Origin of the sequence: Paenarthrobacter sp. AB444 (genome assembly GCF_028736865.1) — a bacterium.
Lineage (GTDB): Bacteria > Actinomycetota > Actinomycetes > Actinomycetales > Micrococcaceae > Arthrobacter > Arthrobacter nicotinovorans_B.
Genome location: NZ_JAQZBY010000010.1, coordinates 1 through 57147, shown reverse-complemented (window position 1 = coordinate 57147; position 57147 = coordinate 1). Strand labels below are relative to the sequence as shown.

The window sequence follows — 57147 nt, the reverse complement described above, 5'->3', positions numbered from 1 at the left end:
GTTGATGTTGGCGAAGTCGTTCTCTTCCTGCATGCGCTGCATCAGGACGGAGCCGACCATGCCACGCCAACCGACCAGTCCTACGGACGGATTAGCTGCTGTAGTCATTCTCCAAGTCTAAACTTTTGGAGCAGACTGCCGCTGTTGGTTACGTCACGCACCCAAAGCACGACGCCGGCTCCCGCCACAGCGATTGAGCGGACTCAGTCGCGGGGAGTGTTGCGGCGGGTTGGCAGTTCGATGGTTTTGCCGTTCTGCTTCCGAAGGCGCGAGGCTTTGCGTTCCTTGAAATACAGGAACCAGGCAGTGGGGACGAGCCAGAGGCCGACGACGATGGTAAAGACAATCTGTACCCAATTGATTTCTTCGGTGCCATCGACAAAAAGCTTCACCATCAATACGCCTACCACCGCCATGATCAACGTGATGAGGATGCTGAGAAACAGTAGTCCACCCGCTGAGTTGATGGGTTTGACGGCACTGCCGACGTCCCCTTTGTAGACCCCGTATTCCTCAAATGTCAGGCCTTGGCGTTCGGCCTCGGCCTCGATCTGCCGCGCGTAGTATCCCTGTCGGTGTCTGCGACGGCGCTCTGGTGGGGTCATGAAAGTGGGCTCTCGGCCGCGAGCCTAGAGGCCGGCGTCGGGTCCTTGCAGTGCCTCGTGCTCCTGCAGCAAAGCGGCCTTGCGCTTGCGCAGGGCAAAGAATGCACCAAACGTGAACACCTGCGTGACAACAACCAGGACGATGATGCCCACGATCTTGTTGCCCCCAAGAATCATGGTCAGCCCAACAATGGCCGAGAGCAGTGCGAACAGCGGCAGCAGCATGTAGCCCAGCACGAAGAGGGTTTCGGGTTTTTTCAGCATGTGGGCTTTCCTAGCTTTCGTTCCGGCGCCACGTGGTGAACCGGTAGTTGGTGCCGTTCTTGGAGGTGAGCCAGCCTTCGGCGGGCGCAACGGTGTCGAAGGTCCAGTCATCGCCGAGTTCGGGTGCGTAGGTGTCACCCTCCACATCGGTGTCGATGATGGTGATGACCGCAATGTTGGCTATGCCCATGGACTGGCGGTAGATTTCCCCGCCGCCGACGATCCACACTTTCTGCCCGCCGGGGGCAAACTGGGATTCCAGGAGGGCCTCGTCCAGGGAAGAAACCACGACGGCGCCCTGCGCCTCCGGACTCTCAGCCCACTTTTCATTGCGGGTCACCACGATGTTGGTCCGGCCCGGGAGGGGACGGTACTTTGCGGGGAAGGATTCCCAGGTCCGACGCCCCATGATGACCGGGTGTCCGGTGGTGATCTGGCTGAAGTGCTTCATGTCTTCGGGCAACTGCCACGGCATGGTGCCGTCCTTGCCGATGACACCGGACGTGGTTTGGGCCCAGATCATGCCGATGCCGGTCATCTTGGCAGCGGTTTCCTGGGTGAAGATGACGCCGGGGAGCTGGTCCGGGGCGGAAGAAGAGTCGCTCATACCGCGATCGGCGCCTTGATGGTGGGGTGGTGGCGATAGTTGACCACTTCGAAGTCGTCGAGCGTGTAGTCAAAGATCGAGTCGGGCTTGCGCAGGAGCTTCAACTGCGGGTACTCGTACGGCTCGCGGCTGAGCTGCTCGGTCACCTGCTCCACGTGGTTGTCGTAAACGTGCACATCGCCGCCGGTCCACACGAATTCGCCGGGTTCCAGGCCAAGCTGCTGCGCCACCATGAGCGTCAGGAGCGCGTAGGAGGCAATGTTGAAAGGGACGCCCAGGAAGGTGTCGGCGGAGCGCTGGTACAGCTGGCAGGACAGCTTGCCATCGGCCACGTAGAACTGGAAGAACGCGTGGCACGGCGGCAGGGCCATGTCCTTGAGCTCGGAGACGTTCCACGCGGAGACAATGTGCCGCCGGGAATCGGGGTTTGCGGCGAGGCTCTTCATGACCTCGGAGATCTGGTCGATGTGGCCGCCATCCGGGGTGGGCCAGCTGCGCCACTGGACACCGTAAACGGGACCGAGCTCGCCTTCCGCATCGGCCCATTCGTCCCAGATGGACACGCCCTGGTCCTGCATCCACTTCACGTTCGAGTCCCCGCGCAGGAACCACAGCAGCTCCACCGCGACGGACTTGAAATGGACCCGCTTGGTGGTGATGAGCGGGAAGCTTTCGGCGAGATCGAACCTCAACTGGCGTCCGAACACGCTGCGCGTTCCCGTGCCGGTGCGGTCGGATTTGTGCGTGCCGTTGGCCATGACGTCGCGCAGGAGGTCTTCATACGGGGTGGGGATGCTCACGGTTCAAGCTTACTGGCCAACCTTCCGCGAAGCAGATCTATGAGCGTTTCGTCACCCACACCCGCGCGCCGCGCCGTCCGGATCAAGCGGTCGACGGCGGCAATCACCTCCGCGTCTGCCCCTGCGGTGCCGTTTGGCACGGCAGGCGGCCCGACGACGACAGTCCCGTTCCGGCGTCGTGATTCAATCAGTCCGGACTGCTCAAGTTCTTTGTACGCCCGCGCTACCGTACCCGCCGCGATCCCGAGGTCCGCCGCAAGGCTCCGCACCGTGGGCAGGCGGCTTCCGGGTGCCAGGACCCCGACGGCGATCAGGGAGCTGAGCTGTCTACGGATCTGTTCGTAGGGCGGGACGGGGTCCGCGAGGTCGATGGTGATCCCGGCGGTCACTGGGCGCGTTCCGCAGTCGGAGAGGGCTTGCTGCGGGGGATGGCACGGAAAAGGCTCCGGACCGGCGTCACCGCGACGGCTATGGCCGCAACCGCAAGGACGACTCCTGCCATGTACACAGGACTCGGTCCCAGTTGATTGAACGCCGGGAAGAGCGTTCCCCAGGCCTCGGCGCTGCCAAGCAGCATCACCGCGGATTGGGCCAGGAAGAAGGCTGCCAGCGTCCGGACGATCCTGAACATCGTGATGGCACGCAGCGCGGGATCAAGTCCGCGGTTTTCCCCGGGTTCGGGAAGACCACGACGACGGCGCGTGGCCAGGATCGCGGCGGCACCCACCAGCCCCACGCCGAACGTGAGGGCGAGGTAGGCCGGCCATGTAGGTGGCCCGACCAGGAGTGCCTGGGCAGTGGCGGTCATGACGATGGTCACGGCAAATATGGCAGCCGAAATGATGGCGAAGGTGAGCAGCCCCTTGGATACTGCCTGACGCGGCCAAGCCAGAGGTGCGTCGGGAACCCCGTAATTGCGGGCGATCAGCAGCTCGCCTGCGGCAATGGTGAGCAGGACCAGCGCGGCCGTCACGGAGACGACGATCGCCGGGGCAATGGGGCCCTTGCTTTCTTCGGGGATGAAACCGAACCAGAACACCAAAGTCAGAAGCGGCAAGACGCCTGCGACTCCAAGGACTGCCCCAAGGGACACACTGACTTTCGCCGCGCCGTGCGTGCGGGGATCGGCGCGAAGAGCCGCACCGCTGATGGATCTCCTGGCTGCCTGGAGGGAAGGAAGGATGGGCACCCTCCACCACCACATGACCAGCAGCACGGCCATGTTTACTGCTCCGAGGGCGTTGAACCACGACGATTGCCACAATGCACCAGGCTCGGGGAGGGCAGCGTAGTTGCCGGCGATGCTGGCCAGGCCCGCAGCGATGGTGGCTACCGTACGCAGCAGGCGGTTGGCCGCGATGGCCCGGAGGGTGAGATTGTCCTCGCTGCTGAGGGTTTCAAGTTGGCGGCGTCGTGCAATGAGCACCAGGACCAGCCACGTACCCACTGCGAGTACCAGCAGGGCCCCACCGAGCCAGCCGGCCAGTTCCGAACCCGCGATCCGGCCGTCCTGGCCCTGCCCAACGTAGCCGGTGTTGTAGTCCGGGAGCTGCCGGGGAGTCGTGTCGGGAGCTACTGGAGCGTAGGCGGGAAGTGCTGCAATCGAGCCTATGGCTATGACCGCGTAGACGAATATGCCGGCCGTCCAGAAGGTGAGTTTTCGAGGCAGGAAGTCGCGGATCCTGCGGACTGTTAGTTCAGCGTACCGGCGGGCTGCCTTGGGGCCTGGGTAGCTCCACTGGCCCAAGGCATGAACGGTCAAGGCCGCAAGGACGGGCCAAGCGAGGGCCGTGAATATCTGATCCGGAGCAGTGGGTGCGTTCGACGCCGATGCTGAGGGGTTCGCCTTGAGGATGCCGGTACTCATGGCCCCTTGCAGGGAACTGGCCATCCAGCCGATGATGCCGACCCAGAGCCCGTGCGATTCCACGGACTTGGCATCGGGCCTGGACCAGACCTGGAGCCTGAGGAAAAGGTAGACGAGCACGGCGCCAACCAGAGGTCCAAGGAGCAGGAGCGGCGGCAAGTAGAAAGACAATGTAAAGACCCCCCAAGTCTTCGAATCAATGTGTCAAGTATTTGATACAAAGACCCGGGGGTCAACCATGCGGCCTCAGTCGTCGAAAGGCTTGACCTGTTCCACGGAGACGATCTTCCGCTCGGATCCCCGCGCCACCTGGCACACAACAACCTCGCCGGGCGAAAGGTAAGGGTCCGCCGCCGGCAGGGCAGCGCGCAGGTTTTGCGGCATATGCTGCCCCAGCTGCTTCAAGGCAGTGGGCAGGGCCGGCCGGTGCGTACACACCGCGACGGGGAGCTGCTTGTCGAACAACGCCTCGATGGCGGCGGCAGTCTTTTTGGGGGAGCGCTGGTGGTGGTGTTCGGTCAGGGCCTCCACCAGTTTGACCTTGGCACCGGAAGCTTTCGCATAGGGTGCGATGGTTGCCACGCAGCGTGCCCAGGGACTGGAGACCAACCGCTGCGGCTTCCAGACATTGAGCAGGCGCTGCACGGCAACGGCCTGCCGCTGGCCCGTGGCCGCCAAAGGACGGTCACCCTCCGCCTTCGTCCACGAGGACCTCGGCTTGGCTTTCGCATGACGGATCAAAATCAGGGGCCACGTGTCCAACTCGCCGCGGACGTGGGCCTTCTCCAGATACTCCAAAGGCTTCACATCCGTGGGATTGCTGAGGAAGGATGCGGCCCGGTCCGGGCTGCACCACATCACACTGTCCACTTCCTTGCCGTCGGGACGCAGAGGTTCGCCGTTGACCTTGGCAGCCCAGTACTGGACCACTTTCAGGCCGGCTGATACGTGGTAGTGAATGGCAGGCAGGGGAATGCCCAACGGTGCGCGGAGTCCTATCTCTTCCCACACCTCACGCGCGGCGCACTCAGGAACTGTTTCGCCGGCGTCGAGCTTTCCTTTGGGCCACGACCAATCGTCGTAGCGGGGCCGGTGGATCAACAGAACCTCCAAGGCGCCCTTGTTGACGCGCCAGGGAATGGCGCCGGCAGCCACAACGGCAACCGGCTCGCCGGGGTGGTCTGTCTGATCCTCCACGGGAGTATCGCTGTTCAACTCGGTCCTTACCTACGTGCCGATGCGCGCTGGCGTGAACGCGACTCCAGCAACCACGACTGCATGTCCAGCAGCGGCTTGCCGTTCTCATCCAGGTGGTGCCTGGTCCAGTGTCCCTGGTTGTCCAGGTGCCAGCTGGCCGTTCCGTCGTCTACATAGCGGCGCATCAGGTCCATGACCGTCGTGATGTCCTCCTTGCTGGCGAGCTGCACCAGGGCCTCCACACGGCGATCCAGGTTGCGGTGCATCATGTCGGCCGAACCGATGTACACCACAGGGTCACCGCCATTGCCGAAGGCAAACACCCGTGAGTGTTCAAGGAAGCGGCCCAGGATCGACCTGACCGTGATGTTCTCGCTCAGGCCGGGAACTCCAGGGCGGAGGGAGCAGATGCCACGCACCACAACGTCCACCTTCACCCCTGCCTGCGAAGCACGGTAGAGGGCGTCGATGATGGCCTCGTCAACCATTGAATTGACCTTGATCTGCACCAGGCCGGGGATGCTGGCACGGGCGTTGCGGATCTCGGTTTCAATCCGGTCCACCAGGCCTGCCCGGACCGAGCGGGGCGCCACAAGGAGCCTCTTGAAGGTGGACTTCGGTGCATAGCCGGACAACTGGTTAAAGAGCTTGGAGAGGTCCTCGCCCACCTGTTCGTTGGCAGTCAGCAAGCCAAGGTCTTCGTAGTAACGGGCCGTGCGGGGGTGGTAGTTGCCCGTACCGATGTGGCAGTAGCGTCGCAGGCCATCAACTTCCTGGCGCACCACCAGGGACAGCTTGCAGTGGGTTTTGAGGCCAACGATGCCGTACACCACGTGGACGCCTGCCTGTTCCAGCTTCCGGGCCCATGAGATGTTCGCTTGCTCGTCAAAGCGGGCCTTGATTTCCACGAGGGCCAGGACCTGCTTGCCGGCCTCCGCGGCGTCAATCAAGGCATCCACGATCGGGGAGTCGCCCGAGGTCCGGTAAAGGGTCTGCTTGATGGCCTGGACCTTGGGATCCGCCGCGGCCTGCTCAAGGAAAGCCTGCACGGAGGTCGAGAAGGAGTCGTAGGGGTGGTGGAGCAGGATGTCCCTGCGCCGCATCGCCGCGAAGACGTTGGCAGCCTTGGAGGTCTCGGACTCGTTGAGGTAACGAGACGTGTGCGGAACGTGCTTCGGGTAGTGGAGATCGGCGCGGTCAATGCTGCTGATCGCGGACAAGCCACGAAGGTCCAGCGGCGCGGGCACGGAGTAGACCTCGGACTCTTCGACACCAAGTTCCCGGATGAGCAGGGCCTTGATGTTCGGGTTGATGTCCGTGGTCACTTCCAGGCGCACGGGAGGACCGAAACGACGGCGCAGCAATTCCTTCTCCAGGGCCTGCAGGAGGTTCTCGGCGTCGTCCTCTTCGACTTCGAGGTCCTCGTTGCGGGTGACGCGGAAGGTGTGGTGCTCCAGGACTTCCATGCCCGGGAAGAGCTTGTCCAGGTGGACAGCGATGACTTCTTCCAGCGCGATGAACCTGGCAACACGGCCCGGAATGGCGCCTGCGCGGGGTCCGTCCACGGAGATGAGGCGGGGCAGCTGGTCCGGAACCTTGACGCGGGCGAAGAGTTCCTTGTCGCTGATGGGGTTGCTGACAATCACTGCCAGGTTCAGCGAAAGCCCTGAAATGTAGGGGAACGGGTGGGCCGGGTCCACCGCCAGGGGAGTCAGGATGGGGAAGACCTTCTCCTGGAACATGGCGCTGATCCGGTGGCGGGCGTCGTCATCGAGCTCATCCCAGTGCATGAGGTGGATGTGTTCGTACGCCAAGGCCGGACGTATCTGCTCGGCAAAGACGCGGGCATGGCGTTCCTGCAGCTTGTGGGCCTCTTCACTGATCTGTTCGAGCACCTCGATGGGGCTGAGACCGGCGGGCGAGGGTACCGCAAGCCCGGTTGCGATACGCCGCTTGAGCCCGGCCACGCGAACCATGAAGAACTCGTCCAGGTTGGAAGCGAAGATCGAGAGGAAGTTGACCCGTTCCAGCAGGAACAGATCGGGATCCTCGGCAAGTTCCAGCACGCGGGAGTTGAAGGCAAGCCAGCTGAGCTCGCGGTCAAGGAAGCGGTCCGGGGAGATGTCGCCTTCCGGCTCCAGGCTTGGCGCGAATTCGGGGATGTCGATGCGGTCCTGGGTGGCCCGCGAGGCCGGTACTTCCGACGATCCGAAGCGTGAGGGCAGTGTGGCCCCCTTAGAGGTGGATCCGGCGATGCCGACGGGGTCCGGCTGCATGGGGCTCTCCTAAGCTCAGGACTGGGTTTGTCTCCCACATTACAAGCAATCGCGGTATGCGAATCCATAGAGCCGCCGCCTTTCCCCGCGACGATCCCAGCTGGTTAATTTTTCGTCAACGGACCGTACATCACATCGGTGTCCCAGCGGACGAAGCCTAGTTTCTGGTATAGGGCCACAGCAGCCTGATTGTCGGCGTCGACGTACAGCATCACCGCGTGGAGACCTTTGTCCTGGAGATGCCTGATTCCGGCTACGGTGAGTGCCTTCCCGAGCCCCAAACCCTGCGCAGCCGGGGTCACGCCCACCACGTAGACTTCGCCGATTTCCGGGTGCGTTCCTTGCCGGGGGTGCACTTTCGTCCAGTGGAATCCCAGGAGTTCACCGGCGTCATTGACCGCCAGGAGGAAACCTTCGGGGTCAAACCAGTCTTCGGCCTTGCGTGCCTCAAGGTCTGCGAGGGTCAGGGCTCCCTGCTCCGGGTGGTGGGCAAAGGCGGCGCGGTTGGCCGCCAACCAGGCCTGCTCGTCCTGGCCCGGCACGAAGGCGCGGATCGAAACTCCGTCCGGGAGGCCGACGTCGGGCAATGCGGACGTCGAGGACATCAGCCTCATCTTCCGCAACTCCCGCACCGGACCGTAACCGTACCGGGTGGCCAGCTGGGCGGCGGCCTCGTGGTTGCCGTGAGACCATGCGCTCAGCCCGTCAAGGCCGCGTTGCTGCTGAAGGGCGTCCAGAAGCCGCCCGGCCACGCCCCGGTTGCGGTAGCTGGGGTGGACGGCCAGCTCCAGCACGCCGCTTCCGTCCTGAGCCTCAACGACGACGGCGATTCCCGCCAGGTCTTCGGCCGTCGCCGGATCCGAGTCCTCGTCCGGGGCATACAGCGCGAAGGACAGCACCGAGTGGTCTCCCGCGTCGGCTCCCCGCAGCATGACCATGGTCTGCTCGGACAGGGGCGGGTTGCCGTCCGACTCCTCGGCCGCGGCGGTGAGGCTCTTGAAGTCGTGGAGGAGTTCGCCGTCCACAGCGCCTTTGATGATCAGTACGGGCCAGTTCTCCGGATGCGCTTGACTCATGATGCAAGGCTATACGCCCCGGGCTGTCCCGGTGATTTGAAGTCCCGGCCCAACGGCTGTAGTGTCGTTATCTCATTCGGCTTCGGCCGGGTACAGGGGGGATCCACCAGTGGGGTGGCCTCGATACGTTCGACCCGTATGTCCTCCACCATTGCAGCAAAGTAAAGGCCGGGATCCGTGGGGATCCCGGCCTTTACTGTTGAATCTGTGTCTCAGGCTTCGGAGAGTTCGTCGTCGGGCAACCGCACCAGCGTAAGCCTGTATCCGACGTTGCGGACCGTGCTGATGAGGTTTTCGTGGTCCACGCCCAGCTTGGCGCGAAGTCGACGGATGTGGACATCCACCGTCCGCGTGCCGCCGTAGTAGTCATAACCCCACACTTCGGTCAGCAACTGTTGGCGGGTAAACACGCGGCCAGGGTGCTGTGCAAGGTACTTGAGGAGTTCGAACTCCTTGAACGTCAGGTTCAGGGGCTGGCCGCTGACCCGTGCGGTATAGCTGGCTTCGTCGATAACGACGCCGGCAGCCCGGATCTCCGTCTGGGTCTCCTCCTCGCCGGGGACGGCACGCGCCATGGCAAGCCTGATGCGGGCTTCCACCTCGGCCGGTCCGGCGGAGTCGAGCACGATGTCGTCCACGGCCCAAGCTGAAGAAACGGCAGCCATGCCGCCTTCCGTGAGGATCAGCATCAGGGGAGCGCTCAGCCCTGTGGCCTTGAGCAGTTGGGTCAACGAGCGGGCTCCCACCAGGTCCTTGCGGGCATCCAGGAAAACGATGTCCGTGGGGTCGGTTTCGAGCAAGGCGGTCGGTTCTGCCGGGAGGATGTGCACGCGGTGGTTCAACAACTCCAAGGCAGGCAGAATGTCCACCGATGATCCGGTGCTGTTCGTCAGGAGCAGGATGTGCGACATAGTTCCTCCAATGGGCTGTACGCGCATCATCGGGCGTCGAAGCCGGAGTTCCACCGGCCGGTCCCAGCGCCTTCCGGCCCTTGCCCGTTGTGACGGGATGGAGGCCAGGACAGTGTGCTGTTGAAGTCTGAGTATACCCATCAGTGCCCTGCGACACAGGGATTCGTGACGGGCAGGCAGGGCAATTACGACATATTGGGCAGGTATAGGGCAGGATTGTCGAGAGGCCGTAGAGGGCGCATCGGATTGAGGTCGAGCACACAGTGAAGTCTTGGAGTATCGGGGTATTTGGACTCGTGGCGCTCGCGGCCATCGTGGCCGGCACCTTCATTTCCCGGGAAGTCATGGTGGGGGTGGGCATCGCGGCCTCGGCCGCGGTGGGCATCGGCTGGCCCCACTTCCTGGGAGTCCCGGCCAAGAAGACCCTGGCAGCTGTCATCGCATTCTCCGGTGCGGGCTCCGCAGTAGCGGCCGCCTACCTTCCGGCCCCCGGCTTCCTTGAGGGGACGCCGGCTTTTGTTGCCCTGGGCGTGATGGCCGTGTTCGTCGTCCAACTCGTCCGGGGCACGGGCCAGGCCCAGCGCCTTGAATCGACCCTGGGCTGCAGTGCCGGTGTGCTGCTGAACTGCCTCGGTGCAGGCTGGATAGCCAGCGCCCGGTTCAACGGTGTCAGGGAAATGGTCCTGGTGGCGGGCTTGAGCGCGGCTGTTGCCCTTCTGGTGGGCATCATCCGTTGGCCCGATCGCATCGTGGCTCCGCTTGGTGTGGTCATGGCGGGCCTCATGGGTCCGCTGGCGGGACTCGTTTTCTCCGACATCGCAGTCCTGCCCGCTGCCCTGGTAGGCGTGGTCGTGGGTTCGGTGCTGGTGTGCTTCCGGCGCATGACCACTCTTCGGAGGGGCAGGCTCAATCTGCCCGCCGCGGTGGGCATGGGAGTCGCCCCGGTCTGGGCCGTGGGCGCCTTGGTGTACTTCATAGACAAACTACTCATCTACTAACGGTTAGGATGGCATCATGTCTGTACTCGCATTTGAAATCTTCTTCCTCGTTCTCCTGGGCCTTGCCAGCGTCGCCATGGCGTGGTTTGCAGGATTCGTCGTCTACCGCCTTTTCAAGGGCCAGAAGTAAACCTTCTGACTCTGCAGCCCAACCGAGGTAACTGTTGTGCCTATTGAAATCCCCACAGACCTGACGCCCGAACTCGTCCCCCTTTCCTGGCTCATTGGTGAGTGGGAGGGCCGTGGTCGGCTCGGCAGCGGCGACGAGGATTCCGAACACTTCGTCCAGCACGTTTCCTTCACCCACAACGGCCTGCCGTACTTGCAGTACCGGGCCGAAACCTGGATCAGCGACGACGCCGGCGCAAAGTTGCGCCCGTTGACGGTGGAGACCGGCTTCTGGGCGCTGGAGCGCAAGCTTGAAGAAGGCGACGGCGGCCCCGGGCTGATTCCTGCCGACATCGTTCCGGTGCTCAAGACGGCCGACGAAGTCGAAGAACGCCGCAACAAGGACGGCGGCTTCGACATCTCAGTATCGATCGCCCACCCCGGTGGCATCACCGAGCTCTACTACGGCCAGATCAAGGGTCCCCAGATCCAACTGAGCACTGACATGGTGATGCGCGGGAGCCACTCCAAGGAATACACTGCAGCCACCCGGATCTTCGGTTTGGTGGACGGCAATCTCCTGTGGCGCTGGGATGTCGCAGCCAACGGCAAGACCCTCGAAGCCCACGCATCGGCGTTCCTGCACAAGGTCTCGTAACCCAGGTTTCCTGACCCTCGGGGTTCACCGTACGTTCCATGAAGCAACGGCAAAAGGAGCAGAAAGTGAACGATAAACCGACGGGCTACGAGGGTCTCAAAGCCCTCTTTTTCAACGGCACCCTGAAGCCATCGCCGCAGCTGAGCAACACCGACGGCCTGATCCGGATCAGCCGCGACATCATGGAAAAACAGGGTGTCACCACCCGCCTTATACGGACGGTGGACCATGACATCGCCAGCGGTGTCTACCCGGACATGCGTGAGCATGGGTGGAAGACGGACGAGTGGCCGGACCTCTATCCCGCGGTCCAGGACGCGGACATCGTGGTGGTCGCCGGCCCCATCTGGTTGGGCGACAACTCGTCCCAAACGAAGAAACTCATCGAGCGCCTGTACGCCCACTCCGGCGAGCTGAACAGCAAGGGCCAGTGGGCGTTCTATCCGAAGGTAGGCGGCTGCCTGATCACGGGCAACGAGGACGGCATCAAGCACTGTTCCATGAACGTCTTGTACAGCCTCCAGCACATCGGGTTCACCATCCCGCCGCAGGCAGACGCCGGCTGGATCGGTCCCGTAGGCCCCGGACCCAGCTATTTGGATGAAGGATCGGGCGGACCAGAGAGTGATTTTACTAACAGGAACACCACTTTCATGACCTGGAACCTGCTCCACATGGCCAAGCTCCTGAGGGATGCGGGCGGCATTCCCGCCTACGGCAACCTGCCGGAGGAATGGAAAGCCGGCACCAGGTTCGACTTCGAGAACCCCGAATACCGCTGAACCGGATTACCCCGGTCTGGAATACCTCAAAGCCGCTAGGACTTCTACTGGATATGACTTACAAGAGCCCTCTGTTGTCGCGCCCCGGCGCGGTCGAAGACACCGGCCTGGATGCCGGCGTCGCTGCCCACTACGGCGAGCCGTTGCGCGAGCAGCGCGCCTTGGCGGCAGGCACCGCCGTCGTGGATCTTTCGCACCGTGGCGTGGTCACGGTGTCCGGACCCGACCGTCTCAGCTGGCTCAACACCCTGTCCTCGCAGCAGCTGACAAACCTGCAGCCGAACGTCGCCAGCGAGCTGCTGCTGCTCAGCGTCCAGGGCCGCATCGAATTCGATGCGCGGGTTATTGACGACGGCGGTACAACCTGGCTTATCGTCGAAGCGGCGGAAGCGGAACCCCTCGCGGAATGGCTGAACAAGATGAAGTTCATGCTGCGCGTGGAGATCGCCAATGTCAGCGGGGAATGGGCCGTGGTTGGTTCCACCAAGCCAGTGGATCGCTTTGCCGGCCGCCTCGTATGGGAAGATCCGTGGCCGCGGGTGTCGCCCGGTGGGTACTCGTACAGCTTGGTTCCGGAGGAGTTGCATCCGGGCCTTGAACGTCCCTGGTTCGAATACCTGATCCCGGCAGCGGAACTTGAGGCCGCCGTCGAAGGCCTGCCACTGGCCGGTGCGATGGCAGCCGACGCCCTTCGGATCGCGGCCTGGCGTCCTCGTCTCGGGGCGGAAACCGACGACAAGACCATCCCACATGAACTGGACCTGATCCGGACCTCGGTCCACCTCAACAAGGGCTGCTACAAGGGCCAGGAAACCATAGCGCGCGTGCACAACCTTGGGCACCCGCCCCGTCGCCTGGTGTTCCTGCAACTCGACGGTTCCCAGCACACCTTGCCGGCGGTGGGCAGTGTTGTCTTTGCCGGGGAACGCAAGGTCGGTACTCTGACATCGGTGGCGCAGCACTTCGAGATGGGACCTGTGGCCTTGGCCGTGATCAAGCGCTCCGTTTCGGCGGAGGAGACCTTGACCGTGATGGACGGCGATGAGCCCTACGTCGCAGCCCAGGAAGTGATCGTCGCCCCCGACGCCGGCCAGGTGGTCGGGCGCCAGACCGGATTCCTGAAGGGACCCCACCGATGAGCAACACTGATGGTGCCGATGCCACGAACGCCGGGACCGGCCCGGATGATGAGACCTTGGCCTTGGCCCACGCACTGTTCGACGCCGCACGCGAAGGCGACGCCGGGCTGCTCCGAAGCTATTTGAACGCCGGAGCCCCGGCCACCCTCACCAACGCTGCGGGCGACTCGCTGCTCATGCTCGCGGCCTACCATGGGCACGAGGATGCCGTGCAGCTGATCATTCACCACGGCGCCGATGTCAATGCCGCCAACGACCGGGGACAGACACCGCTTGCCGGTGCCGTTTTCAAGGGATACGTGGGGGTCGCCAGGGCGTTGCTGGACGCGGGAGCGGATCCCGACGCCGGGACGCCCAGTGCCCGGGACGCCGCCACGATGTTCGCCCGGACCGAAATCCTGTCACTGCTCGGCTGATTTGTCCGGCTTGAGCCATCCCGTCACGTAACCCCGGCTGTTGGTACAGCCGGGGTTACTTGCGCCCAGATATTCCACGTGGAATAGTTGTTGTGGAATAACATCACGTGGAAGGGGATGGCTATGGCCAAAAGTGCCGGGTTGACGCCGCTGGGCGTCGCCTCGTTGGCTCTTCTCGCCGAACAGCCGATGCATCCCTACGAGATGTACCAAGTACTGATGGCCCGCCATGAGGACCGGCTGGTCAAAGTGCGTCCCGGCACGCTGTACCACGCCGTGGGCCGGCTCGAGGAGGGCGGACTCGTGGAAGCGACCGGGACCGGTCGGGAGGGTAAGCGTCCCGAGCGGACCACCTACCGGATCACCCCGGCTGGACATGCGGCCTTGGATGCGCGGCTGCAAGCCATGCTGGCCACGCCCATCAACGAGTACCCCGTCTTTCCCCATGCCATAGCCGAAGCCCACCACCTTCCGGCGGGTGTGGTGACCGGCCTCCTGGAAGAGCGGGTGGTTGCCTTGAGTGCCGATCTCGACTTCCTGCTCCGCGCGCAGGATGCCGTCACCGCCAAGGGCCTCGAGCGCAAGTACTGGATCGACATCACCTACCAACAAGCCATGCTTCGAACCGAGATCGCGTGGATCCGCGAACTCCTGGAGGAGTTGGGCACCGGGCAGCTGCCTTGGGACGAACCCCGGCCTGCCCCGACCGAACTTTCACACAAGCCAAAGGAACCCCTTGGAAAACATAGCTAAGCCGTGGCCCGCGCTGTGGTCACTCGTGGTTGGCTTCTTCATGATCCTTATCGACACCACCATCGTGTCGGTCGCGAACCCGCGGATCATGGAGGGCCTGAACACTGACATCAACGCCGTCATCTGGGTAACCAGCGCCTACTTGCTGGCCTACGCAGTGCCCCTTCTCATCACCGGCAGGCTGGGTGACCGCTTCGGCCCCAAGAACCTGTACCTCATCGGCCTGGTCGTCTTCACCCTGGCATCCCTGTGGTGCGGACTCTCCGGCGATGTGACCATGTTGATCGCCGCCAGGGCCGTGCAGGGCTTCGGCGCGGCCATGATGACTCCGCAAACCATGGCAGTCATCACCCGGATCTTCCCGCCGGACCGCCGCGGCGCCGCCATGGGGCTTTGGGGCGCCACGGCAGGCATGGCGGTCCTGGTCGGCCCGATCCTGGGCGGCGTGTTGGTGGACAGCCTCGGCTGGGAGTGGATCTTCTTCGTCAACGTTCCCATCGGACTCGTGGCCTTCATCCTGGTGACCCGGTTCGTTCCAAAGCTGACCACGCACAGCCACTCTTTCGATATTCTGGGCGTAGTCCTTTCTGCCGTGGGCATGTTCCTGCTGGTCTTCGGAATCCAGGAAGGCCAGACCTACAAGTGGGGCACGGTCAACGGGTTCATCTCGGTCTGGGGCCTGATCATCACGGGTCTGGCAGTCCTTGTGGTCTTTGTCCTGTGGCAGTGGATCCTGGAGCGTCGTGGCGGAGAGCCACTGCTTCCCCTGGGCCTGTTCAAAGAGCGGAACTTCTCCCTTGGCAACGCCACCATCATGGCCGTTGGTTTCACCGTGACGGCGTTCCCGTTGCCCACCATCTTCTATTACCAGACAGTCCGGGGCCTGACGCCCACGCAGTCGGCACTGCTCATGATCCCGATGGCAGTCATCTCCGGTGCGCTGGCCCCGTTCGTGGGCAAACTGATCGACCGCGCCAACCCCCGCTGGTTCGCCGCGTTTGGCTTGGTCTGCCTGTCAGGAGCACTGTTCTGGACGGCTTCCTTGCTGGGCCCGGACACGCCCATCTGGATGTTCCTGCTGCCCAGCGCACTTCAGGGTGTTGCCAACGCCTTCATTTGGGGACCGGTGTCCAATGCAACCACCCGCAACCTGGAACCGCGCCAGGCCGGCGCTGGCTCCGGCGTCTTCAACACCACCCGCCAGATCGGTGCAGTACTCGGCTCAGCCGCAATCGCCGCGTTGATCCAGTCGCGCCTGGCAGCCGAGCTCCCGGCAGCACCTGCTGGAGCGCCCGTCGGCGAGGTCTCGATGGGCGGCACCCTGCCGGAGTTCCTGCACGCGGGATTCTCGACGGCGATGAGCCAGTCCATCCTGTTGCCCGCCTTCGCGATCCTGCTGGCCGCCGTCGTCGCCCTGTTCTTCGGTAAGCCGAAGGCAGTATCGGGCTGGGGCGCCAAACCGGCCGCCCAAACCGAGGCAGCCGCCGTCGAAGGAACCACCCCGCAAGAAGCCAACACCCAAGCCCAGCACTAGCCCAGAGGCGGGGGAGTCAGCCCAGGAGTACGCTCGCGTGAAGCCCGCCCGTGGCGAAGCCAAGGCTGCGGGCCATCGCGAGTGCTCCGGTGTTGCTGACGTCGGCCTTCCATTGAAGGGTCAGCCCGGCAGCGAGTGCTTCGTGGGCGGCGATGGAGGCAGCCAGGGTTCCGATTCCGCGCCTGCGCCACGGAGGAGCCACCAGTACTCCCATGTTGGCAAGGATGCCCTCCCACTCCCCATAAGCTCCGCAGGCCACCGGGGTGGGCTGTTCCTCTTCCGGATGCATGATGGTGAAACGGTGTTCGAGGCCTTGAAGGCCCACTTCATTCACGTCATCCGGCGGGCATAGCCCCTCCAAGGTGATGGCCTCGGGGTTGCCGTGTGAGACCGTGAGGTCCTCGGAGGGCTGCTGCAGGGGAAGGTCATCGGCGAAGAACAATGCCGATGATCCGAGTCCGTGCCCGCCGTGCGAGCGGGTGAGGGTCAGCAGCGTGACATGCTGGGCGAGTTCGGTATCAGGGACGTCTTCGGCTGCATCCAATGCCCACTGCGGGCCCACCAAGGCCGAGACGCCAAACAAGCGCAGGAAAACCAGTGCCCGCGCTGAGTCATCAACCCGGGTCATCCTGCTGGTGGGGGCGCCCGGAGCAGTCCCGCCAGAGGTGAGGGCGGCAGCAGCGCCGGCGAAAGCGTCGTCGTCGAAACCTAAATGGCGAGCCCACGCCAGCTGGATGATGGCAGCGGACGTGGGCTCCAGAGTCATGAATTCAGCCTAGCCGAACAATACGGACGCTTCGTCGTAACGGTGCTGCGGCACGGTCTTGAGCTTGCCCAGGGCTTCCTCGAAGCCTACGTGGGAGATGTCCGTGCCCTTGAGGGCCACCATCGTTCCCCAGCGGCCTTCGACCACGGAGTCGATAGCGGCCATGCCGAGTCGGGTCGCGAGAACGCGGTCGTAGGCAGTCGGAACGCCGCCGCGCTGGATGTGTCCGAGGATGGTGGCGCGGGTTTCAATGCCCGTGCGGGCCTCGATCTCGGGTGCCAACTGGTCGGCGATTCCACCCAGGCGGGGCCGGCCGAAGGTATCCAGGCCGCGCTCTGAGTGCGGGGATTCCAGGTGGTCCGGGACGAAACCTTCGGCAACAACCACCAGCGGTGCACGGCCACGGTCGTGGGCCTCCTGGACCCACTCGGCGATCTGTTCGATGCTGGCTTTCTGCTCCGGGATCAAGATGGCGTGGGCGCCGGCGGCCATGCCTGCGTGGAGGGCGATCCAGCCCACGTGGCGTCCCATGACTTCGGCAATCATGCAGCGGTGGTGGGATTCACCGGTGGTGCGCAGGCGGTCGATGGCCTCAGTGGCAATCTGGACCGCGGTGTCGAAGCCGAAGGTGTAGTCAGTGGCGTCGAGGTCGTTGTCCACGGTCTTGGGCACGCCAACGATTTTCAGGCCGGCATCCGTGAGGCGCTTGGCCGCAGCCAGGGTTCCCTCGCCACCGATGGCAATGATGGCGTCAATCCCAAGGCGTTCCATGTGGGCCTTGATGACCTCCGGGCCTCCACCGTTTTCGAACGGGTTGGTCCGGGAGGTTCCCAGGATGGTTCCACCCTGCTTGGCAATACCGCGGACCATGGTGCGGGGGATGTCGATGATGTCGCCCTCGACGACGCCGCGCCAGCCGTCACGGAAGCCTACGAATTCCTGGCCGTGGATGGCAATGCCTTTGAGGACTGCTCCCCGGATCACTGCGTTGAGTCCGGGGCAGTCGCCACCGCTGGTAAGAATGCCAATTTTCATGTTTGCTCACTCATGGCTTGGAGGAATACGTGCAAGAGCGCCACGCTGAGCTCCCCACGATTGTAGACGTGCATGTGGGGTGGGACACAAATGGTTACTTTTTAGCCCAGGTGTGCGGTAGTGGAAACATGGCCGAAACCAGCAAAAAGCGCCCCGCCGTGTGGCGGAGCGCCTTCTGTGCCCGGTAGTTACCGGGACCGTTGGCTGAGGAAGGATTCGAGGGCGATCTTGTTGCTCTGGTCCGGCAGGATGAGCCAAGCGAGGATGTACACCACCACTGCAGGCCCGGGAAGCAGGCAGAAAAGCAGGAATGCCACGCGGACGTAAGCCACATCCACCTTGAGTTTGGCGGCGATGCCCCCGCAAACGCCACCCAGCCAGCGTTGTGGTCCGCGCTTCAGGCCGAGGCCCCTGACGATGCTGAAGAACTTGTCCATGCCTACACACTTCCTTGTCGCGGTTGCTTTGTCACGTGGATCCGGCGCTCACGCAGCGGGGTTCTTGGACCTGGAGGAACCCTTGCGTGTCGAAAGGAGCCCACCTACCACCAGGGCGGCCCCGGCTCCGATCATCAGGCCTATGAGGACATACGTCCCGTTCAGGGTCACCCAGCCAAGGGTGGAAATGATGATCAGCGCTGCCAACGCGACCACGATCAGCCCCCACACCACTGTGCCGATGCGGGCCTGCCGCGGTTCGTCCTCTTCGGTACGTTCTGCCCGGAAGCTTGGCTCCAGCACTGGGGTCAGCGGGATCTCGCTCAGCGCGGGCTTTGGCAGGGCTTCAGTGGGCCGGGTGCCTTTGGGCAATGGCTCGGTGGGGGAGGCCCCGGATTCCTTTGCCGGCTCGTTCATGCTCATGTCAGTTTCCTTCCTTGATGGTCACGTTGCTGAAGGTGCCGTCGATCTGGACCACCAGGTTGGCCCCGGGTTTCCCGGTGTTGTAGAGGGTGCGGTCGTCCTTCAGACGACCTCCACGGTCGCTTCCGCGTTCATTCAGGTTGCCGAAGGTCATATCCGCCCTGACCTCCACAGGGACGTTGTCCGGGATGATGACGGTGACGTTGCTCGCGGTGGCGTCGACGGGCACCAGAACCTCTGTGATCAAGGGTGGTGTGGTGGTGATGTCGCTGAGGTCGACGGTGCCTTGGGCTCCGGTCACGTCTATGCCTTGTCGCGCCTGTTCAACGCTGGTGGGTGCCCAGTTGACGTCGTGGAACGTGAAGCGGTCGCCGTTGCGGGGAACCACGTTGAAGATGCCGCCAATGATCAGGGCAACTATGGCAAGGAACCCGAGGAAACCTGAGGTCCGTCCTCGAAGTCCGGCGACTACGATGCCCAGGCCCAGGACGGCAGCGCCCGTTGCCCACACCACAGCGTTGGCCGAGGTGCCCAGATCAATGACGTGTCCGGCGTCGAGCGCTTTCAGGGTGCCGCCCGCCAGCAGCGCCGCACCTGCGGACACCGCGATCATGGCCGCGCCAGGTCCCTTGCGCTTGGGGGCCGTCGGCTTCGGGGCCCACTCTTGCGGGGGAGTGGAACCGTAGGGAGGACGCGGCCCCGAAGGAGGGGTGGGCCCTGCGCCGTAGCCAGAAGCGCCGTAAGCGTTCGCACCGTACCCGCCCGCGCCGGTAGCCCCGCTGCGCTGGCCCGTCGGCACGGAAGCGCCCGCCGGCACGGAGGCACCCGAAGCGCCCGTCGGCACGGAGGCGCCGTACACGGGAACTCCGGTGTTGGTGCCCGCCGTGGGCGTGGCTGAGTAGGTGGCCGTGTAGTTCTGCGGGCCTCTGGACTGGGATGCTTTCGCGCCCTTGTTCCGCTGAACCAGGACATAGACGAGGTAGCTGACGCCGGCTATCCAGAACAGAGTCCAGAACACTCCGGGAAGCCCGTTCCCACCCCATCCCCAGAATCCGCGGCCCAAGCTCGGGAAGCCGATGATGGTCGTGATCAAGGCACCTGTCATGCCGCCTGACCAACGGCCGGCGGCCGCCTCTTGAACGTGGATGCGTCCATCAGGCTCAGGCAGGAGCGCCCATGCGACGCCGTACAGCAGGACCCCGATGCCGGCGAAAAGTGCAAGCACGATGAAGATGCCGCGGACGATCAGCGGATCGATGCCGAACCGGTGGGCAATTCCACTGGCCACCCCGCCGATCCAGCGGTCAGGTCCACGCCGGATGCCCAGGTTACGGGTCCAGTCGAAGAAGTTCTGCTGGAAACCTTGGGGCGCTTCGCCGGTTGGCGCGTAGCTTCCGGCTGCCGGACCAGTCCCGGCGGATCCACCGGCGGAGGGCTGGTCCGAAGAAGTGCCGGGAGCTCCGGTGGATGCACCGTTCGTTGCGCTGGAGCCGGTTGCGCCGGCGGCGCCAGGCGTTCCGGGTTCCTCTGGGTTCATGCTGTTCGCGTTCATACTTCGATCCTGCCGTGCCGCCCCGTCGACCCTCTACTGGGGGATACCCTGAATGATCCCTGAGAGGCCCCCTGACCCTGCCGGAATCCGGTTCGGGGAACCCTGATCCGTGCTTGGATTGGTACATGACAACCGCCATCGAACGCCCCCCGCTGGTCCGCAGCAGCGACCGCATGATCGCGGGCGTCTGCAGCGGATTGGCCGATCACTTGGGGTGGCCGGTCAAATATGTGCGGCTCGGGATGGTTCTGGCCAGTTTCGCGGGCGGAGCGGGCCTGGCTTTCTACGCGTGGCTGTGGACCATGGTTCCCACCGCGGACGAGGCCGCCAAACGCAATGCCCGACGGCCGGCGTCGCCTATTGCTCCTGCCGTGAGCCTGCCGCCCGTGCCGGCTGCCGGCGTCGGGCCGGTCCGCCAGCAACAGATGTACGACGCCGGAACGTCACCGGCGGTGCCAAGCGCACCGGTGGCCAGCGGCCAGGCAGCCGGCGGTCCAGCTGGCAGCGGCACCGCCGGCACCAACCCGGAGCCAGGGGCATCCGCGACGGATGACCCGGGCGCGTCCGGGGCAGCGTGGGATGGCAGCTCCTTGGCTTCCTGGTTCTCTTTCCGCAAAATCCAGTACGGCAAGGAAATCCTGCTCGGGGCGGCACTGCTCTTGGTGGCGGCAATCCTGATCGCCCGCCAGTTTGGCGTGGATGTCCCGCTGGGTACGCTGATTCCGGCAGCTGCGATCCTGGGGGGTGCCGCGATCGCCTGGATGCAGCTCGATGAAACGCGCAGGGCCGGGCTGGTGGATAAGACCAAGGCCGATCAGGCCGGAGGCTGGGTGCGCTTGGCGGCGGGCCTGGCCCTGGTGGTGGCCGGCGTCCTGGTCATGGTGTCCGGCTCCGGCTCGTGGGAGCAGACATGGCTGGCGCTGTTGGCCTCCGTTGCTGTCCTTGGTGGTGTTGCCTTGGTGCTGCTGCCATGGGGACTCAAGTTTTGGAAGGACCTGGAAACGGAGCGTGCCGGGCGCGTCCGCGAAACCGAGCGTGCCGAGATCGCGGCACACCTGCACGATTCCGTGCTCCAGACGTTGGCGCTTATCCAACGCCGGGCCGGCTCCGAACAGGACGTCATCCGCTTGGCAAGGGCCCAGGAACGGGAACTGCGGGCATGGCTCTTCAGCGATCCCGCCAAGGAATCAGGCCTGCTGGCTGAACGCATCAAGGCCGTGGCCGCGGACGTGGAAGACGCCCATGGCCACGCCGTCGAGGTGGTCAGCGTCGGCGACACGGAGATGACTGAGCGTCTCGAGGCCCTTGTCCAGGCGGCCCGGGAGGCAATGCTCAACGCCGCACGACACGGCGGGGGCGCCGTTTCGGTCTATCTCGAGTGCACCGACAATGGCACGGAGATCTTTATCAAGGACCGGGGCCCTGGCTTCGCGCTCGAGGCCATCCCGGATGACAGGCTGGGCGTGAAGGAATCGATCATTGGACGCATGAAGAGGCACGGCGGCACAGCGGTGATCAACAGCAGCAGCGATGGGACAGAGGTCCGGCTCGCCCTGCCATCAGCAAATCCAGAGATGGGTGAAGGCCGGAACGGCGAGGCCCGGGGCACTGAAGTCCGGAACGGAGAGACGAAACAATGACCATGAATCCCGATGCTGGTACGGGGCGTCGCGTGCGTGTGGTGATCGTGGATGACCACACCATCTTCCGCTCGGGCCTGAAAGCCGATCTTGATGAGCGCATGGATGTGGTCGGGGAGGCGGGGACGGTGGAGCAAGCCATCGCCGTGATCGCCGGGACCCGACCGGAAGTAGTGCTCCTGGACGTCCACCTTCCCGGTGGGCTGGGTGGCGGCGGCCGCGAGGTAATCGCCGGGTCCGCCGCCCTTCTGGGGAGTACCAGCTTCCTGGCCTTGAGTGTTTCCGACGCCGCAGAGGATGTGGTTTCGGTGATCCGGGCCGGTGCCCGCGGCTACGTCACCAAAACCATCTCGGGCAAGGAAATTTCCGATGCCGTCATCCGCGTGGCCGATGGCGATGCCGTCTTCTCGCCCCGGCTCGCGGGGTTCGTCCTGGATGCCTTTGGCACCGCCCCTGCGGACATCGCAGACGACGAACTGGACAAGCTGTCCGCCCGGGAACTCGAGGTCATGCGGCTCATCGCGCGGGGCTACAGCTACAAGGAAGTTGCCAAGGAGCTCTTCATCTCCATCAAGACCGTGGAAACACACGTGTCAGCCGTCCTTCGGAAGCTCCAGCTCTCCAGCCGCCACGAACTGACCAAGTGGGCGGCCGAGCGCCGCCTCCTCTGACCCTCGCTCACATCCCGCGTGGTTGGGCGGCACGCTCGCTCACATCCCGCGTGGTTGGGCGGCACGCTCGCTCACATCCCGCGTGGTTGGGCGGCACGCCCGACGGCGGCACATGGCTGACGGCGTCGCTTCCGGGTGAGGATTGCTCACGGGTTGGAAGAACAAGTCAGCCCCCAGCCAACCTGTCTCGGTTGGCTGGGGGCTGTTTGCCGCCAAAAGTGAAGGCGCTACTTGGCCTTGCCCAGGAATTCCTGGATCCGGCGGACGCCTTCGGCGAGGTCGTCGTCGCCGAGGGCGTAGGAAAGCCGCACATAGCCGGAGGGTCCAAACGCCTCGCCCGGAACGACAGCTACCTCAACCTCATCGAGGATCAGGGCCGCGAGTTCAGCTGAAGTGGTCGGTCGGACGGGACCATTGGAGGTCTCGAATTCCTTGCCCAGCAGTCCGCGGACGTCCGCGTACACGTAGAAGGCGCCGGTCGGCGTCGGGCATTCAACACCGTCAATCGCGTTGAGTCCGGCGACAATCGCCTTGCGGCGGCGGTCGAAGGCAACCTTCATTTCGTCGACGGCGGTCAGCGGGCCGGTGAGGGCAGCGGCGGCAGCAACCTGCATGATGTTGGAGACGTTCGACGTCGCGTGCGACTGCAGGTTGGTGGCGGCCTTGATGACGTCGGCCGGGCCGATCATCCATCCCACGCGCCAGCCCGTCATGGCGTAGGTCTTGGCGACACCGTTGAGGATGACAACCTTGTCCCCAAGCTCCGGGGCTGCCGTGGCGATGGAGGTGAACTCGACGCCGTCGTAGGTCAGGTGCTCGTAGATCTCGTCGGTAACTACCCACAGGCCCTTGGCCGCGGCCCACTTGCCAATCTCGGCAACCTGCTCCGGGCTGTACACAGCGCCCGTCGGGTTGGAGGGGGAGACGAACAGCAGGATCTTGGTCTTGTCCGTTACTGCGGCTTCAAGCTGGTCCACAGTAACCAGGTAACCCTGCTCGGGTCCGGCGAAAACCTCGACGGGAACGCCACCTGCGAGGCGGATGGCCTCAGGGTAGGTGGTCCAGAACGGGGTGGGAATGATGACCTCGTCGCCCGGATCCACCAGCGTGGCGAAGGTGTTGTAGACGGCCTGCTTGCCGCCGTTGGTCACCAGGACCTGGGAAGGATCAACTTTGTAGCCCGAGTCACGCAGGGTCTTGTCGGCGATGGCCTTCTTCAGTTCCGGCAGACCGCCCGCAGGGGAATAGCGGTGGTACTTCGGCTGGCCGGCTGCCTCAATGGCGGCCTGGACGATGTAGTCGGGGGTGGGGAAGTCGGGTTCGCCGGCACCGAAACCAATCACGGGACGACCCGCGGCCTTCAGTGCCTTGGCCTTGGCGTCAACGGCAAGGGTGGCGGACTCGGCAATGGCGGAGATTCGCTGTGAAATGCGGGCGGCAGTTGTTCCGGCAGACATCTATGTACCGTTCTTCGCAGGCAGCTCGTGGGCTGGATGATGGGATTCGACGTAAACTACCTTATGCTGTTCTGCGGAGCTCCCGCGTGCCCACCCGGCTTTGTGACTGATGGTGCTGGTCACAGGCCTAAAAGGGGAGTGGGAGCCCCGGAATCGAGCCGGTTCGACTATCGCGAATTTCTTGCGTAGACTGGTTCACCGGTGTTGAAAAGCATCGCAGGCTGAAGTGCGGCCTGAAACATGGATTCGATCCATAGGGTAGTGGCGCAATTGGTAGCGCAGCGGTCTCCAAAACCGCAGGTTGCAGGTTCGAGTCCTGTCTGCCCTGCGCAAGCTGTTCCGGCGGAAACGCCGGAACACGCGCAGCAACCATGGCTCTGATCAGAGTCGGGTCAACGACTTTGCAAGGTGAGTGAGGACCAGGTGACCGAAACAGCTGCCAGCAGCTCGAAGGGCCGTCCCGCCAAGAAAGCCGAACGCGGCTTCTTCGCCCGTATTGCACTCTTCGTACGCCAGATCATCGGCGAACTGAAGAAGGTCGTTGCACCCACCCGCAAGGAACTGATCAATTACACGCTCGTGGTGCTGGTGTTCGTGGTCATCATGATGGTCATTGTCACCCTGTTGGACCTCGCCTTCGGCACGGGAGTCAGCTGGGTCTTCGGTGGGTCAGGCGCCACGGACCGCTAAGCGGATCTGTCCGCAAACTGTGTGGAATTCCTTGATACTCCGGGAATTTCGCGGGGTTTGCGGAATTGAGCCATTTAAATAGGCATGTTAGGCAATGAGGAAGCAGGAGACCAAGTGTCTGAGCAGGAGCTCGAGGTAAACGAGACTGAGCTGGAAGAATCCGAGGGCACTGCGGCTGAGGCCGCAGAAGAGTCCGAGGTTGATTCCGCTGCGCCCGAATCTGCCGACGTCGACGCCGACGATTCCGAAGAGGACTTCGAGGCGGACGTTGACGAAGAGTCTGATGAAGAGTCCGACGGCGATCAGCTCGCCGCCGCTGCTGCTGCAGCGCCGGCTGATCCTGCCGAGGAATTCAAGGCCAAGCTGCGCCGCCAGGAAGGTGACTGGTACGTCATCCACTCCTACGCCGGTTACGAAAACCGCGTCAAGGCCAACCTTGAGACCCGCATCCAGACCCTGGACATGGAAGATTACATCTTCGAGATCCAGGTGCCGATGGAAGAGGTCGTCGAGATCAAGAACGCGCAGCGCAAGGTCATCAACCGCGTTCGCATTCCCGGTTACGTGCTGGTCCGCATGGACCTGACCGACGCCTCCTGGGGCGCCGTCCGTCACACTCCCGGTGTCACCGGCTTCGTGGGCAACGCCCACAACCCGGTTCCGCTGCGCCTTGACGAGGTCTTCTCCATGCTCGCCCCGGTCTTCGAAGAAGAGCAGGCAGAGCAGGGCAAGCCGGTCAACAAGCAGAACCAGGCTCCCGTGGCCGTCGACTTCGAGGTCGGCGAGTCGGTCATCGTCAAGGAAGGTCCGTTCGAGACCTTGCCGGCAACGATCTCCGAGATCAAGCCCGAGTCCCAGACCCTGGTGGTTCTGGTCTCGATCTTCGAGCGCGAAACCCCCGTGACGCTCGCATTCAACCAGGTCACCAAGATCTAGCTGATTCCAAGATTTCGCTCCCTGCCGCCTGCTTAGCGGTACGGAAGCGGCCGGCCGCCTCGCCATGGCGGCCACCAACCTGGGACGCGCTCCTGTGCCCCAGGAAGCTATTGAGAGAAGGACCCTACATTGGCTCCCAAGAAGAAGGTCACCGGCCTCATCAAGCTGCAGATCCAGGCAGGTGCCGCTAACCCGGCTCCGCCGATCGGTCCTGCGCTTGGCCAGCACGGTGTCAACATCATGGAATTCTGCAAGGCGTACAACGCTGCAACGGAATCCCAGCGCGGAAACGTTATCCCGGTGGAAATCACGGTCTACGAAGACCGTTCCTTCACCTTCATCACCAAGACCCCGCCGGCTGCAGAGCTCATCAAGAAGGCTGCAGGCGTTGCCAAGGGCTCGGCCACGCCGCACACCGTAAAGGTTGCGAAGCTGACCCAGGCACAGGTTGAGGAAATCGCCACCACCAAGATGGAAGACCTCAACGCCAACGATGTCGCGGCTGCTGCCAAGATCATCGCCGGTACCGCCCGCTCCATGGGCATCACCGTAGAGGGCTAATACCGCCCGAGGGCCAATTGGGGCCTTCACCCGCCGGGCAACCGGCACCTGAAACATTGAAATGTCGCAGGATCCTTGCCGGATCCACGACTGTGGCAGGGCCCAGCGCGGTCCGCAGACCACAACTGCACAAGGAGAAACAAGCAGCATGGCAAAGCGCAGCAAAGCATATGAGGCAGCCGTAGCCAAGATCGAGGCAGACAAGGTCTACGCCCCGTTCGAGGCCATCAGCCTGGCAAAGGAAATCAACCCGTCCAAGTTCGACGCAACGGTTGAGGTCGCTTTCCGCCTCGGCGTTGACCCCCGCAAGGCTGACCAGATGGTCCGCGGCACGGTCAACCTCCCCCACGGCACCGGCAAGACTGCCCGTGTCCTGGTTTTCGCAACCGGTGACAAGGCCGAGGCAGCAATCGCAGCCGGCGCCGACTTCGTTGGTTCCGATGACCTGATCGAAAAGATCGCAGGCGGCTGGACCGACTTCGACGCAGCCGTTGCCACCCCTGACCTCATGGGCAAGGTTGGCCGCCTCGGTAAGGTCCTCGGCCCGCGTAACCTCATGCCGAACCCGAAGACCGGCACGGTTACCCCGGATGTCACCAAGGCTGTCAACGACATCAAGGGTGGCAAGATCGACTTCCGCGTCGACAAGCACTCCAACCTTCACTTCATCATCGGCAAGGTGTCCTTCGACGCCACCAAGCTGGCTGAGAACTACGCAGCTGCACTGGAAGAGGTGCTTCGTTTGAAGCCGTCCGCTTCCAAGGGCCGCTACATCCAGAAGGCTACCGTTGCCACCACGTTCGGCCCGGGCATCACCGTTGACCCGAACGTCACCAAGGTTCTCACCGAAGCGTAAGCTTCGCAGAGCACTGCCCTGAAAAGGACCGTCCGGCTTTGCCGGGCGGTCCTTTTTCGTGTGCTGGCCTGTTCGCAGGCAGAGGCGGGCCGTAGGCTGTGGTTCGTGACGTCGTCGAACACTTCCGTGACTGCCGGGCTGAGCGTGGAGCGGATCCGTGTCCCGGCGGGTCCTGACTCAGCGGATGCCGCCGACTTCCTTGCCTTTCATCAGCTGCAGAGGGCCCACGCATTTGAACTGTGGGGCAACCTCGACCGCTGTGCCACGCTCGCCGAGGCCATCCAGTTCTGGCAGGGCAATGACTACGAAGAACGCCAGGTGTTCCTGGCCTGCCTGGACGGTGCCGTAGTTGGCAGCGGCACGCTGACGCTTCCCCTCAGTGAAAATACGACGACGGCGGGTGTGGACGTGCTGGTTGACGCCGGCTTCCGGCGGCGCGGCTTTGGTTCGCGGATACTGGCCGTTGTGGAGGAGCAGGCTGTCAAGCGGGGGAGGGTTTCCTTCGACGCCTATTGTGGCGAGCCGCTAGCTCCTGTGGAGGCCGGTGTTGAGTTGCTGCAGGCGAAATCCGGTTCGGGCGGCGTGCCGTTGGCCGCAGCGTCAACAAGCTTCGCGCTTCGTCACGGGTATTCGCTTGAACAGGTGGAAACGAACAGCACGTTGGCCTTTCCCGTTCCCGAGACGCTGCTCCGGGACCTTGAGGCGGACACGCTGAAGAGTTCGGACGGCTACAGTGTCCTCGGCTGGCGGGAGCGCTGTCCAGACCAGCTTGTGGAGTCCTTCGCCCGCCTCAAGAGCCTCATGAGCACTGAGGTTCCCCTCGCCGGGTTGGGATGGGAAGGCGAGGAATGGGACGTCACCCGGGTCCGCCAGGAGGAATCGACGTGGCGTGCGGGCAGCGTGGACACGTCAGTGTGCGTTGCCCGCCGGGATGACACAGGAGAGTTGGCTGCCTATACGGTCCTGACCCACCGGGAAGAGGCTCCGTCAGTGATCTACCAGGAAGACACCCTGGTGGCGCCGGGGCACCGCGGACACCGTCTGGGGATGCTCGTGAAAGTGGACAATCTGCGCCGCGCGAAAGAACTCTGGCCGGACGCCACGTCGGTGATGACATGGAACGCCGTCGAAAACCAGCATATGCTGGCCATAAATATCGCCCTTGGATTCAAGCCGTCCGGCTTTGAAGGCGAATGGCAGAAACGGCTGGGATGACTGTAGAAGAGGCGGGTACCGTTCAGGTCGCGCAGCTGTGGGTGCCTGACTCCCTGGAAAGCCCCGAGGCTGCCGATTTCCTTGACGCCGTGGAAGTCGGGCGCCGGGTGCGCATGGAAACATGGGGGAGCGATGACCTCGCCTACACCCCCTTGGAAAAGCTGCTGGAATTTTCGGATCCCTATGAACGCCAGATCATCCTGGTAGCCAAGGTCGATGGCGTGATCGTGGGAGTAGTGGACATTGCACTGCCCCTGGCCGACAACATGGATCTGGCCGAATTCACCCTGGACATCCTTCCTGAGTACCAAGGACAGGGAGTCGGAAGGCAGTTGCTGGAGGCCGCCGAACAGTTGGCCCGCGCCGAGGGCAGGACCATGGTCCTGGTGGACACCAACCACCCGGCAACGTCGCTGACGGAGGTGCCCGAGGATCAGATGATTCCTGGCAGCGGCGCAGGCTTCGTCCCCGTCAGCAGCCGTGAGACGGATTTCGCCAAGAAGGCCGGCTACACCCTCCAGCACATTGAACAGTTCAGTTCCTGCATCCTGCCCTTGGATTCCCAGCTCGTGGCCGACCTCCAGCTCGAGGCGGAGGAAGCCAACGCCGGCCGCTACGTCCTCCACCACTGGACCGACCGTTGCCCCGAGCCGTGGCTGGAAGCGGTTGCCGCGTTGGAGAATGCAGCCGGCGAGGTTGTCCGCGACGATGCCGAGGATGACGCTCCCGAGGTTGAAGCAAGCGGAATGGTTTTCGACACAGCAGTTCTGCGGGAAACCGAGGACGCCGCCTTGGCGCAGGGACGACGCACGGTGGTCACCGCCGTCGAGCATGTGGACAGCGGCAAGCTGGTGGGCCTGACCACCATCAGTGTGCTGGCGCACCGCCAGGACGTCGTGTTCCAGGACGACACCCTGGTCCTCCAGGAGCACCGCGGAAACAAGCTGGGCTTGCTTATCAAGGTGGCCAACATGGAAAGGCTCAGCGAGCAATTTCCCGACGCCCGCGTGATCTATACCTGGAACGCACCGGAAAACCGCTACCTACTGACAGTGAACAAGCAGCTGGGATTTACGACGGCGGGCGTCACCGGATTGTGGCAAAAGGAGCTTCCGGGCCGGGACAAGGGACCAACGGTGTCTGAGTAGGCAGCCTCGATTTGGTTTGCTGAAGGCTGTCCCGTAATCTTGAAGTACCAAAGACCGTCGGTTGATGGGAATCCACTCTTTCGAGCACAGCTCAATTCTGCAGCTACGCCCCTGAGAACCAAGTGAATTCCTTGACGAAGGACCCTGAACATAGGGCGGCCGGCGCAGGTGAACGAAGCGAGTCTCCACGGTACATCTGTGTTGAGCCAAGCCCCGTGCATCTGCGCGGGGCGTTTTTAGTTTTTAGCTCTCGTGAGCGGGGACCCGGAAGACCGGCTTTATTCCCCGGAAGGAGGGTTATGACAACGCCTAGCAAGGTTTCCGCCGTTGCGGAGATCACCAACGATTTCAAGGAATCGAACGCGGCTGTCCTGACCGAATACCGCGGGCTCACTGTTGCACAGCTCAAGGAACTGCGTGTTGCGCTCGGCCAGGACACCAAGTTCTCGGTCGTCAAGAACACCCTGAGCGCCATTGCAGCCAAGGAAGCTGGAGTTGAAGCATTCAACGATCAGCTCGCCGGCCCTACTGCAATCGCCTTCATCAAGGGTGACGCTGTTGCTGCTGCCAAGAGCCTGACGGACTTTGCCAAGGCCAACAAGCAGCTGGTTATCAAGACCGGCGTCTTCGAAGGCAAGGCACTGGACGCAGCAGGAGTTGCCGCACTGGCAGCCCTCGAGTCCCGCGAACTGCAGCTCGCACGCGTTGCTGGTGTCCTCAAGGCTCCCGCATCTGCTGCTGCACGCATCATCGACGCTCTGCGCCTCAAGCTTGAAGAAGAGGGCGGCGCACCTGCACCGGCCGCTGAAGAAGCCCCGGCTGAAGAGGCTGCAACCGAGGAAGCTCCGGCTGCTGAAGAAGCACCGGCCGCTGCCGAAGCTGCAACCGAAGAGAACTAAGTTCTCCCCCCAAACAAACTCCGGTGCACGGAGCGGCATGATCCGGACGTGTGCCACCTAATGGAAGGACGCCACCATGGCGAAGCTCAGCAACGAAGAGCTCATTGAAGCTTTCAAGGAACTGACCATCATCGAGCTCTCCGAGTTCGTCAAGCTCTTCGAAGAGACCTTCGAAGTTACGGCTGCTGCTGTTGCAGTTGCTGGCCCCGCTGCCGGCGGTGCCGCTGAAGCTGCTGAAGAGAAGACCGACTTCGACGTCATCCTCGAATCTGCTGGCGACAAGAAGATCGCAGTGATCAAGGAAGTTCGCGCCATCACCTCCCTCGGCCTCAAGGAAGCCAAGGACCTGGTTGACAGCGCACCGAAGGCTGTTCTCGAAGGCGCCAACAAGGAAGCTGCCGAGAAGGCAAAGGCTCAGCTCGAAGAAGCTGGCGCAACGGTTACCCTCAAGTAACTCGTCTTGCTTGTGGAAGCCCCGCCCGTTCCAATCAAAGGAACGGGCGGGGCTTCCTGCGTTTAACAGCAACGCGGGGTCACTTATGGCCCATCCCGGAGGGGATTATGGGCCATAAGTGACCCCGCGTTGCTTTAAGACGGGTCGCTGATGTCCGCCACCACGGCGCCCAGGGCTGCGGTCAGGGCGTCGGCATCGACGAAGGCACTGCGCCCGTGAGCCCCCGCGCCCATGGAGATGCGTCGGCCCACAATGCTGGCGTCGGCATAGACCGGCCACGCCGTCGTGCTGCCCAGCGGAGTGATGGTTCCGCGTTCATATCCTGTGGCATCCAAGGCCACGTCCGCAGGCGGCAGGGACAGCTTGTTCACGCCCACCAGAGCCCGCAGTTTGGGCCAGGAGATCTGGCGGTCACCCGGAATCAGTGCGAACAAGAACGTCCCGTCACGGTGCTTCACCACCAAGGACTTCACAATGTCCGCAGGCGAAATGCCCAGGATGCCGGCCGCCTCTTCCAGGCTGCGCGCAGCCGGACGCTCGACGACGTCGACGTCCAGCCCGCGCGCGGCGGCATCAGCAAGGAAACGTTCGGCCCCGCCGGCCACATTGCCCGCCATCAGTCGCGGTACAGCAGAAGAGCTTCGCCCTGGCCCCCGCCACCGCACAGGGAAACCGCGGCTTTGCCCGTGCCCCGGCGGTTGAGCTCGTGGGCGGCGTGCAGCGCGAGCCGGGCGCCGGAAGCTCCGATGGGATGCCCCAGCGCGATGGCACCACCGTGGACGTTGCACTTCTCCAGCGGATAGTTCAGGTCCTTGAGCGACTGCACGGCAACGGAGCCGAATGCTTCGTTGATCTCGATGAAGTCCAGATCCTCGACAGTCCATCCGGCGCGCTTCAACGCCTGCGAGATCGCGTTGGAAGGCTGGGAGTGCAGCGAGTTGTCCGGTCCGGCGACTTGGCCCGGCTTTCCCACCACCGCCAGATAACTCAACCCATTGTCGCGGGCGAAGCGGCGGCTCGTCAGAACAAGTGCGGAGGCGCCGTCGGACAGGGGAGAAGAGTTGCCCGCGGTGATGGTGCCGTCCGTTGCGAAAGCAGCCTTCAACGGCGCGAGGGTCTCCACCGTGGTGTTCGGGCGGACGCCTTCGTCGGTGCTGAGGACCAGCGGGTCACCCTTGCGCTGCTTGACCTGGACAGGGGCGATTTCGACGTCGAAAATTCCGTCGGCGATCGCCGCAGCGGCACGCTGGTGCGAAGCAGCCGCTACTTCGTCCTGGGCCTTGCGGTCGATGCCGAGGGTGACGTTCTTGGTTTCCGTGGACAAACCCATGGACTGCCCGTCGAAAGCGTCCGTAAGGCCGTCATGGGCGGCAACGTCCAGTGCCTGGATGGATCCGTAGGTCCAGCCTTGGCGGGATCCAGGCAGCAAGTGCGGCGCGCGGGTCATCGATTCCTGCCCGCCGGCCACCACCACGGTGGCATCTCCGCTGCGGATCAAACGGGCAGCGTCGATGACTGCCGTCAGGCCGGAGAGGCAGACCTTGTTGATGGTCACAGCGGGGATGTTCCAGCCCACGCCCGCGGCGATTGCACTCTGGCGCGCCGGGTTCTGTCCGGCGCCGGCCTGGAGGACTTGCCCCATGATGACGGCATCGACTTGTTCGGCTTTCACCCCGCTTGCCGACAACGCGGCGCCAATGGCGTGAGCGCCGAGTTCGACGGCGGTCAAGCCCGCCAATTGTCCGTTGAGGCGGCCCTGCGGAGTGCGGGAAGCGGCAAGAATGACGACATCGTTGTCGTCGGCGGAGTTGCTCATGGTCTCTCTTCCGGTCCGGGAGTGGTGTAGCAAGGCTATCGCGGTGTGTGCGCCAGCCTAACCATTAAACGGCGGGGGAGCTCTGGTCATTCCGTCCGGTGCGGGCTTCCTCGCTTGGGTGCCTGCGGCAACGGTGCTTGCAATCACGGGCAATCTGGGGTAGACAGGAAGGCTGCTTTGCCGTATCGTAGATATTTGCGTCTTCCCTGTTAACCTTCAGCCTTCATATAGCGGTGGGCTTTACCTCTCAGCTGCGCCATTGACGTGCCGTTACTCAACGCGCACAGCCATGGACGGGCTGGGTCCGGGTCATATAGCGGAACCGGATTAAGTATCCTGCAGAGCACTCTGCGGAATGCAAACGGGGGAGATCTGAAAACGCCTGAAGGTCTGTGGAAGGATCCCTCTTGGTCGCCTCGAGCACCTCTAATAACGAAACCGCTAACACGGCAAGCACCGATGGTGCCACCCGTCGCCTCTCATTCGCAAAGATTCACGAACCCCTTGATGTTCCGAATCTTCTCGCCCTGCAGACGGACAGCTTTGACTGGCTCGTCGGAAACGAACGCTGGCAGGCGCGGGTAGCGAAGGCTGTCGAGGAGGGCGACCTCAGCGTCGCCACCACCTCCGGACTTGCCGACATCTTCGAAGAGATCTCCCCTATCGAGGACTTCCAGGGCACCATGTCCCTGAGCTTCTCCGAGCCGGAGTTCGCTGATCCGAAGTACACCATGGCCGAATGCAAAGACCGTGACGCCACCTACTCGGCCCCGCTGTACGTCAAGGCCGAGTTCATGAACAACAACACGGGCGAAATCAAGCAGCAGACCGTGTTCATGGGCGACTTCCCCCTCATGACTGAGAAGGGTACGTTCGTCGTCAACGGCACCGAGCGTGTTGTTGTTTCCCAGCTGGTCCGTTCCCCGGGCGCCTACTTCGAGCGCGCCGCTGACAAGACCAGTGACAAGGACATCTTCACCGCGAAGATCATCCCGTCCCGTGGTGCTTGGTTCGAGCTCGAAATCGACAAGCGCGACCAGGTCGGTGTCCGCCTTGACCGCAAGCGCAAGCAGTCGGTAACGGTTCTCCTGAAGGCCCTCGGCTGGACCGAAGGCCAGATCCTGGAAGAGTTCGGCCAGTACGACTCCATGCGCGCGACGCTGGAGAAGGACGCCACCGAGACCCGCGAAGACGCGCTTCTGGACATCTACCGCAAGCTGCGTCCGGGCGAGCCGCCCACAGTCGAGGCTGCCCAGTCCCTGCTGGACAACCTGTACTTCAACCCCAAGCGCTACGATCTTGCCAAGGTTGGCCGTTACAAGATCAACCGTAAGCTTGGCATCGACCGCTCCCTTGGGGACAAGGAAGCATCGGTCCTGCACGTTGAAGACATCGTTGCCATGATCAAGTTCCTCGTTGCGCTCCACGCCGGCGAGAAGACCATCATGGGCAAGCGCGACGGCGAAGACCACGAGCTCCGCGTCGACATCGATGACATCGACCACTTCGGCAACCGTCGCATCCGCGCCGTGGGCGAACTGATCGAGAACCAGGTCCGCACCGGTCTGTCCCGCATGGAACGCGTCGTCCGCGAACGCATGACCACGCAGGACGTCGAGGCCATTACGCCGCAGACGCTGATCAACATCCGTCCCGTTGTGGCAGCGATCAAGGAGTTCTTCGGAACGTCCCAGCTGTCCCAGTTCATGGACCAGAACAACCCGCTCTCGGGTCTGACCCACAAGCGCCGTCTGTCGGCACTTGGCCCGGGTGGTCTGTCCCGTGACCGCGCCGGCATGGAAGTTCGAGACGTTCACCCGTCCCACTACGGACGTATGTGCCCCATCGAAACCCCTGAAGGTCCGAACATCGGTCTGATCGGTTCGCTGGCTTCCTACGGTCGCATCAACCCGTTCGGCTTCATCGAGACCCCGTACCGCAAGGTGTCCAACGGTGTTGTCTCCGACGACGTCGAATACCTGACGGCAGATGACGAAGCCGAAGTCCTGATCGCACAGGCCAACGCTCCGCTGGATGCTGACAAGAAGTTCTCCGAGGAGACCGTCCTTGTCCGTGCCCGTGGTGGTGGAGGCGAGCCCGTTCTGGTGCCCGCTGCAGATGTCCAGTTCATGGACGTTTCCCCGCGCCAGATGGTGTCTGTTGCAACCGCGCTGATCCCGTTCCTCGAGCATGACGATGCAAACCGTGCACTCATGGGTGCCAACATGCAGCGCCAGGCCGTGCCGCTGGTCCGTTCCGAGGCTCCTTTCGTGGGCACCGGCATGGAGCGCGCAGCAGCCGTCGACGCCGGTGACGTTGTCATCGCGAAGAAGGCAGGTGTGGTCACCGAGGTTTCCGCCGAGCTCGTTGTCATGATCAACGACGACGGTACCGAGACCAACTACCGCATCAACAAGTTCGCCCGTTCCAACCAGGGCAACTGCTACAACCACCGTGTCCTGGTCAACGAAGGCCAGCGCCTGGAGGTTGGCGGCATCATCGCTGACGGTCCGGCAACGGACCAGGGTGAGCTCGCCCTCGGCAAGAACCTGCTCGTGGCATTCATGTCATGGGAAGGCCACAACTTCGAGGACGCCATCATCCTTTCGCAGCGCATTGTTGCCGAGGACGTTCTTTCCTCCATCCACATCGAGGAGCACGAAATCGATGCCCGCGACACCAAGCTTGGTGCCGAGGAAATCACCCGTGACATCCCCAACGTGTCCGAGGAAGTCCTGGCAGGCCTGGACGAGCGCGGCATCATCCACATCGGTGCCGAGGTTGAAGCAGGCGACATCCTGGTAGGCAAGGTCACCCCCAAGGGTGAAACCGAACTGACCCCGGAAGAACGCCTTCTGCGCGCAATCTTCGGTGAGAAGTCACGCGAAGTCCGCGACACCTCCCTGAAGGTGCCCCACGGCGAGTCGGGTACGGTCATCGGCGTGCGCGTCTTCGACCGCGACAACGACGACGAACTGCCCCCGGGCGTGAACCAGCTGGTCCGCGTCTACGTTGCAGCCAAGCGCAAGATCACCGACGGCGACAAGCTCGCCGGCCGTCACGGCAACAAGGGTGTTATCTCCAAGATCCTTCCGGTCGAGGACATGCCCTTCCTTGCAGACGGTACCCCGGTGGACATCGTCCTGAACCCGCTTGGTGTTCCGGGTCGAATGAACGTTGGCCAGGTTCTGGAAACCCACCTCGGTTGGGTTGCCAAGACCGGTTGGAAGATCGAAGGCGAGCCGGAGTGGGTCAAGAACCTCCCGAATTTGCCCCGTGAAACCGGCCAGACCACCGTTGCCACCCCGGTGTTCGATGGCGCCCGTGAAGAAGAAATCACCGGCCTGCTTGACTCCACCAACGTGACCCGCGATGGCGACCGCCTGATCGACTCCTCCGGCAAGACCCGTCTGTTCGACGGCCGCTCCGGCGAGCCGTTCCCGGACCCGATCTCCGTCGGTTACATGTACATCCTGAAGCTCCACCATCTGGTGGACGACAAGATCCACGCCCGCTCCACCGGCCCGTACTCCATGATCACGCAGCAGCCGCTGGGTGGTAAGGCACAGTTCGGTGGCCAGCGCTTCGGTGAAATGGAAGTGTGGGCGCTCGAAGCCTATGGTGCCGCCTACACGCTTCAGGAACTCCTCACGATCAAGTCCGATGACATCCATGGTCGTGTGAAGGTCTACGAAGCCATCGTCAAGGGCGAAAACATCCCTGAGCCTGGCGTTCCCGAGTCCTTCAAGGTCTTGATCAAGGAAATGCAGTCGTTGTGCCTGAACGTGGAAGTTCTTTCCACGGACGGAACCACCATCGAGATGCGTGACTCTGATGACGCAGTCTTCACGGCTGCGGAAGAACTGGGTATCGATCTGTCCCGCGCAGAGCCCAGTTCCGTAGAAGAGGTCTAGCAGCGGTTCCGGCGGGCGGTGCTCAACCACTGTCCGCCGGATCAGCTCCCTCTTCCCGTAACCAAGACTTCAGAATTTAGAGAACAAGAGAGAACAGGGACCATATGTCCAGCGAATCCTCCTTCGGCCTCATGCAGATCGGCCTCGCCACCGCGGAAGACATCCGTGGCTGGTCTTACGGTGAGGTCAAGAAGCCGGAAACCATCAACTACCGCACGCTCAAGCCCGAGAAGGACGGCCTCTTCTGCGAGAAGATCTTCGGCCCGTCCCGCGACTGGGAATGCTACTGCGGCAAGTACAAGCGCGTGCGCTTCAAGGGCATCATTTGCGAGCGTTGTGGCGTTGAAGTCACCCGCGCCAAGGTGCGCCGTGAGCGCATGGGCCACATCGAGCTGGCTGCGCCTGTAACCCACATCTGGTACTTCAAGGGCGTTCCTTCGCGCTTGGGCTACCTTTTGGACCTGGCACCGAAGGACCTTGAGAAGGTCATCTACTTCGCTGCCTACATGATCACCAGCGTTGACACCGAAAGCCGTCACGCTGAACTGCCGAACCTCCAGGTTGAGCACGACCTCGAGAAGAAGCAGATGATCGACAACCGCGACAGCGACATCGCCACGATCGCCCGCGACCTTGAAGACGAGCTTGCCCGTCTTGAAGGCGAAGGTGCCAAGGCTGCCGACAAGAAGAAGGCCCGCGACTCCGCAGACCGCCAGATGGCGAACGTCCGCAAGCGTGCCGACGCCGACATCGAGCGCCTCGAGCAGGTCTGGGACCGCTTCAAGAACCTCAAGGTCGCTGACCTTGAAGGTGACGAAGGCCTTTACCGCGAACTGCGCGACCGCTACGGTCTGTACTTCGAGGGCTCCATGGGTGCCGAGGCCATCAAGAAGCGCCTCGAAACCTTCGACATGCAGGCTGAGGCCGAGGCCCTGCGCGACACCATCCAGAACGGCAAGGGCCAGCGCAAGACGCGTGCCCTGAAGCGCCTGAAGGTTGTCAACGCATTCCTGACCACCAACAACAGCCCGCTGGGCATGGTCCTCGACGCCGTCCCGGTGATCCCGCCGGAACTGCGCCCGATGGTCCAGCTCGATGGTGGCCGCTTCGCGACCTCCGACCTCAACGACCTCTACCGTCGTGTGATCAACCGCAACAACCGCCTCAAGCGCCTGCTTGACCTCGGTGCTCCGGAGATCATCGTCAACAACGAGAAGCGCATGCTTCAGGAAGCTGTTGACAGCCTCTTCGACAACGGTCGTCGTGGCCGCCCCGTCACGGGTCCGGGCAACCGTCCGCTGAAGTCCCTGAGCGACATGCTCAAGGGCAAGCAGGGTCGTTTCCGCCAGAACCTGCTCGGCAAGCGCGTTGACTACTCCGGCCGTTCGGTCATCGTTGTCGGCCCGCAGCTGAAGCTGCACCAGTGTGGTCTGCCCAAGCAGATGGCCCTGGAGCTCTTCAAGCCGTTCGTGATGAAGCGCCTGGTTGACCTCAACCACGCCCAGAACATCAAGTCGGCAAAGCGCATGGTCGAGCGTTACCGTCCGCAGGTCTGGGACGTGCTGGAAGAGATCATCACCGAACACCCGGTGCTGCTCAACCGTGCACCTACCCTGCACCGCCTCGGCATCCAGGCCTTCGAACCGCAGCTTGTGGAAGGCAAGGCAATCCAGCTTCACCCGCTGGTTTGTGGCGCCTTCAACGCTGACTTCGACGGCGACCAGATGGCAGTCCACCTGCCGCTGAGCCCGGAAGCCCAGGCCGAAGCACGCATCCTGATGCTGTCCTCGAACAACATCCTGAAGCCGTCCGATGGCCGTCCGGTGACCTTGCCTTCGCAGGATATGATCATCGGTCTGTACCACCTGACCACCAAGCGCGTCGGTTCCGCCGGCGAAGGCCGCATCTTCTCCTCGGTTTCGGAAGCGATCATGGCGTACGACGCCCGTGAGCTGCACCTGAACTCCCAGGTCAAGATCCGCCTGGACGACTTCGTGCCGTTCGCAGGTTGGGAAGCCCCGGAAGGTTGGGAGCCCGGTCAGCCGGCTCTCGTCGAAACCTCCCTCGGCCAGGTCATCTTCAACCAGACCTTGCCTGAGGACTACCCCTGGGTTGAGGCTGTTGCGGACAAGGGCGAACTGTCCCGGATCGTCAACGACCTCGCAGAGCGCTACCCGAAGGTTGTTACGGCGGCAACGCTGGACAACTTGAAGGACGCCGGCTTCTACTGGGCCACCCGTTCGGGTGTCACGGTTGCTATCTCGGACATCGAGGTTCCGTCCTCCAAGCCGGGCATCCTTGCCGGTTACGAGGGCATGGCCGCCAAGATCCAGGGCCAGTACGACAAGGGCCTGATCGACGACGACGAGCGTCGCCAGGAACTGATCGAGATCTGGAACAAGGCAACCAACGAGATCGCCCAGGCGATGCGCGACAGCCTGTCCCCGATGAACACCATCAACCGCATGGTGTCCTCCGGTGCACGTGGTAACTGGATGCAGGTCCGCCAGATCGCGGGTATCCGTGGTCTTGTGGCCAACCCGAAGGGTGAGATCATCCCGCGTCCGATCAAGTCCTCCTACCGTGAGGGCCTGTCGGTGCTGGAATACTTCATCGCCACGCACGGTGCCCGTAAGGGTCTGGCCGACACCGCCCTGCGTACCGCCAACTCGGGTTACCTGACCCGTCGTCTGGTGGACGTTTCGCAGGACGTCATCGTCCGTGAAGAGGACTGTGGCACCGAGCGCGGTCTGGTCACCCCGATCGCCGTGCCGGATTCCAACGGTGAGCTCGTCCTTGACGAGAACGTCGAGAACAGCGCCTACGCACGTACGCTGGCTGTCGACGTCGTCGATGCCCAGGGCAACGTCCTGGCTCCGGCCGGTACCGACTGCGGCGACGTCGTCATCGACCAGCTGCTGGCTGCAGGCATTACCGAGGTCAAGGTCCGCTCCGTACTCACCTGTGAGTCCAAGGTCGGCACCTGTGCACTGTGCTACGGCCGTTCGCTGGCCACCGGCAAGACCGTGGACATCGGCGAGGCCGTGGGCATCATCGCCGCACAGTCCATCGGTGAGCCCGGTACCCAGCTGACCATGCGTACGTTCCACACCGGTGGTGCTGTTTCTGCCGGTGGTGGCGACGACATCACCCAAGGTCTGCCCCGTATCCAGGAGCTCTTCGAAGCCCGTACTCCGAAGGGTGTCGCACCGATTGCTGAAGCAGCCGGCCGCATCACCATCGAAGAGTCCGAGCGCCAGATGCGCTTGGTGATCACTCCGGACGATGGTTCCGAAGAGATCGCCTACCCGGTACTGCGCCGTTCACGCCTTCTCATCGAAGATGGCGAGCACGTCAGCGTCGGCCAGAAGCTGATCAACGGTCCGGTGGACCCGAAGCAGGTTCTGCGCATCATGGGTCCGCGTGCGGCACAGAAGTTCCTCGTGGACGAAGTGCAGGGCGTGTACCGCAGCCAGGGTATTGGTATCCACGACAAGCACGTCGAGGTTATCGTCCGCCAGATGCTGCGCCGCGTGACCGTCATCGAGTCCGGCGACTCCGACCTGCTCCCCGGTGAGCTGGCAGAGCGCGCCCGCTTTGAGGACGAGAACCGTCGCGTCGTATCCGAGGGCAAGGCACCGGCTTCCGGCCGTCCGGAACTCATGGGTATCACCAAGGCTTCCTTGGCTACCGAGTCCTGGCTGTCGGCCGCTTCCTTCCAGGAGACCACCCGCGTCCTGACGCAGGCGGCCATGGAAGGCAAGAGCGATCCTCTGCTCGGCCTGAAGGAAAACGTCATCATCGGTAAGCTCATCCCGGCCGGTACGGGCCTGCCCCGCTACACGGAAGTCACTGTGGAGCCGACGGAAGAAGCAAAGGCAAGCCTGTTCACGGGCCCCAGCGCTTTCACCGACTTCTCCTATGACGCCCTGGGTGGCGACGGCGCTCCCGAGTTCCACGCCATCCCGCTGGATGACTACGATCTCGGCAACGACTTCCGCTGATCCGTTCGGCAGTAGTCACTTCAGTGACAACCGGGTCCCGTACTCCTTTGTGGGTGCGGGGCCCGGTTCGTTAACGGCAGGATCCGTCCCGGGTCGCCGGGGGAGAGGAGGACGACGGCGGCAGCTGCGTTCCGCCGTCGTCCTCCATACACCCGATTAAGGCTCCAGATCAAGCCGTGCTAGACTTTTGGTAATTGTTCTGTGTGGCAGTGGATGAAGGCCGCCGCAGCATCATTTTGGTTTTGTTCTCATGGTGCTGGGTGGAGCCTGTTTCCGGGTTGCGGGCAACATGCGCAACGAATGCCGCACTTTTGCACGCCTACCGGAGTTTTCGGCCGGCTGCACGAGCAACGCCAAAGTTCCCACGTTTACACAGGCTGGCGCCCGTGTGTGGGGGCAGAGATCAAACAACGGAGAACACGAAAGTGCCTACGATTAACCAGCTGGTCCGCAAGGGCCGCACGCCGAAGGTCTCCAAGACCAAGGCTCCCGCGCTGAAGGGCAGCCCGATGCGTCGCGGTGTTTGCACCCGCGTTTACACCACCACCCCCAAGAAGCCGAACTCGGCTCTTCGTAAGGTGGCACGTGTGCGCCTCAACGGTGGCGTGGAAGTTACCGCTTACATCCCCGGTGTTGGCCACAACCTCCAGGAGCACTCCATCGTGCTCGTTCGTGGTGGTCGTGTGAAGGACCTCCCGGGTGTCCGCTACAAGATTGTCCGTGGCGCACTCGACACCCAGGGTGTCAAGAACCGCAAGCAGGCCCGCAGCCGTTACGGCGCAAAGATGGAGAAGAAGTAATATGCCTCGCAAGGGTCCGGCCCCGAAGCGGCCGCTAGTTTCCGATCCCGTTTACGGCTCCCCGTTGGTCACGCAGCTGATCAACAAGGTTCTGGTTGACGGCAAGAAGTCCACCGCAGAGCGCATCGTTTACGGCGCCCTCGAAGGTGCACGTGCCAAGTCCGGCGGCGACCCCGTTGCCGCCCTCAAGAAGGCCATGGACAACGTCAAGCCTTCCCTCGAGGTGCGTTCACGCCGCGTTGGTGGCGCCACCTACCAGGTTCCGGTTGAGGTCAAGCCGGGCCGCTCCACCGCCCTCGCTCTGCGTTGGCTCGTGGGCTACTCCAAGGCCCGCCGGGAGAAGACCATGACCGAGCGCCTCCAGAACGAAATCCTGGATGCCTCGAACGGTCTCGGTGCCGCTGTCAAGCGTCGCGAAGACACCCACAAGATGGCCGAGTCGAACAAGGCCTTCGCACACTACCGCTGGTAAAACTTCCCGAACGCCGCCGGCTCCACCGAGCCGGCGGCGGACGTGTAGTCCATCCGAAAGGGAGACCCCGTGGCACAGGACGTGCTTACCGACCTTAACAAGGTCCGCAATATCGGCATCATGGCCCACATCGATGCCGGCAAGACCACCACTACCGAGCGCATCCTGTTCTACACGGGTGTGAACCACAAGATCGGCGAGACGCACGACGGCGCCTCGACGACCGACTGGATGGAACAGGAAAAGGAACGCGGCATCACCATCACGTCTGCCGCCGTGACTTGCTTCTGGAACCAGAACCAGATCAACATCATCGACACCCCGGGCCACGTGGACTTCACGGTCGAGGTTGAGCGCTCCCTGCGCGTCCTCGACGGCGCAGTCGCAGTGTTCGACGGCAAGGAAGGCGTGGAGCCGCAGTCCGAGACTGTTTGGCGCCAGGCTGACAAGTACAACGTTCCGCGTATCTGCTTCGTCAACAAGATGGACAAGCTGGGTGCCGACTTCTACTTCACCGTAGACACCATCATTTCCCGCCTTGGTGCCAAGCCGCTGGTCATGCAGCTGCCGATCGGTGCCGAGAACGACTTCATCGGTGTGGTTGACCTCCTCGAAATGCGCGCCCTGGTTTGGCCTGGCGACGCAAAGGGTGACGTCACCATGGGCGCTTCCTACGAAGTGCAGGAAATCCCGGCGGACCTCCAGGCCAAGGCCGAGGAGTACCGTGCACAGCTCGTTGAGACTGTGGCCGAGGCTTCCGAAGAACTCATGGAGAAGTACCTCGAAGGTGAAGAACTCACCCTTGAGGAACTCAAGGCCGGCATCCGCAAGATGACCATCAACTCCGAGCTGTACCCCGTGTTCTGTGGCTCTGCCTTCAAGAACCGCGGTGTCCAGCCGATGCTTGACGCTGTTGTCGACTTCCTGCCGAACCCGCTCGACGTCCCGCCGATGATCGGTCACGATCCCCGCGACGAAGAGAAGGAACTCACCCGTAAGCCTTCTGCTGACGAGCCGTTCTCGGCCCTCGCCTTCAAGATTGCTGCGCACCCGTTCTTCGGTCAGCTGACCTTCGTCCGCGTGTACTCCGGTCACGTTGAGGCCGGCGCCCAGGTGGTCAACTCCACCAAGGGCAAGAAGGAACGTATCGGCAAGCTGTTCCAGATGCACGCCAACAAGGAAATGCCCGTTGAGGGCGCTACCGCCGGCCACATCTACGCAGCCATCGGTCTGAAGGACACCACCACGGGCGACACCCTGTGCGATGCCAACAACCAGATCGTCCTCGAGTCCATGAGCTTCCCGGAGCCCGTGATCTCGGTTGCCATCGAGCCCAACACCAAGGGTGACCAGGAGAAGCTCTCCACGGCCATCCAGAAGCTCTCCGCTGAGGACCCGACCTTCCAGGTCTCCCTCAACGAAGACACGGGCCAGACCATCATCGCCGGCATGGGCGAGCTCCACCTGGACATCCTGGTGGACCGCATGCGCCGCGAATTCAAGGTCGAGGCAAACGTCGGCAAGCCGCAGGTTGCTTACCGCGAAACCATCAAGCGCGCAGTAGAGCGTCATGACTACACGCACAAGAAGCAGACCGGTGGTTCGGGTCAGTTCGCAAAGATCCAGATTGCGATCGAACCGATGGACACCGCTTCGGGCGAGCTGTACGAGTTCGAGAACAAGGTCACTGGTGGCCGCGTTCCGCGCGAATATATCCCGTCTGTCGACGCCGGTATCCAGGATGCACTGAACGACGGCGTCCTGGCCGGTTACCCGGTTGTCGGCATCAAGGCCACGCTGATCGACGGCGCGTCCCACGATGTTGACTCCTCGGAAATGGCGTTCAAGATCGCCGGCCGTATGGCTTTCAAGGAAGCTGCACGCAAGGCGAACCCTGTTCTGCTTGAACCGCTGATGGATGTTGAGGTCCGCACACCTGAGGAATACATGGGTGATGTTATTGGTGACCTGAACGCCCGCCGTGGCCAGATGCAGTCCATGGAAGACGCAGCAGGTGTGAAGGTTATTCGTGCACACGTTCCGCTGTCCGGCATGTTCGGCTACATCGGTGACCTGCGGTCCAAGACCCAGGGTCGCGCTGTGTACTCCATGACGTTCAACAGCTACGCGGAGGTCCCGAAGGCAGTAGCCGACGAGATCATCCAGAAAACCCGCGGCGAGTAATCTCCCGGTAACGGATGCAATTCCGGTATCGGGAAGGCATCTAAGCGCATGAGGCGGGGCTGTGGCGAGAGCCGCAGCCCGGCCCCTGCGCAAACAGACTCGAGGAACTATCATTGGTTCCTGAATCTGCAATTTCATCAAAACCAAGCCCCCAAGTAGACTTGCTAAAGTTTCTGCCGCGAAAAGCGCGGCCGAGGAGCACTTCACTTGAAATCGTTCTAGGAGGAACCTGTGGCAAAGGCAAAGTTCGAGCGGACTAAGCCGCACGTCAACATCGGCACCATTGGTCACGTTGACCACGGTAAGACGACGCTGACTGCCGCCATTTCCAAGGTGCTGTACGACCAGTACCCGGATCTCAACGAGCAGCGCGACTTCGCGTCGATCGACTCCGCTCCGGAAGAGCGCCAGCGCGGTATTACCATCAACATCTCCCACGTGGAGTACCAGACCGAGAAGCGCCACTACGCACACGTAGACGCCCCGGGTCACGCTGACTACATCAAGAACATGATCACCGGTGCTGCCCAGATGGACGGCGCAATCCTCGTGGTTGCCGCAACCGATGGTCCGATGGCTCAGACCCGTGAGCACGTTCTGCTCGCCCGCCAGGTTGGTGTTCCCTACCTGCTGGTCGCACTGAACAAGTCCGACATGGTTGATGACGAAGAACTCCTCGACCTCGTCGAAATGGAAGTTCGTGAGCTCCTGAGCTCGCAGGGCTTCGATGGCGATGAGGCTCCGGTTGTTCGCGTTTCCGGCCTCAAGGCTCTGGAAGGCGACCCGGTTTGGGTCAAGTCCGTTCAGGACCTGATGGCAGCTGTCGACGAGTCCGTTCCGGACCCCGTACGTGACCGCGACAAGCCGTTCCTGATGCCGATCGAAGACGTCTTCACGATCACCGGTCGTGGCACCGTTGTTACGGGCCGCGCCGAGCGTGGAACCCTCGCCATCAACTCCGAGGTCGAGATCGTCGGCATCCGCCCGGTCCAGAAGACCACGGTTACCGGTATCGAGATGTTCCACAAGCAGCTCGACGAAGCATGGGCCGGCGAGAACTGTGGCCTCCTGCTCCGTGGTCTGAAGCGCGACGATGTCGAGCGTGGCCAGGTTGTCGTCAAGCCGGGTTCCATCACCCCGCACACCGACTTCGAGGCAAACGTCTACATCCTGTCCAAGGACGAAGGCGGACGTCACAACCCGTTCTACTCCAACTACCGCCCGCAGTTCTACTTCCGTACCACGGACGTAACCGGCGTTATCACCTTGCCGGAAGGCACGGAAATGGTTATGCCTGGCGACAACACTGAGATGACCGTTGCGCTCATCCAGCCGATCGCTATGGAAGAGGGCCTCGGCTTCGCTATCCGTGAAGGCGGCCGCACCGTTGGTTCGGGACGTGTCACCAAGATCATCAAGTAGTCATTGCTTGTAGGTCGGTGATTTCCCGGCATAGCCGGTAGATTGCTCGGAAGGACCCCATCGCTTCTGCGGTGGGGTTCTTCTTTGCTATCATTTATCTATCGAATGGATAAAAGCGCAACGCGGGGTCACTTATGGCCCTTTGGGAGACCCTTTATGGGCCATAAGTGACCCCGCGTTGCTTTGCTCTCTAGCTGGCTGATGCCCGACTGCCAGTAGCCCCGAGGAGTTGCCGTGAACGCCCTGCTGATTGTGATGCTGCTTGCCATAACTGCAGTTGTCAGTAACGCCCTGGGCCGTAGGCAGGGCCGCAAAACTCCGCCCAGGAACGCTGAAGGCTCTGCAACCCTGGATCCGCAGTCCTACCATGCGGGTTTCCTGGCGGGGCATATGGCTGGGTGGCGGGACGCGGAGGCCAAGCGGCAGGGGAGTGTCCCACCGCCGACGCAGCCGGCCCGCCCGACTCCCATGCGCCCGGCTCCCGTTCAGCCAACACCTGCACGGCCAGCCCCACTACCGCCGGCTCCGCTTCCGTCCGCTCCGCTTCCGTCCGCCCCGCTTCCGCCCGCCGCAGTCGGTATTCCCGTGCAGGGTCCACCCGTCACGCGGGAGTCACCGGCGGAGGTGGCAGCACGCAAGGCCAAGCGGGACCAGCAGAACATCAATATCACCCTCTACGTCGCCAGCCTCCTGCTGGTTGCCGCGGGGGCATTGTTCGTAGGGACCAGCCTCCCCGAGCTGTTGCGTTTCGTGGGGATCTGGTTCATCACGGCCCTGTTCTATGTGTCCGGACTGATCATTCATGCCAAGGTGCCGCGCTTGCGGGCCGCTGCTACGGCATTCGTAGGAACAGGACTCGCTCTTATTCCGGTCACCGGGCTGGCAATGTACAACTTTGCGCTCCACAGCGGGCCCGCCGCCTGGCTGGTCACGTCACTGTTGGGAACCGCTGTGTATGCCTACACGGCGGTAAAGCTGGACAACAAGGTCCTGGCCTTCCTGTCGCTCAGCTTCGTAGTTTCCACCGCGTGGTCTGGTGTCTCCGTCCTTGGCGGGGCGTTGGTCTGGTATTTCACGGCGCTGATCGGAGTTGCCATACTCCTCACGCTGGCAGCATTGCTGCGGCCACGCTGGATGCCACCTTTGTACGTCCGCCCGTTGATGATGCTGCACCCGTATGTGGTTCCACTGGTTGGGTTGGCCGTAACGCTGACTCCGCACCTTCTGGCAAAGGGGGAGTACGCGCTGGTCATGCTGATGTGCGGCAGCTACTTCGCCGTCATGGGTGCCATCCCGCGGGCGCGCTATAGGGTCCAGCATGTCTATGCTGCGCGGCTTGCCTTAACGCTGGCTCTCACGGGCCTGGTTTGGGATATCTCTTCCGATATCAGCACAGTGCTCTTTGCCGTGGTTATCTGCCTGGGTGTCCAGGCCATGGGGATGGCCTTCGCCGGTGCGAGGTTAGCTCCCCGCCTCTGGTGGAACGATGCTTTGTCATGCTTGGCTCTGCAGTTGCTTTCCTCAGCCGTCCTGACGGTTGTGCTGGGGTTGGGCACATTTGACGTGCCTGTCCACCTTCCGTTGGCAGTGACCATGCTGAGTGCGATGGTGTTGGGCTGCAAGCTGCGCCGCGGTGCGGAGTTTGCCCCTGCGGCTGTCCTTGGAGCGGCCTTGGCGCTCAGTGGATTGCTGGGTGCCTGGCCTGTCACGGTGCTCGTGGGCTCTGCTGGGGTGTTCTGGTTCTTGCTGGCGATGGTCAGGACGGACTATCGCCGGCAGCTTGTCCTTGTCGGACGGATCGCCCTGACGATCGCTGCTCCGGCCGCCGTGGCTGCCTTGTTCGAAGGCAGCCCGGACAGGGTGGCCTTCTCAGTGGTGGCGTTCGTGGCCGCGGCAGCGGTGCAGCAGTTGGTGAATGCGGTGCTGGCACGCAGCGGAACCCAGGTTCTGGCGCCGCAGTCTTCCGTTGCGGGGTTCGGCGCAGCTGCAATGGCGGGACTTCTCATGCTGCCGGTATTTGATGACACCCCAGGCCGCACCCTCGTCGCGATCGCGCTGCTGTGGGTCCTGGGTGCGGGGGTGGCATCGGGGATGTTGTTGTACCGCGGTGCCCGCACTGTGCAACCCGGACCGATTCCATGGACCCTGTCCGTGGGCGAAATCCTGGCTCCGTCGACTGCCTTGCTGACGGGAACCCTGGCGGTGGCGACCGTTTCGGTGGGCTTGGGAAACCTGGTTCTTGTGGTTGCCGTCGCCTACTTCTGCGCAACTGCCCTGAGGCTTGCCCATTCCTTCCGACGGCAGCTGTATTGGTGGGTGGCTCGCGCGGCAGGCACACTCCTGGCGGCATCAGCCTATGCCGATGCAACAGAGCATGGTTGGCGTGTCCTTCTGGCGGGCGAGCTGCCGACGGTCCCCTTGGTGCTTGTGTTTGCAGCTGCCTTGCAATTGGCGCTGCCCTTGCGCGGATCCAGCCGGCGCCGGTTCCCGGCGGAGTCGATGATCGACGCCGCCGCGGTGCTGGGAGTGATGGCCGCTGCCACGATTGTCCTCACAACGGGCGGCAGGGCGGTTCACCCTTTCCTGCACAACAGCTGGCAACCCGGCCTTGCCGCAGCGGCGACCGCCCTTGCCGCGATTCTGTGCGGTGTGGTCCTGCGCCGCCATCCTGGCGCGTGGCTCTTCGCCCCAATAGCATGCACGCTTCTTCTTCTCCTTCGGATCGGTAATGTCCGGGACGTCGAAGTTCTGTTGGGCATCTTCGCCGCTTATGGCGCTTTCATGGCATGGACGGTTCGGGACCGGGTTCTTCGCGGCGGGTACCTGATCGGGGCCCGCGTACTGCTCACGGCTTTCACGGGATTGGTGGTCTTCGACTCCTCGGATTCAACGACCGCCGCGACCATCGCCTTGGCTGTGGTCCTGTTGGTGCAGCACGGAGTGACGTTGCTCCTGCGCTCGTTCAGCGTGGACATCGCTTTCCAGGGTGGCACCTTCGTGGCAACGTTGGGTGCCCAACTCCTCCTGCCGCTGGCCTACTTGGCCGTCGGGGATTACGACGGCGGTGGCCGTTGGGTGGTCCTGCTCGGCTTGGTCATCGTCCCGGCGTGTGCTGCTGTGGCTTCGCGTTTGTTGGGTGCGAGGGGTTTGCCCGGGATTCTCTGCGCATACCTTGGGGTCGTTGCGGTCATCGGGGGAGTGCTGGCAGCAGGTCCGGCGCTGCGCTTCCCGCCGGCCACCTGGCTCTATCAGCCCCTATTGGACAAGTCCCAGGTTCCCGTAGTTTTGCTGGGACTGGCTCTGGTGCTTGTTGTCGGCCGGGCCATGATCGCATCCCGACCGGATGGGACTGCAGGGCTGGACATTCTCACGCGCTGGTTCTGGTTCGTTTCCTCGCTGGCCATGGTGGTCACCGGCGGACTGTTGGCCCTGGCTGTTTCCCCCGGACTCAGCGGTTTGTCGGCCCTTGTTCTTGCCCTTGTCCTGTTTGCGGCCTCGCACCTGGAACGCGTGCCTGCCCTGTATGCAGCGGCGGCTCCGTCCGTGCTGCTTGGTGCGGTACCCGCCGTCGGGGGTTTGCTGGAGGGCCTGCCGCCCGGCGTCTGGACGGCCTATGCCCCTTGGCTTGTGGGTGCCGCGGGTTCCGCTGTGCTCCTTTACGCCGTGAAGGTGTTTGGTGGCCCGGCCATCAGAGGCGAACTCTGGCGGCAGTGGGCCCTGGCTGCCACGGCGGCTGTGGCTCTCGCGTTGTCGGCCGTCGTCGGAATGGGGCGTGACGAAACATCCTTGGCCGCTTTCGGGCTCGTGTCCGCGCTGGGGGTGCTGGTGGTGGCTGAGGTTCCACGGGGCAAATGGCTTGCCGGCGAAGTGGCGGCGTTGGCCTCCGTTGCCGCACTGCAACGGGCGGTCCTGTTCGTGGACGGGGCCAGGCCGGACTGGTTCTGGACAACGCAGTGGTACGTGGCAGCAGCTGCTGTTATGGCAGGGCTGCGCTACATCAAGGTTCAACGCAGGGACGGCCTGTGGCGGCTATGCCTGGGAGCAGGGATCCTGTCGTTGACATCGCTCGCGACCATCTTTGGCGGTACAACGGCGCAGCAACTGTATGTTCTGGTGGCCCACGTGCTGCTGCTTGCGGCGGGTCTTGTCGTAGCCGATCGCCTGCCAGTGGTTTGGGGTGCCGTCGGCGTGGTGCTGAGCATCATGTGGGCCCTGCGCAGCTACGCCTTCGCGATGCTGGCGCTGGTTGCGGTGGCACTTATCGTCCTCGCCGTCTGGCGCTTAAACCGCAAGCCGCCCGGTCCCGCAGACCCGTCCGGTAGTGGGGGATCGGACCACCCTGCGGCCTCGCAGGGCTACGGCGGCATCCGATAGGCTGGCAGTTCAAGGAGAGGAGCGCGGCATGGAATTCCTGATTTTCCTGGCAGTCATAGCTGGTGTTGGTGGTGCGGTGCTGTGGGGACGCAAGAACTTCCGGCAAGAGATCGACAGGGCCAAGCGCATCCGCCGGGCGAACAAGAACCAGTAGCTTCCTGCGTCAGCCAGACGATCCGGCCAACCGGAGCAGCAATTTAACCTGCCTGCGCTACATTCCGTGTCGTCGTGCATGGGCCAAAGCGCGGAACCAGTAGAACGATTCCTTCGGGGTCCGCTCCAACGTCTCGAAGTCCACGTGGACCAGGCCGAACCGCTGCGAGTACCCCGCGGCCCACTCAAAGTTGTCCAGCAGGGTCCAGACGTAGTAGCCGCGCAGATCCACCCCTTCCGCCACGCCGCCCGGGCCGGCTGCCGTGACGGCGTGCCCCAAGTGCTCAGCCAGATAGGTGATGCGGTTGGTGTCCTGGATCGCCCCGTCCACGTGGGCCGGTTCCGGAAAGCTGGCGCCTCCCTCCGTAATGTAGACAGGCGGCAGGGCAGAGCCATACCGCTCATTCATTTCCTGGAGCACCATGGCGAGCTGCTCAGGTGCCTCCGGCCAACCAAAGCCAGTGGTTTCGTACTCCTGGTATGCAGCCAAGTGGAACGGGACATTGCCCATCTCTTCGGCCTGCCCCGTCGGTATCTCGGCAGGCCCCCGGCCGGAAGCCACTTTGATGGGGTAGTAGTAGTTCAGCCCATAGAAATCCAGGGGCTGGCTGATGGTCTCAAGATCGCCGTCGAGTACCGGACCCAGGGAGCGGAACCAGGGCCACAGGGGCAGTGACGGCTTGGGGTACTGGCCCAAGAGGACTGCATCGGCGTAGATGCGGTTCAGTATCATGTCCAGTGCCTCGGCCATCAGTCGGTCCGACAGGCGGCTGCTCGCCGGCCGCACCGGGGAGTGCATGTTGGACAGCCCGATCTGTCCTTTGGCACCTTCTGCCCTGAGGGCCTGGACGGCCAGCCCATGGCCCAACAACTGGTGATGTGCGGCAGGGAGGCAGTCGAACAGGAGTTGGCGGCCCGGGGCGTGGGCCCCAAGTGCGTAGCCTTGCAGCGTCACTGAAACGGGTTCGTTCACCGTGACCCAGTGCTCGACGCGGTCCCCGAAGTGACGGGCGGCGATCGCGGCATAGTCTGCGAGCCGCTGGGAGGTGTCCCGGTTCATCCAGCCGCCCGCATGCTCAAGGGGGAGCGGGGTATCCCAGTGGTAAAGAGTGACCATGGGGGAGATGCCCGCCGCCAGGAGCTTGTCCAGCAGGCGGTCGTAGAAGTCCAGGCCTCGCTGGTTGACGGCACCTTGGCCATCCGGCTGGATCCGTGGCCACGAAAGCGAGAGGCGGTAGGAGTCCACCCCCAGCTCCTGCATCAGGGCGATGTCCTCATCGGCGCGGTTGTAGTGGTCGCACGCGACCGCGGGGGAGCCGCCGTAGACTATTGCTCCTGGCTTTTCCGCGAACGCATCCCAACCGGAGGGGCCGCGGCCGTCGGCCGTGAGGGAACCTTCGATCTGGAAGGCGGCCGCTGCGACGCCCAGCGTGAAACCCGGCCGCAAGCGTGCAGCGAGATCTTCCACTGAGCCTGAATCCCGGACGGACATGCCACCATCATCCCCACTTGGCGGGGGCCGGGCAATGGACATTCCGGGCCCGATTGGCCTTTGCTCCGGATTTCCGCCATACTGGATGAGTTGTTCAAGCGCTTCTTCGTGTCCCGATCCGGATAATGCCGGGTGTCAGGGTCCAGGTTGAAGCCCAAACATAACCCTGAACCCCATGGAATGCGGTCGAGTCTGCGTGGAAATCGCGACACGCCCGACCGCGGGGGTCGGTGCGCCGGCAGGTTGAGGAACCCGGAATTTCCGGATTCAGCTTGTGCGGCGTGTGGTGGTAATACCTCAAACGCCTCGGCGGCCACATCAACAGGTAAGTAAACAGAGCAGCCCTAACTAGAGCAGCACTAGCTGAAAGAGAGTCAGGCGACATGGCGGGACAAAAAATCCGCATCCGGCTGAAGTCATATGACCACGAGGTCATTGATGTTTCAGCGCGGAAGATCGTTGAGACGGTCACGCGCGCAGGCGCAACGGTAGTCGGCCCGGTGCCGCTGCCCACGGAGAAGAACGTTTACTGCGTTATTCGCTCTCCTCACAAGTACAAGGACAGCCGTGAGCACTTCGAAATGCGTACTCACAAGCGTCTGATCGACATCATCGACCCCACGCCGAAGGCCGTTGACTCGCTTATGCGTCTCGACCTGCCTGCAGACGTGAACATCGAAATCAAGCTCTAGGGAGGTGCTGAGAGACTATGACCGCAACCCGTAACGTAAAGGGCCTGCTGGGCACGAAGCTCGGCATGACCCAGGTCTGGGACGAGAACAACAAGCTCATCCCGGTAACTGTCGTCCAGGCTGACTCCAACGTCATCACGCAGCTGCGCAACGCAGACGTCGATGGCTATGTCGCCGTCCAGATCGGCTACGGCCAGATCGACCCCCGCAAGGTCACCAAGCCGCTGGCTGGTCACTTTGAAAAGGCTGGCGTTACCCCTCGCCGCCACGTCGTCGAACTGCGTACCGCAGACGCCGCATCCTACGAGCTGGGCCAGGAGCTCTCTGTTGAGATCTTCGAAGCCGGCCAGAAGATCGACGTCGTCGGCACCTCCAAGGGTAAGGGCTTCGCCGGTGTTATGAAGCGTCACGGCTTCTCCGGTGTTGGCGCCTCCCACGGTGCCCACAAGAACCACCGTAAGCCTGGCTCCATCGGTGGCGCATCCACCCCGAGCCGCGTCTTCAAGGGCCTGAAAATGGCCGGCCGCATGGGCGCCGAGCGTCACACCACGCTGAACCTCACGGTTCACGCTGTTGACGTTGAGAAGTCGCTGCTCCTTATCAAGGGTGCCGTCCCCGGCGCCCGCGGCCAGGTCGTACTCGTACGTTCCGCCGTGAAGGGAGCCTAGTTCAATGACTAGCACTGTCAAGGTAGACCTGCCTGCAGAGATCTTCGACGTCCAGACCAACGTGCCGCTGCTGCACCAGGTCGTCGTCGCACAGCTCGCTGCTGCACGCCAGGGTACCCACAAGACGAAGACCCGCGCTGAGGTTTCCGGTGCAGGTCGCAAGCCGTTCAAGCAGAAGGGCACCGGCCGCGCCCGTCAGGGTTCCATCCGTGCTCCTCACATGACCGGCGGTGGCATCGTCCACGGTCCCACCCCGCGCGACTACACCCAGCGCACCCCCAAGAAGATGAAGGCTGCTGCTCTCCGCGGTGCCCTCTCTGACCGCGCCCGCAACGGCCGCATCCACGTCATCGCTGAACTGGTCGCCGGCACCAAGCCGTCCGCCAAGGACGCACTGGCTTCGCTGCGCTCCGTCACCGAGCGCAAGAACCTGCTCGTCGTTATCGAGCGCGCCAACGATGTTGCTGCACTGTCCGTGCGCAACCTCCAGGATGTTCACGTTCTGTACGCAGACCAGCTGAACACCTACGACGTGCTCATCTCCGACGACGTGGTCTTCACCAAGGCTGCTTTCGAGGCGTTCGTCGCTGACAAGGCAAAGAACGAGGAGGCCTCCAAGTGAGCGTAACCACCATCAAGGATCCGCGCGACGTCGTGCTTGCACCTGTCGTTTCGGAAAAGAGCTACGGTCTGATCGACGAAGGCAAGTACACCTTCCTGGTGGACCCTCGCTCGAACAAGACCGAGATCAAGCTGGCCGTTGAGAAGATCTTCTCGGTCAAAGTTGACTCGATCAACACCATCAACCGTGCCGGTAAGCGCAAGCGCACCAAATTCGGCTGGGGACAGCGCAAGAGCACCAAGCGTGCGATTGTCACCCTCAAAGAAGGCACAATCGACATCTTCGGCGGTCCGCTCGCGTAGCGGAGACCACTTTAACGAGGAAATAAATTATGGGAATCCGTAAATACAAGCCGACTACCCCGGGCCGCCGTGGCTCGAGCGTAGCCGACTTTGCTGAAATCACGCGATCGACTCCGGAAAAGTCGTTGCTGCGTCCGCTGCACAAGACCGGCGGCCGTAACAACACCGGTAAGATCACCACCCGTCACAAGGGTGGTGGGCACAAGCGCCAGTACCGTCTGATCGACTTCCGTCGTCACGACAAGGACGGCATCAACGCCCGCGTAGCCGAAATTGAGTACGATCCGAACCGTACGGCACGTATCGCTCTCCTGCACTACGTTGATGGCACCAAGCGTTACATCATCGCCCCCAACAAGCTGTCCCAGGGTGACTTCGTCGAGGCTGGCCCCGACGCTGACATCAAGCCGGGCAACAACCTGCCGCTGCGCAACATCCCGGTTGGTACCGTGATCCACGCAGTTGAACTGCGTCCGGGTGGCGGCGCCAAGATGGCCCGTTCCGCAGGTGCTTCGGTACAGCTCGTCGCAAAGGAAGGCCGTTTCGCCCAGCTGCGTCTGCCCTCCGGTGAAATCCGCAACGTTGACGTGCGCTGCCGCGCAACCGTCGGCGAGGTCGGCAACGCCGAGCAGTCGAACATCAACTGGGGCAAGGCCGGCCGTATGCGCTGGAAGGGCGTTCGCCCGACCGTCCGTGGTGTAGCCATGAACCCGGTTGACCACCCGCACGGTGGTGGTGAAGGTAAGACTTCCGGTGGACGTCACCCGGTTAACCCGAACGGCAAGCCCGAGGGCCGTACCCGCCGTCCGAACAAAGAGAGCGACAAGCTTATTGTTCGTCGCCGCCGTACTGGCAAGAACAAGCGATAGGAGCCTGGACACATGCCACGCAGCCTGAAAAAAGGTCCTTTCGTTGACCAGCACCTCTTTGTGAAGGTCGCACGGGAAAACGATAAGGGCACCAAGAACGTCATCAAGACCTGGTCCCGTCGTTCGATGATCATCCCCGACATGCTCGGGCACACGATCGCCGTACACGACGGACGCAAGCACATCCCGGTGTTTGTCACTGAGTCGATGGTCGGGCACAAGCTCGGCGAATTCGCTCCCACGCGGACATTCCGCGGCCATGTTAAGGACGACCGTAAGGGCAAGCGCCGCTAAGGCGCCTGACTTTACGTCTTAGACGAGAGAAGGAAAGCAATGGAAGCCAAGGCTATTGCGCGTCACATCCGCGTAACGCCTATGAAGGCCCGGCGCGTCGTCAACCTTGTTCGTGGCAAGCAAGCGAATGAGGCTCTGGCAATTCTGAAGTTTGCCCCGCAGGCAGCTTCGGAGCCGGTATTCAAGGTACTTCAGTCGGCAATGGCCAACGCACGTGTCCTCGCGGACCGTGACGGCGTTGCATTCGACGACAGCGACCTGTTCATCAGCGAAGCATTCGTTGACGAAGGCCCGACCATGAAGCGGTTCCAGCCGCGTGCCCAGGGCCGCGCCTACCGCATCAGGAAGCGGACCAGCCACATCACTTTGGTCGTGGCAACCCCGGAGAAAGAGGAGGCTCGCTAAGTGGGACAGAAAGTAAACCCGCACGGGTTCCGACTCGGCATCACCACCGACCACGTTTCGCACTGGTTCGCTGACAGCACCAAGCCCGGACAGCGCTACAAGGACTTCGTCCGCGAGGACATCAAGATCCGCCAGCTCATGTCCACGGGCATGGAGCGCGCCGGCATCGCCAAGGTCGAGATCGAGCGCACCCGTGACCGTGTCCGCGTGGACATCCACACGGCACGCCCGGGTATCGTTATCGGCCGCCGCGGCGCCGAAGCAGACCGCATCCGCGGCGAGCTCGAAAAGCTCACCGGCAAGCAGGTCCAGCTGAACATCCTCGAGGTCAAGAACCCCGAGATGGAAGCACAGCTTGTTGCCCAGGGCATCGCTGAGCAGCTGACTTCCCGCGTGGCTTTCCGCCGTGCGATGAAGAAGGCAATGCAGTCCGCACAGCGCGCAGGTGCCAAGGGCATCCGTGTTGCTTGCTCGGGCCGTCTGGGTGGCGCAGAAATGTCCCGCTCGGAGTTCTACCGCGAAGGCCGTGTGCCCCTGCACACCCTCCGCGCGAACATCGACTACGGCTTCTACGAAGCCAAGACCACCTTCGGCCGCATCGGTGTGAAGGTCTGGATCTACAAGGGTGACGTAACCGCCAAGGAACTGGCCCAGCAGGCAGCTGCTGCTCCGTCCCGTGGCCGTGCAGGAGACCGTCCGGGCCGCCCGGGTGGCGACCGCCGTCGTCGTAACGACCGTCCGGCAGCTGAGGCAGCACCTGCTGCCGTTGAAGCACCGGCCGCTGAAGCTGCTGCTCCGGCAGCAGAAGGAGGACAGGCTTAAATGCTTATCCCACGTCGAGTCAAGCACCGTAAGCAGCACCACCCGGGTCGTTCCGGCGCTGCTACGGGCGGCACCAAGGTCAGCTTCGGTGAGTTCGGTATCCAGGCCCTGAGCCCGGCATACGTTACGAACCGTCAGATCGAGTCCGCTCGTATCGCGATGACCCGCCACATCAAGCGTGGCGGTAAGGTCTGGATCAACATCTACCCGGACCGTCCGCTGACGAAGAAGCCTGCTGAAACCCGTATGGGTTCCGGTAAGGGTTCTCCGGAATGGTGGGTCGCAAACGTCAAGCCGGGCCGGGTTCTCTTCGAACTCTCCGGTGTCAATGAAGAGGTAGCTCGCGAGGCCCTGCGCCTGGCAATCCACAAGCTGCCGTTGAAGGCACGCATTGTGCGTCGCGAAGGTGGTGAATAGAAATGGCAGTAGGGTCGAAGGATCTCGCACCCGCACAGCTGGACGGTTTCGACAACGAGCGTCTCGTTGAAGAACTCCGCAAGTCCAAGGAAGAGCTGTTCAACCTGCGTTTCCAGTCCGCCACCGGACAGCTGGAGAACCACGGTCGCCTGCGCGCGGTAAAGAAGGACATCGCACGCATCTACACCGTTCTCCGTGAGCGCGAGCTGGGCATTCGTGCCGAGGTTGCCGCACCGGTTGTGGAAGCCAAGGAAGAAAAGAAGTCCAAGAAGGCTGCCAAGGCTGAAAAGGCCGAGGTTGAAGCTGGAGAGGACGCCAAGTGAGCGAGAAGGAAAACGTGACGGAAGCAGCAGCCAGCGCTGAACAGCGCGGTTACCGTAAGACGCGTCGCGGCTACGTTGTCTCCGACAAGATGGAAAAGACCATCGTTGTCGAGGTTGAAGACCGCGTGAAGCACGCTCTGTACGGCAAGGTTATTCGCCGCACCTCGAAGATCAAGGCTCACGACGAGCAGAACACCGCCGGCATCGGCGACCTCGTTCTGATCGCCGAGACCCGCCCGCTGTCCGCTACCAAGCGGTTCCGCCTGGTGGAGATCCTCGAAAAGGCCAAGTAAATCCGACGCCGGGCCCGCCCGGCATGGATTCACTGGAAAGGTCCGCATTCCCTACGGAATGCGGGCCGTTCCGCGGTC

At 62.9% G+C, this 57147-nt stretch carries 56 protein-coding genes and 1 tRNA gene (1 of these 57 only partly in view); 37 read left to right on the top strand and 20 right to left on the bottom strand.

Annotated features, from left to right (window positions below; translation table 11 throughout):
* The 11 genes from asd to PQ627_RS13275 form a co-directional block, all read right to left on the bottom strand.
* A protein-coding gene (gene asd, locus PQ627_RS13325) for an aspartate-semialdehyde dehydrogenase (RefSeq protein WP_274261754.1) crosses the window boundary here: on the bottom strand, nt 1–108 show its beginning. Its footprint begins 1035 nt before the window's first position; the window shows 108 of its 1143 coding nt (coding positions 1–108); the start codon lies at nt 106–108; its stop codon lies off the left edge, out of view.
* A gap of 95 nt (nt 109–203) precedes the next feature.
* Nucleotides 204–605 (bottom strand): hypothetical protein, encoded by a 402-nt coding sequence (locus PQ627_RS13320; protein ID WP_274261753.1) that lies wholly within the window; start codon nt 603–605, stop codon nt 204–206.
* Nucleotides 606–629: 24 nt separating this feature from the next.
* Nucleotides 630–869, bottom strand: a complete 240-nt coding sequence (locus tag PQ627_RS13315; RefSeq protein ID WP_144659380.1) for an NF038396 family protein — start codon at nt 867–869, stop codon at nt 630–632.
* A 10-nt stretch (nt 870–879) separates the two neighbouring features.
* Nucleotides 880–1476 carry a dihydrofolate reductase gene (locus PQ627_RS13310; RefSeq protein ID WP_274261751.1) on the bottom strand — a complete coding sequence of 199 codons (597 nt, stop codon included), beginning with the start codon at nt 1474–1476 and terminating at the stop codon, nt 880–882.
* Nucleotides 1473–2276 (bottom strand): thymidylate synthase, encoded by an 804-nt coding sequence (locus PQ627_RS13305; protein WP_274261748.1) that lies wholly within the window; start codon nt 2274–2276, stop codon nt 1473–1475. The genes PQ627_RS13310 and PQ627_RS13305 overlap by 4 nt, the downstream gene beginning before the upstream one ends.
* Nucleotides 2273–2665 carry a GntR family transcriptional regulator gene (locus tag PQ627_RS13300; protein WP_274261747.1) on the bottom strand — a complete coding sequence of 131 codons (393 nt, stop codon included), beginning with the start codon at nt 2663–2665 and terminating at the stop codon, nt 2273–2275. Before PQ627_RS13300 ends, PQ627_RS13305 begins: the two co-directional genes overlap by 4 nt.
* Nucleotides 2662–4314 (bottom strand): hypothetical protein, encoded by a 1653-nt coding sequence (locus tag PQ627_RS13295; protein WP_274261744.1) that lies wholly within the window; start codon nt 4312–4314, stop codon nt 2662–2664. The genes PQ627_RS13300 and PQ627_RS13295 overlap by 4 nt, the downstream gene beginning before the upstream one ends.
* Before the next feature lie 75 nt (nt 4315–4389).
* Nucleotides 4390–5358, bottom strand: a complete 969-nt coding sequence (locus PQ627_RS13290; RefSeq protein WP_144659385.1) for an NUDIX hydrolase — start codon at nt 5356–5358, stop codon at nt 4390–4392.
* A gap of 8 nt (nt 5359–5366) precedes the next feature.
* Nucleotides 5367–7616, bottom strand: coding sequence for an RNA degradosome polyphosphate kinase (locus PQ627_RS13285; protein ID WP_274261742.1), 2250 nt, complete (start codon nt 7614–7616; stop codon nt 5367–5369).
* Between the two features lie 104 nt (nt 7617–7720).
* On the bottom strand, nt 7721–8692 hold the full coding sequence (gene mshD / locus PQ627_RS13280) for a mycothiol synthase (protein ID WP_274261740.1): 972 nt from the start codon (nt 8690–8692) through the stop codon (nt 7721–7723).
* Nucleotides 8693–8904: 212 nt separating this feature from the next.
* Entirely contained in the window at nt 8905–9603 is a 699-nt protein-coding gene (locus PQ627_RS13275) for a winged helix-turn-helix transcriptional regulator (RefSeq protein ID WP_018776718.1), read from the bottom strand.
* Nucleotides 9604–9866: 263 nt separating this feature from the next.
* Here PQ627_RS13275 and PQ627_RS13270 point away from each other — a divergent pair, with 263 nt between their 5' ends.
* The 7 genes from PQ627_RS13270 (at nt 9867) to PQ627_RS13240 (ending at nt 15991) form a co-directional block, all read left to right on the top strand.
* Nucleotides 9867–10601 (top strand): permease, encoded by a 735-nt coding sequence (locus PQ627_RS13270; RefSeq protein WP_274261737.1) that lies wholly within the window; start codon nt 9867–9869, stop codon nt 10599–10601.
* Nucleotides 10602–10767: 166 nt separating this feature from the next.
* Complete coding sequence (locus PQ627_RS13265; RefSeq protein WP_018776715.1) at nt 10768–11367, top strand: FABP family protein; 600 nt, start codon at nt 10768–10770, stop codon at nt 11365–11367.
* 65 nt (nt 11368–11432) lie between these two features.
* Nucleotides 11433–12149, top strand: a complete 717-nt coding sequence (locus PQ627_RS13260; RefSeq protein ID WP_274261734.1) for a flavodoxin family protein — start codon at nt 11433–11435, stop codon at nt 12147–12149.
* Between the two features lie 53 nt (nt 12150–12202).
* Complete coding sequence (gene ygfZ, locus PQ627_RS13255) at nt 12203–13288, top strand: CAF17-like 4Fe-4S cluster assembly/insertion protein YgfZ (RefSeq protein WP_274261731.1); 1086 nt, start codon at nt 12203–12205, stop codon at nt 13286–13288.
* Nucleotides 13285–13704: an ankyrin repeat domain-containing protein gene (locus PQ627_RS13250; RefSeq protein WP_274261729.1), complete on the top strand. Its 420-nt coding sequence runs from the start codon at nt 13285–13287 to the stop codon at nt 13702–13704. The genes ygfZ and PQ627_RS13250 overlap by 4 nt, the downstream gene beginning before the upstream one ends.
* A 123-nt stretch (nt 13705–13827) precedes the next feature.
* A complete protein-coding gene (locus PQ627_RS13245; RefSeq protein ID WP_274261726.1) occupies nt 13828–14457 on the top strand; it encodes a PadR family transcriptional regulator in 630 nt (209 codons plus the stop codon).
* Nucleotides 14441–15991, top strand: coding sequence for a DHA2 family efflux MFS transporter permease subunit (locus PQ627_RS13240; protein WP_144659393.1), 1551 nt, complete (start codon nt 14441–14443; stop codon nt 15989–15991). Before PQ627_RS13245 ends, PQ627_RS13240 begins: the two co-directional genes overlap by 17 nt.
* A 16-nt stretch (nt 15992–16007) precedes the next feature.
* On the opposite strand, the gene PQ627_RS13235 is transcribed toward PQ627_RS13240, so the two are convergent.
* The 5 genes from PQ627_RS13235 to PQ627_RS13215 form a co-directional block, all read right to left on the bottom strand.
* Nucleotides 16008–16757, bottom strand: a complete 750-nt coding sequence (locus tag PQ627_RS13235) for a GNAT family N-acetyltransferase (RefSeq protein WP_274261724.1) — start codon at nt 16755–16757, stop codon at nt 16008–16010.
* A 9-nt stretch (nt 16758–16766) separates the two neighbouring features.
* A complete protein-coding gene (locus PQ627_RS13230; protein ID WP_144659395.1) occupies nt 16767–17792 on the bottom strand; it encodes an ATP-dependent 6-phosphofructokinase in 1026 nt (341 codons plus the stop codon).
* 188 nt (nt 17793–17980) lie between these two features.
* Nucleotides 17981–18229 carry a PspC domain-containing protein gene (locus tag PQ627_RS13225; RefSeq protein WP_144659396.1) on the bottom strand — a complete coding sequence of 83 codons (249 nt, stop codon included), beginning with the start codon at nt 18227–18229 and terminating at the stop codon, nt 17981–17983.
* Between the two features lie 48 nt (nt 18230–18277).
* The gene (locus PQ627_RS13220; protein WP_274261721.1) at nt 18278–18652 is read right to left on the bottom strand and encodes a hypothetical protein; all 375 of its coding nucleotides are present in this window, start codon (nt 18650–18652) and stop codon (nt 18278–18280) included.
* A gap of 1 nt (nt 18653) precedes the next feature.
* Complete coding sequence (locus tag PQ627_RS13215) at nt 18654–20204, bottom strand: PspC domain-containing protein (protein ID WP_274261719.1); 1551 nt, start codon at nt 20202–20204, stop codon at nt 18654–18656.
* A gap of 125 nt (nt 20205–20329) precedes the next feature.
* On the opposite strand from PQ627_RS13215, the gene PQ627_RS13210 reads away from it, so the two are divergent.
* Both PQ627_RS13210 and PQ627_RS13205 read left to right on the top strand, forming a co-directional pair.
* The gene (locus PQ627_RS13210; protein ID WP_274261717.1) at nt 20330–21844 is read left to right on the top strand and encodes an ATP-binding protein; all 1515 of its coding nucleotides are present in this window, start codon (nt 20330–20332) and stop codon (nt 21842–21844) included.
* Nucleotides 21841–22515, top strand: a complete 675-nt coding sequence (locus PQ627_RS13205) for a LuxR C-terminal-related transcriptional regulator (protein WP_274261715.1) — start codon at nt 21841–21843, stop codon at nt 22513–22515. The genes PQ627_RS13210 and PQ627_RS13205 overlap by 4 nt, the downstream gene beginning before the upstream one ends.
* Nucleotides 22516–22742: 227 nt before the next feature.
* Here PQ627_RS13205 and PQ627_RS13200 read toward each other — a convergent pair whose 3' ends face one another.
* The gene (locus PQ627_RS13200) at nt 22743–23972 is read right to left on the bottom strand and encodes a pyridoxal phosphate-dependent aminotransferase (protein ID WP_274261713.1); all 1230 of its coding nucleotides are present in this window, start codon (nt 23970–23972) and stop codon (nt 22743–22745) included.
* Between the two features lie 255 nt (nt 23973–24227).
* Between PQ627_RS13200 and PQ627_RS13195 the strand changes: the two genes are divergently transcribed.
* The 9 genes from PQ627_RS13195 to rplL all read left to right on the top strand — a co-directional run bounded on the left by PQ627_RS13195 (nt 24228) and on the right by rplL (nt 30731).
* Nucleotides 24228–24300 (top strand) — tRNA-Trp (locus tag PQ627_RS13195).
* A gap of 80 nt (nt 24301–24380) precedes the next feature.
* Complete coding sequence (gene secE / locus PQ627_RS13190; protein ID WP_144659401.1) at nt 24381–24662, top strand: preprotein translocase subunit SecE; 282 nt, start codon at nt 24381–24383, stop codon at nt 24660–24662.
* A 114-nt stretch (nt 24663–24776) separates the two neighbouring features.
* The gene (nusG, locus tag PQ627_RS13185) at nt 24777–25598 is read left to right on the top strand and encodes a transcription termination/antitermination protein NusG (RefSeq protein ID WP_144659402.1); all 822 of its coding nucleotides are present in this window, start codon (nt 24777–24779) and stop codon (nt 25596–25598) included.
* 129 nt (nt 25599–25727) lie between these two features.
* Nucleotides 25728–26159, top strand: a complete 432-nt coding sequence (rplK, locus tag PQ627_RS13180; RefSeq protein ID WP_144659403.1) for a 50S ribosomal protein L11 — start codon at nt 25728–25730, stop codon at nt 26157–26159.
* Nucleotides 26160–26307: 148 nt separating this feature from the next.
* The gene (gene rplA, locus PQ627_RS13175; RefSeq protein WP_144659404.1) at nt 26308–27015 is read left to right on the top strand and encodes a 50S ribosomal protein L1; all 708 of its coding nucleotides are present in this window, start codon (nt 26308–26310) and stop codon (nt 27013–27015) included.
* 105 nt (nt 27016–27120) lie between these two features.
* Entirely contained in the window at nt 27121–28230 is a 1110-nt protein-coding gene (locus PQ627_RS13170) for a GNAT family N-acetyltransferase (RefSeq protein ID WP_274261708.1), read from the top strand.
* Entirely contained in the window at nt 28209–29378 is a 1170-nt protein-coding gene (locus PQ627_RS13165; RefSeq protein WP_144659406.1) for a GNAT family N-acetyltransferase, read from the top strand. Before PQ627_RS13170 ends, PQ627_RS13165 begins: the two co-directional genes overlap by 22 nt.
* A gap of 299 nt (nt 29379–29677) precedes the next feature.
* Nucleotides 29678–30277, top strand: a complete 600-nt coding sequence (gene rplJ, locus PQ627_RS13160; RefSeq protein ID WP_144659407.1) for a 50S ribosomal protein L10 — start codon at nt 29678–29680, stop codon at nt 30275–30277.
* Between the two features lie 76 nt (nt 30278–30353).
* A complete protein-coding gene (rplL, locus tag PQ627_RS13155) occupies nt 30354–30731 on the top strand; it encodes a 50S ribosomal protein L7/L12 (protein ID WP_144659408.1) in 378 nt (125 codons plus the stop codon).
* Between the two features lie 134 nt (nt 30732–30865).
* Here rplL and PQ627_RS13150 read toward each other — a convergent pair whose 3' ends face one another.
* Nucleotides 30866–31348: an aminoacyl-tRNA deacylase gene (locus PQ627_RS13150; protein WP_274261703.1), complete on the bottom strand. Its 483-nt coding sequence runs from the start codon at nt 31346–31348 to the stop codon at nt 30866–30868.
* On the bottom strand, nt 31348–32547 hold the full coding sequence (locus tag PQ627_RS13145) for an acetyl-CoA C-acetyltransferase (protein ID WP_144659410.1): 1200 nt from the start codon (nt 32545–32547) through the stop codon (nt 31348–31350). The genes PQ627_RS13150 and PQ627_RS13145 overlap by 1 nt, the downstream gene beginning before the upstream one ends.
* A 407-nt stretch (nt 32548–32954) precedes the next feature.
* Here PQ627_RS13145 and rpoB point away from each other — a divergent pair, with 407 nt between their 5' ends.
* From rpoB to PQ627_RS13105, 8 genes are all read left to right on the top strand, one after another.
* A complete protein-coding gene (gene rpoB, locus PQ627_RS13140; protein WP_144659411.1) occupies nt 32955–36461 on the top strand; it encodes a DNA-directed RNA polymerase subunit beta in 3507 nt (1168 codons plus the stop codon).
* 104 nt (nt 36462–36565) lie between these two features.
* The gene (locus tag PQ627_RS13135; protein WP_144659412.1) at nt 36566–40465 is read left to right on the top strand and encodes a DNA-directed RNA polymerase subunit beta'; all 3900 of its coding nucleotides are present in this window, start codon (nt 36566–36568) and stop codon (nt 40463–40465) included.
* 425 nt (nt 40466–40890) lie between these two features.
* Nucleotides 40891–41265 (top strand): 30S ribosomal protein S12, encoded by a 375-nt coding sequence (rpsL, locus tag PQ627_RS13130; RefSeq protein ID WP_009358312.1) that lies wholly within the window; start codon nt 40891–40893, stop codon nt 41263–41265.
* 1 nt (nt 41266) lies between these two features.
* The gene (gene rpsG, locus PQ627_RS13125) at nt 41267–41737 is read left to right on the top strand and encodes a 30S ribosomal protein S7 (protein WP_003803829.1); all 471 of its coding nucleotides are present in this window, start codon (nt 41267–41269) and stop codon (nt 41735–41737) included.
* A gap of 69 nt (nt 41738–41806) precedes the next feature.
* Nucleotides 41807–43921, top strand: a complete 2115-nt coding sequence (fusA, locus tag PQ627_RS13120) for an elongation factor G (RefSeq protein WP_144659413.1) — start codon at nt 41807–41809, stop codon at nt 43919–43921.
* A 231-nt stretch (nt 43922–44152) separates the two neighbouring features.
* Nucleotides 44153–45343, top strand: a complete 1191-nt coding sequence (gene tuf, locus PQ627_RS13115) for an elongation factor Tu (protein WP_144659414.1) — start codon at nt 44153–44155, stop codon at nt 45341–45343.
* A 585-nt stretch (nt 45344–45928) separates the two neighbouring features.
* A complete protein-coding gene (locus PQ627_RS13110) occupies nt 45929–49717 on the top strand; it encodes a hypothetical protein (RefSeq protein WP_274261692.1) in 3789 nt (1262 codons plus the stop codon).
* A 28-nt stretch (nt 49718–49745) separates the two neighbouring features.
* Nucleotides 49746–49871, top strand: coding sequence for a hypothetical protein (locus PQ627_RS13105; RefSeq protein WP_260842332.1), 126 nt, complete (start codon nt 49746–49748; stop codon nt 49869–49871).
* 57 nt (nt 49872–49928) lie between these two features.
* Here PQ627_RS13105 and PQ627_RS13100 read toward each other — a convergent pair whose 3' ends face one another.
* A complete protein-coding gene (locus tag PQ627_RS13100) occupies nt 49929–51362 on the bottom strand; it encodes a GH1 family beta-glucosidase (RefSeq protein WP_274261690.1) in 1434 nt (477 codons plus the stop codon).
* A 383-nt stretch (nt 51363–51745) separates the two neighbouring features.
* Here PQ627_RS13100 and rpsJ point away from each other — a divergent pair, with 383 nt between their 5' ends.
* The 11 genes from rpsJ to rpsQ are packed head-to-tail and all read left to right on the top strand — an operon-like array spanning nt 51746 to nt 57069.
* Nucleotides 51746–52054, top strand: a complete 309-nt coding sequence (gene rpsJ / locus PQ627_RS13095) for a 30S ribosomal protein S10 (protein ID WP_003803825.1) — start codon at nt 51746–51748, stop codon at nt 52052–52054.
* A 17-nt stretch (nt 52055–52071) separates the two neighbouring features.
* Entirely contained in the window at nt 52072–52722 is a 651-nt protein-coding gene (gene rplC / locus PQ627_RS13090) for a 50S ribosomal protein L3 (RefSeq protein WP_144659417.1), read from the top strand.
* A 4-nt stretch (nt 52723–52726) separates the two neighbouring features.
* Entirely contained in the window at nt 52727–53344 is a 618-nt protein-coding gene (gene rplD, locus PQ627_RS13085; protein WP_144659418.1) for a 50S ribosomal protein L4, read from the top strand.
* Nucleotides 53341–53646 carry a 50S ribosomal protein L23 gene (rplW, locus tag PQ627_RS13080; protein ID WP_011775593.1) on the top strand — a complete coding sequence of 102 codons (306 nt, stop codon included), beginning with the start codon at nt 53341–53343 and terminating at the stop codon, nt 53644–53646. Before rplD ends, rplW begins: the two co-directional genes overlap by 4 nt.
* A gap of 29 nt (nt 53647–53675) precedes the next feature.
* The gene (gene rplB / locus PQ627_RS13075; protein WP_021472409.1) at nt 53676–54515 is read left to right on the top strand and encodes a 50S ribosomal protein L2; all 840 of its coding nucleotides are present in this window, start codon (nt 53676–53678) and stop codon (nt 54513–54515) included.
* Nucleotides 54516–54527: 12 nt separating this feature from the next.
* A complete protein-coding gene (gene rpsS, locus PQ627_RS13070; protein WP_011775591.1) occupies nt 54528–54809 on the top strand; it encodes a 30S ribosomal protein S19 in 282 nt (93 codons plus the stop codon).
* Between the two features lie 39 nt (nt 54810–54848).
* The gene (rplV, locus tag PQ627_RS13065) at nt 54849–55214 is read left to right on the top strand and encodes a 50S ribosomal protein L22 (RefSeq protein ID WP_018776683.1); all 366 of its coding nucleotides are present in this window, start codon (nt 54849–54851) and stop codon (nt 55212–55214) included.
* Nucleotides 55215–56036 carry a 30S ribosomal protein S3 gene (gene rpsC, locus PQ627_RS13060; protein ID WP_011775589.1) on the top strand — a complete coding sequence of 274 codons (822 nt, stop codon included), beginning with the start codon at nt 55215–55217 and terminating at the stop codon, nt 56034–56036.
* Complete coding sequence (gene rplP / locus PQ627_RS13055) at nt 56037–56453, top strand: 50S ribosomal protein L16 (protein WP_076801229.1); 417 nt, start codon at nt 56037–56039, stop codon at nt 56451–56453. It begins immediately after the preceding gene.
* 2 nt (nt 56454–56455) lie between these two features.
* Nucleotides 56456–56776: a 50S ribosomal protein L29 gene (rpmC, locus tag PQ627_RS13050; RefSeq protein ID WP_014922387.1), complete on the top strand. Its 321-nt coding sequence runs from the start codon at nt 56456–56458 to the stop codon at nt 56774–56776.
* The gene (rpsQ, locus tag PQ627_RS13045; RefSeq protein WP_144659419.1) at nt 56773–57069 is read left to right on the top strand and encodes a 30S ribosomal protein S17; all 297 of its coding nucleotides are present in this window, start codon (nt 56773–56775) and stop codon (nt 57067–57069) included. The genes rpmC and rpsQ overlap by 4 nt, the downstream gene beginning before the upstream one ends.
* Nucleotides 57070–57147 lie beyond the last annotated feature (78 nt).

Coding starts and splice junctions, on each gene's coding strand:
- PQ627_RS13150 (WP_274261703.1), bottom strand. CDS start 31,348: ATGGCGGGCAATGTGGCCGGCGGGGCCGAACGTTTCCTTGCTGATGCC.
- PQ627_RS13275 (WP_018776718.1), bottom strand. CDS start 9,603: ATGTCGCACATCCTGCTCCTGACGAACAGCACCGGATCATCGGTGGAC.
- PQ627_RS13250 (WP_274261729.1), top strand. CDS start 13,285: ATGAGCAACACTGATGGTGCCGATGCCACGAACGCCGGGACCGGCCCG.
- PQ627_RS13235 (WP_274261724.1), bottom strand. CDS start 16,757: ATGACTCTGGAGCCCACGTCCGCTGCCATCATCCAGCTGGCGTGGGCT.
- PQ627_RS13105 (WP_260842332.1), top strand. CDS start 49,746: ATGGAATTCCTGATTTTCCTGGCAGTCATAGCTGGTGTTGGTGGTGCG.
- PQ627_RS13285 (WP_274261742.1), bottom strand. CDS start 7,616: ATGCAGCCGGACCCCGTCGGCATCGCCGGATCCACCTCTAAGGGGGCC.
- rpsS (WP_011775591.1), top strand. CDS start 54,528: ATGCCACGCAGCCTGAAAAAAGGTCCTTTCGTTGACCAGCACCTCTTT.
- PQ627_RS13315 (WP_144659380.1), bottom strand. CDS start 869: ATGCTGAAAAAACCCGAAACCCTCTTCGTGCTGGGCTACATGCTGCTG.
- rpsG (WP_003803829.1), top strand. CDS start 41,267: ATGCCTCGCAAGGGTCCGGCCCCGAAGCGGCCGCTAGTTTCCGATCCC.
- rplV (WP_018776683.1), top strand. CDS start 54,849: ATGGAAGCCAAGGCTATTGCGCGTCACATCCGCGTAACGCCTATGAAG.
- PQ627_RS13320 (WP_274261753.1), bottom strand. CDS start 605: ATGACCCCACCAGAGCGCCGTCGCAGACACCGACAGGGATACTACGCG.
- PQ627_RS13200 (WP_274261713.1), bottom strand. CDS start 23,972: ATGTCTGCCGGAACAACTGCCGCCCGCATTTCACAGCGAATCTCCGCC.
- PQ627_RS13220 (WP_274261721.1), bottom strand. CDS start 18,652: ATGAGCATGAACGAGCCGGCAAAGGAATCCGGGGCCTCCCCCACCGAG.
- rplJ (WP_144659407.1), top strand. CDS start 29,678: ATGACAACGCCTAGCAAGGTTTCCGCCGTTGCGGAGATCACCAACGAT.
- PQ627_RS13210 (WP_274261717.1), top strand. CDS start 20,330: ATGACAACCGCCATCGAACGCCCCCCGCTGGTCCGCAGCAGCGACCGC.
- PQ627_RS13310 (WP_274261751.1), bottom strand. CDS start 1,476: ATGAGCGACTCTTCTTCCGCCCCGGACCAGCTCCCCGGCGTCATCTTC.
- rpmC (WP_014922387.1), top strand. CDS start 56,456: ATGGCAGTAGGGTCGAAGGATCTCGCACCCGCACAGCTGGACGGTTTC.
- PQ627_RS13165 (WP_144659406.1), top strand. CDS start 28,209: ATGGCAGAAACGGCTGGGATGACTGTAGAAGAGGCGGGTACCGTTCAG.
- PQ627_RS13145 (WP_144659410.1), bottom strand. CDS start 32,547: ATGAGCAACTCCGCCGACGACAACGATGTCGTCATTCTTGCCGCTTCC.
- rplP (WP_076801229.1), top strand. CDS start 56,037: ATGCTTATCCCACGTCGAGTCAAGCACCGTAAGCAGCACCACCCGGGT.
- rplD (WP_144659418.1), top strand. CDS start 52,727: ATGACTAGCACTGTCAAGGTAGACCTGCCTGCAGAGATCTTCGACGTC.
- rpsJ (WP_003803825.1), top strand. CDS start 51,746: ATGGCGGGACAAAAAATCCGCATCCGGCTGAAGTCATATGACCACGAG.
- rplC (WP_144659417.1), top strand. CDS start 52,072: ATGACCGCAACCCGTAACGTAAAGGGCCTGCTGGGCACGAAGCTCGGC.
- rplA (WP_144659404.1), top strand. CDS start 26,308: ATGGCAAAGCGCAGCAAAGCATATGAGGCAGCCGTAGCCAAGATCGAG.
- PQ627_RS13215 (WP_274261719.1), bottom strand. CDS start 20,204: ATGAACGCGAACAGCATGAACCCAGAGGAACCCGGAACGCCTGGCGCC.
- PQ627_RS13100 (WP_274261690.1), bottom strand. CDS start 51,362: ATGTCCGTCCGGGATTCAGGCTCAGTGGAAGATCTCGCTGCACGCTTG.
- PQ627_RS13205 (WP_274261715.1), top strand. CDS start 21,841: ATGACCATGAATCCCGATGCTGGTACGGGGCGTCGCGTGCGTGTGGTG.
- PQ627_RS13230 (WP_144659395.1), bottom strand. CDS start 17,792: ATGAAAATTGGCATTCTTACCAGCGGTGGCGACTGCCCCGGACTCAAC.
- PQ627_RS13245 (WP_274261726.1), top strand. CDS start 13,828: ATGGCCAAAAGTGCCGGGTTGACGCCGCTGGGCGTCGCCTCGTTGGCT.
- mshD (WP_274261740.1), bottom strand. CDS start 8,692: ATGAGTCAAGCGCATCCGGAGAACTGGCCCGTACTGATCATCAAAGGC.
- rplB (WP_021472409.1), top strand. CDS start 53,676: ATGGGAATCCGTAAATACAAGCCGACTACCCCGGGCCGCCGTGGCTCG.
- PQ627_RS13135 (WP_144659412.1), top strand. CDS start 36,566: ATGTCCAGCGAATCCTCCTTCGGCCTCATGCAGATCGGCCTCGCCACC.
- ygfZ (WP_274261731.1), top strand. CDS start 12,203: ATGACTTACAAGAGCCCTCTGTTGTCGCGCCCCGGCGCGGTCGAAGAC.
- rplL (WP_144659408.1), top strand. CDS start 30,354: ATGGCGAAGCTCAGCAACGAAGAGCTCATTGAAGCTTTCAAGGAACTG.
- PQ627_RS13225 (WP_144659396.1), bottom strand. CDS start 18,229: ATGGACAAGTTCTTCAGCATCGTCAGGGGCCTCGGCCTGAAGCGCGGA.